Origin of the sequence: Shewanella frigidimarina NCIMB 400 (assembly GCF_000014705.1) — a bacterium.
GTDB classification, from domain to species: Bacteria; Pseudomonadota; Gammaproteobacteria; order Enterobacterales; family Shewanellaceae; genus Shewanella; species Shewanella frigidimarina.
On record NC_008345.1, the window covers coordinates 3,863,696 to 3,921,366 of the forward strand.

The 57,671-nt window shown below is 41.9% G+C and carries 52 protein-coding genes (2 of these 52 running past the window's edge); 27 read left to right on the forward strand and 25 right to left on the reverse strand.

Annotation, left to right across the window (positions count from 1 at the left end; genetic code table 11):
- A protein-coding gene (locus SFRI_RS16640; RefSeq protein WP_244262836.1) for a TonB-dependent siderophore receptor crosses the window boundary here: on the reverse strand, positions 1–167 show its beginning. Its footprint begins 1,969 nt before the window's first position; the window shows 167 of its 2,136 coding nt (coding positions 1–167); its start codon is at positions 165–167; its stop codon lies off the left edge, out of view.
- Between the two features lie 580 nt (positions 168–747).
- On the opposite strand from SFRI_RS16640, the gene SFRI_RS16645 reads away from it, so the two are divergent.
- Entirely contained in the window at positions 748–1,122 is a 375-nt protein-coding gene (locus tag SFRI_RS16645) for a hypothetical protein (protein WP_011638665.1), read from the forward strand.
- 176 nt (positions 1,123–1,298) lie between these two features.
- On the opposite strand, the gene SFRI_RS16650 is transcribed toward SFRI_RS16645, so the two are convergent.
- Positions 1,299–2,378, reverse strand: a complete 1,080-nt coding sequence (locus SFRI_RS16650; RefSeq protein WP_011638666.1) for a GGDEF domain-containing protein — start codon at positions 2,376–2,378, stop codon at positions 1,299–1,301.
- A 325-nt stretch (positions 2,379–2,703) separates the two neighbouring features.
- Here SFRI_RS16650 and SFRI_RS16655 point away from each other — a divergent pair, with 325 nt between their 5' ends.
- Positions 2,704–2,955, forward strand: a complete 252-nt coding sequence (locus SFRI_RS16655; protein ID WP_011638667.1) for a hypothetical protein — start codon at positions 2,704–2,706, stop codon at positions 2,953–2,955.
- A 336-nt stretch (positions 2,956–3,291) separates the two neighbouring features.
- On the opposite strand, the gene SFRI_RS16660 is transcribed toward SFRI_RS16655, so the two are convergent.
- The 10 genes from SFRI_RS16660 to fkpA form a co-directional block, all read right to left on the reverse strand.
- A complete protein-coding gene (locus tag SFRI_RS16660; protein WP_011638668.1) occupies positions 3,292–3,936 on the reverse strand; it encodes a DUF2306 domain-containing protein in 645 nt (214 codons plus the stop codon).
- Positions 3,937–4,518: 582 nt separating this feature from the next.
- Positions 4,519–5,370: a hypothetical protein gene (locus SFRI_RS16665; protein WP_011638669.1), complete on the reverse strand. Its 852-nt coding sequence runs from the start codon at positions 5,368–5,370 to the stop codon at positions 4,519–4,521.
- A gap of 640 nt (positions 5,371–6,010) precedes the next feature.
- Positions 6,011–6,781: an ABC transporter permease gene (locus SFRI_RS16670; protein WP_011638670.1), complete on the reverse strand. Its 771-nt coding sequence runs from the start codon at positions 6,779–6,781 to the stop codon at positions 6,011–6,013.
- The gene (locus SFRI_RS16675; RefSeq protein ID WP_011638671.1) at positions 6,781–7,716 is read right to left on the reverse strand and encodes an ABC transporter ATP-binding protein; all 936 of its coding nucleotides are present in this window, start codon (positions 7,714–7,716) and stop codon (positions 6,781–6,783) included. Before SFRI_RS16675 ends, SFRI_RS16670 begins: the two co-directional genes overlap by 1 nt.
- Positions 7,717–7,866: 150 nt before the next feature.
- The gene (gene hpt, locus SFRI_RS16680; RefSeq protein WP_011638672.1) at positions 7,867–8,397 is read right to left on the reverse strand and encodes a hypoxanthine phosphoribosyltransferase; all 531 of its coding nucleotides are present in this window, start codon (positions 8,395–8,397) and stop codon (positions 7,867–7,869) included.
- A 7-nt stretch (positions 8,398–8,404) separates the two neighbouring features.
- The gene (locus SFRI_RS16685) at positions 8,405–9,064 is read right to left on the reverse strand and encodes a flavin prenyltransferase UbiX (RefSeq protein WP_011638673.1); all 660 of its coding nucleotides are present in this window, start codon (positions 9,062–9,064) and stop codon (positions 8,405–8,407) included.
- A 26-nt stretch (positions 9,065–9,090) separates the two neighbouring features.
- Complete coding sequence (gene mpl / locus SFRI_RS16690) at positions 9,091–10,530, reverse strand: UDP-N-acetylmuramate:L-alanyl-gamma-D-glutamyl-meso-diaminopimelate ligase (protein WP_011638674.1); 1,440 nt, start codon at positions 10,528–10,530, stop codon at positions 9,091–9,093.
- 97 nt (positions 10,531–10,627) lie between these two features.
- Positions 10,628–10,930 carry an AzlD domain-containing protein gene (locus SFRI_RS16695; protein ID WP_011638675.1) on the reverse strand — a complete coding sequence of 101 codons (303 nt, stop codon included), beginning with the start codon at positions 10,928–10,930 and terminating at the stop codon, positions 10,628–10,630.
- Positions 10,927–11,787 (reverse strand): AzlC family ABC transporter permease, encoded by an 861-nt coding sequence (locus SFRI_RS16700; RefSeq protein ID WP_011638676.1) that lies wholly within the window; start codon positions 11,785–11,787, stop codon positions 10,927–10,929. Before SFRI_RS16700 ends, SFRI_RS16695 begins: the two co-directional genes overlap by 4 nt.
- A gap of 296 nt (positions 11,788–12,083) precedes the next feature.
- Positions 12,084–12,836 carry an FKBP-type peptidyl-prolyl cis-trans isomerase gene (fkpA, locus tag SFRI_RS16705; RefSeq protein WP_011638677.1) on the reverse strand — a complete coding sequence of 251 codons (753 nt, stop codon included), beginning with the start codon at positions 12,834–12,836 and terminating at the stop codon, positions 12,084–12,086.
- 168 nt (positions 12,837–13,004) lie between these two features.
- On the opposite strand from fkpA, the gene SFRI_RS16710 reads away from it, so the two are divergent.
- The 6 genes from SFRI_RS16710 to pepN all read left to right on the forward strand — a co-directional run bounded on the left by SFRI_RS16710 (position 13,005) and on the right by pepN (position 19,705).
- Positions 13,005–13,973 (forward strand): WD40 repeat domain-containing protein, encoded by a 969-nt coding sequence (locus tag SFRI_RS16710; RefSeq protein WP_011638678.1) that lies wholly within the window; start codon positions 13,005–13,007, stop codon positions 13,971–13,973.
- Positions 13,974–14,008: 35 nt separating this feature from the next.
- Positions 14,009–14,221, forward strand: a complete 213-nt coding sequence (locus SFRI_RS16715; protein ID WP_011638679.1) for a SlyX family protein — start codon at positions 14,009–14,011, stop codon at positions 14,219–14,221.
- A gap of 224 nt (positions 14,222–14,445) precedes the next feature.
- Positions 14,446–14,958 (forward strand): peptide deformylase, encoded by a 513-nt coding sequence (gene def, locus SFRI_RS16720; RefSeq protein WP_011638680.1) that lies wholly within the window; start codon positions 14,446–14,448, stop codon positions 14,956–14,958.
- A complete protein-coding gene (locus tag SFRI_RS16725) occupies positions 14,952–16,322 on the forward strand; it encodes a COG3014 family protein (RefSeq protein WP_011638681.1) in 1,371 nt (456 codons plus the stop codon). Before def ends, SFRI_RS16725 begins: the two co-directional genes overlap by 7 nt.
- Before the next feature lie 49 nt (positions 16,323–16,371).
- Complete coding sequence (gene lpoB, locus SFRI_RS16730) at positions 16,372–16,965, forward strand: penicillin-binding protein activator LpoB (protein WP_174839654.1); 594 nt, start codon at positions 16,372–16,374, stop codon at positions 16,963–16,965.
- 76 nt (positions 16,966–17,041) lie between these two features.
- Positions 17,042–19,705 (forward strand): aminopeptidase N, encoded by a 2,664-nt coding sequence (pepN, locus tag SFRI_RS16735; protein ID WP_011638683.1) that lies wholly within the window; start codon positions 17,042–17,044, stop codon positions 19,703–19,705.
- Between the two features lie 158 nt (positions 19,706–19,863).
- Here pepN and SFRI_RS16740 read toward each other — a convergent pair whose 3' ends face one another.
- A complete protein-coding gene (locus SFRI_RS16740) occupies positions 19,864–20,997 on the reverse strand; it encodes an endonuclease/exonuclease/phosphatase family protein (protein ID WP_011638684.1) in 1,134 nt (377 codons plus the stop codon).
- A gap of 340 nt (positions 20,998–21,337) precedes the next feature.
- Between SFRI_RS16740 and SFRI_RS16745 the strand changes: the two genes are divergently transcribed.
- The 3 genes from SFRI_RS16745 to SFRI_RS16755 are packed head-to-tail and all read left to right on the forward strand — an operon-like array spanning position 21,338 to position 22,839.
- Complete coding sequence (locus SFRI_RS16745) at positions 21,338–21,946, forward strand: CIA30 family protein (protein WP_081430143.1); 609 nt, start codon at positions 21,338–21,340, stop codon at positions 21,944–21,946.
- A gap of 25 nt (positions 21,947–21,971) precedes the next feature.
- Entirely contained in the window at positions 21,972–22,577 is a 606-nt protein-coding gene (locus SFRI_RS16750) for an HAD family hydrolase (RefSeq protein ID WP_011638686.1), read from the forward strand.
- A 46-nt stretch (positions 22,578–22,623) separates the two neighbouring features.
- Positions 22,624–22,839, forward strand: coding sequence for a TIGR02450 family Trp-rich protein (locus tag SFRI_RS16755; RefSeq protein ID WP_041413713.1), 216 nt, complete (start codon positions 22,624–22,626; stop codon positions 22,837–22,839).
- 135 nt (positions 22,840–22,974) lie between these two features.
- Here the strand turns inward: SFRI_RS16755 and SFRI_RS16760 are convergent, their stop codons facing one another.
- From SFRI_RS16760 to slyA, 4 genes are all read right to left on the reverse strand, one after another.
- On the reverse strand, positions 22,975–23,844 hold the full coding sequence (locus SFRI_RS16760) for a tetratricopeptide repeat protein (RefSeq protein ID WP_011638688.1): 870 nt from the start codon (positions 23,842–23,844) through the stop codon (positions 22,975–22,977).
- Positions 23,845–24,080: 236 nt separating this feature from the next.
- Entirely contained in the window at positions 24,081–25,106 is a 1,026-nt protein-coding gene (locus SFRI_RS16765) for a DUF2955 domain-containing protein (RefSeq protein ID WP_011638689.1), read from the reverse strand.
- Between the two features lie 120 nt (positions 25,107–25,226).
- Positions 25,227–26,285 (reverse strand): HlyD family secretion protein, encoded by a 1,059-nt coding sequence (locus tag SFRI_RS16770; RefSeq protein WP_041413203.1) that lies wholly within the window; start codon positions 26,283–26,285, stop codon positions 25,227–25,229.
- Positions 26,286–26,293: 8 nt separating this feature from the next.
- Entirely contained in the window at positions 26,294–26,779 is a 486-nt protein-coding gene (gene slyA, locus SFRI_RS16775) for a transcriptional regulator SlyA (RefSeq protein WP_011638691.1), read from the reverse strand.
- 293 nt (positions 26,780–27,072) lie between these two features.
- On the opposite strand from slyA, the gene SFRI_RS16780 reads away from it, so the two are divergent.
- From SFRI_RS16780 to SFRI_RS16790, 3 genes are all read left to right on the forward strand, one after another.
- Positions 27,073–29,361 (forward strand): nitric-oxide reductase large subunit, encoded by a 2,289-nt coding sequence (locus SFRI_RS16780; RefSeq protein WP_011638692.1) that lies wholly within the window; start codon positions 27,073–27,075, stop codon positions 29,359–29,361.
- A gap of 141 nt (positions 29,362–29,502) precedes the next feature.
- Positions 29,503–31,053, forward strand: a complete 1,551-nt coding sequence (norR, locus tag SFRI_RS16785) for a nitric oxide reductase transcriptional regulator NorR (protein ID WP_011638693.1) — start codon at positions 29,503–29,505, stop codon at positions 31,051–31,053.
- Positions 31,054–31,220: 167 nt separating this feature from the next.
- Entirely contained in the window at positions 31,221–32,135 is a 915-nt protein-coding gene (locus SFRI_RS16790) for a L,D-transpeptidase family protein (RefSeq protein ID WP_041413714.1), read from the forward strand.
- A 145-nt stretch (positions 32,136–32,280) separates the two neighbouring features.
- Here SFRI_RS16790 and SFRI_RS21080 read toward each other — a convergent pair whose 3' ends face one another.
- Complete coding sequence (locus tag SFRI_RS21080) at positions 32,281–33,078, reverse strand: polymer-forming cytoskeletal protein (protein WP_011638695.1); 798 nt, start codon at positions 33,076–33,078, stop codon at positions 32,281–32,283.
- 102 nt (positions 33,079–33,180) lie between these two features.
- On the opposite strand from SFRI_RS21080, the gene zapE reads away from it, so the two are divergent.
- Positions 33,181–34,398: a cell division protein ZapE gene (zapE, locus tag SFRI_RS16800; protein WP_011638696.1), complete on the forward strand. Its 1,218-nt coding sequence runs from the start codon at positions 33,181–33,183 to the stop codon at positions 34,396–34,398.
- Between the two features lie 53 nt (positions 34,399–34,451).
- On the opposite strand, the gene SFRI_RS16805 is transcribed toward zapE, so the two are convergent.
- Positions 34,452–34,736, reverse strand: coding sequence for a DUF3081 domain-containing protein (locus SFRI_RS16805; RefSeq protein WP_011638697.1), 285 nt, complete (start codon positions 34,734–34,736; stop codon positions 34,452–34,454).
- A gap of 227 nt (positions 34,737–34,963) precedes the next feature.
- Between SFRI_RS16805 and SFRI_RS16810 the strand changes: the two genes are divergently transcribed.
- Entirely contained in the window at positions 34,964–35,917 is a 954-nt protein-coding gene (locus SFRI_RS16810; protein WP_011638698.1) for a sodium-dependent bicarbonate transport family permease, read from the forward strand.
- Between the two features lie 222 nt (positions 35,918–36,139).
- On the opposite strand, the gene SFRI_RS16815 is transcribed toward SFRI_RS16810, so the two are convergent.
- Together SFRI_RS16815 and glnE are read right to left on the reverse strand one after the other, a co-directional pair.
- Positions 36,140–37,123 carry a sensor domain-containing diguanylate cyclase gene (locus SFRI_RS16815; protein ID WP_011638699.1) on the reverse strand — a complete coding sequence of 328 codons (984 nt, stop codon included), beginning with the start codon at positions 37,121–37,123 and terminating at the stop codon, positions 36,140–36,142.
- An 86-nt stretch (positions 37,124–37,209) separates the two neighbouring features.
- Positions 37,210–40,059 (reverse strand): bifunctional [glutamate--ammonia ligase]-adenylyl-L-tyrosine phosphorylase/[glutamate--ammonia-ligase] adenylyltransferase, encoded by a 2,850-nt coding sequence (glnE, locus tag SFRI_RS16820; RefSeq protein WP_011638700.1) that lies wholly within the window; start codon positions 40,057–40,059, stop codon positions 37,210–37,212.
- A gap of 163 nt (positions 40,060–40,222) precedes the next feature.
- On the opposite strand from glnE, the gene SFRI_RS16825 reads away from it, so the two are divergent.
- The 8 genes from SFRI_RS16825 to SFRI_RS16860 all read left to right on the forward strand — a co-directional run bounded on the left by SFRI_RS16825 (position 40,223) and on the right by SFRI_RS16860 (position 47,013).
- Complete coding sequence (locus SFRI_RS16825) at positions 40,223–41,185, forward strand: hypothetical protein (RefSeq protein WP_011638701.1); 963 nt, start codon at positions 40,223–40,225, stop codon at positions 41,183–41,185.
- Between the two features lie 13 nt (positions 41,186–41,198).
- Positions 41,199–42,098 carry a DUF350 domain-containing protein gene (locus SFRI_RS16830; RefSeq protein ID WP_011638702.1) on the forward strand — a complete coding sequence of 300 codons (900 nt, stop codon included), beginning with the start codon at positions 41,199–41,201 and terminating at the stop codon, positions 42,096–42,098.
- 3 nt (positions 42,099–42,101) lie between these two features.
- Entirely contained in the window at positions 42,102–43,862 is a 1,761-nt protein-coding gene (locus SFRI_RS16835; protein ID WP_011638703.1) for a polyamine aminopropyltransferase, read from the forward strand.
- 79 nt (positions 43,863–43,941) lie between these two features.
- Complete coding sequence (locus SFRI_RS16840; RefSeq protein WP_011638704.1) at positions 43,942–44,355, forward strand: YjfI family protein; 414 nt, start codon at positions 43,942–43,944, stop codon at positions 44,353–44,355.
- A 10-nt stretch (positions 44,356–44,365) separates the two neighbouring features.
- The gene (locus SFRI_RS16845; RefSeq protein WP_011638705.1) at positions 44,366–45,055 is read left to right on the forward strand and encodes a PspA/IM30 family protein; all 690 of its coding nucleotides are present in this window, start codon (positions 44,366–44,368) and stop codon (positions 45,053–45,055) included.
- A gap of 6 nt (positions 45,056–45,061) precedes the next feature.
- A complete protein-coding gene (locus SFRI_RS16850; protein ID WP_011638706.1) occupies positions 45,062–45,715 on the forward strand; it encodes a hypothetical protein in 654 nt (217 codons plus the stop codon).
- Between the two features lie 23 nt (positions 45,716–45,738).
- A complete protein-coding gene (locus tag SFRI_RS16855) occupies positions 45,739–46,074 on the forward strand; it encodes a hypothetical protein (RefSeq protein WP_011638707.1) in 336 nt (111 codons plus the stop codon).
- A 129-nt stretch (positions 46,075–46,203) separates the two neighbouring features.
- Positions 46,204–47,013 (forward strand): potassium channel family protein, encoded by an 810-nt coding sequence (locus SFRI_RS16860; protein ID WP_011638708.1) that lies wholly within the window; start codon positions 46,204–46,206, stop codon positions 47,011–47,013.
- A gap of 211 nt (positions 47,014–47,224) precedes the next feature.
- Here the strand turns inward: SFRI_RS16860 and mrcB are convergent, their stop codons facing one another.
- The 3 genes from mrcB to SFRI_RS16875 form a co-directional block, all read right to left on the reverse strand.
- Complete coding sequence (gene mrcB / locus SFRI_RS16865; RefSeq protein ID WP_011638709.1) at positions 47,225–49,525, reverse strand: penicillin-binding protein 1B; 2,301 nt, start codon at positions 49,523–49,525, stop codon at positions 47,225–47,227.
- 68 nt (positions 49,526–49,593) lie between these two features.
- Positions 49,594–52,140 (reverse strand): ATP-dependent helicase HrpB, encoded by a 2,547-nt coding sequence (gene hrpB, locus SFRI_RS16870; protein WP_011638710.1) that lies wholly within the window; start codon positions 52,138–52,140, stop codon positions 49,594–49,596.
- A gap of 189 nt (positions 52,141–52,329) precedes the next feature.
- Positions 52,330–54,591 (reverse strand): putative bifunctional diguanylate cyclase/phosphodiesterase, encoded by a 2,262-nt coding sequence (locus SFRI_RS16875; protein WP_011638711.1) that lies wholly within the window; start codon positions 54,589–54,591, stop codon positions 52,330–52,332.
- Between the two features lie 208 nt (positions 54,592–54,799).
- Here SFRI_RS16875 and thpR point away from each other — a divergent pair, with 208 nt between their 5' ends.
- The gene (gene thpR / locus SFRI_RS16880; RefSeq protein WP_167526100.1) at positions 54,800–55,345 is read left to right on the forward strand and encodes an RNA 2',3'-cyclic phosphodiesterase; all 546 of its coding nucleotides are present in this window, start codon (positions 54,800–54,802) and stop codon (positions 55,343–55,345) included.
- Between the two features lie 54 nt (positions 55,346–55,399).
- Here thpR and pepB read toward each other — a convergent pair whose 3' ends face one another.
- Positions 55,400–56,674, reverse strand: a complete 1,275-nt coding sequence (pepB, locus tag SFRI_RS16885) for an aminopeptidase PepB (RefSeq protein WP_011638713.1) — start codon at positions 56,672–56,674, stop codon at positions 55,400–55,402.
- A gap of 144 nt (positions 56,675–56,818) precedes the next feature.
- On the opposite strand from pepB, the gene sfsA reads away from it, so the two are divergent.
- Both sfsA and dksA read left to right on the forward strand, forming a co-directional pair.
- Positions 56,819–57,523 carry a DNA/RNA nuclease SfsA gene (sfsA, locus tag SFRI_RS16890; protein WP_011638714.1) on the forward strand — a complete coding sequence of 235 codons (705 nt, stop codon included), beginning with the start codon at positions 56,819–56,821 and terminating at the stop codon, positions 57,521–57,523.
- Positions 57,524–57,641: 118 nt separating this feature from the next.
- On the forward strand, positions 57,642–57,671 hold the start of the coding sequence (gene dksA, locus SFRI_RS16895) for an RNA polymerase-binding protein DksA (protein WP_011638715.1). It continues 414 nt past the right edge of the window; 30 of the gene's 444 nt are visible here — the first part of the coding sequence; the start codon lies at positions 57,642–57,644; its stop codon lies beyond the right edge, outside the window.

Consider the following 57,671-nt stretch of genomic DNA (forward strand, 5'->3'; position numbering starts at 1 on the left):
GAACTCAGCTCGGTCAGTTTATGGCCCACCACACTAATGGTTTCAATACTGCCTTTAGTCTCTTCTACGTTTTCCTCCCCTATAGCAGAGTAACTATTCAAAGAGAGTGCAGAAGCACATACAACAGCCAATTTACATTTATTAAACTGTAAAGTATTGATTTTCATTACATGTTCCATTTAGTATTTATAAAAGATATTCACGCTTCTACAATAAGCGTCTTTTAACTTATCAACATTTAGCGACAAACAAGCTAATACTAATAACAACGATTATCAATCGCATTTACAAAATGCAATGATTATTTACTCTAAAACTTGAGTTATGAATAACAATTGGACGCAAAATGCACCTCGCGATGAGTTTGTTGGCACTGAAGTGATTTGAATTCAGACACATCAAGTGATAGCACTCTTGTGCTTCTTTATAGAGGGTTTTTAAATCGTTGTAATACCAAATTTATGTCATATCAAATCTATGTAACATTAAATATGAGCACTGTATTTTTATCACCCTTGAAGCACAACCGTCACACCAATACATGATAGTGTTTGTGACTAAATCGAGACCCTTAGCTGGAGAACCTTCGATGAGTAAACAATGACTCTGATTCATCTGGGGCCGTATATGGCTATATTGACAACTGAATAGACAATATTAATTAGCACGCTTGATGTGTGCTAGATAACGTTAAATTATTCAATGAACTGTATAATTGTGGTTAATTAATGATTGGTGGAAGATAACGTGCTAACAAAAATTTTAGTCACAATATTGGTAATACTTGGCGCTATTGTCTACTTGCGCCGTGGACGAGGACATAAAGTTAATCGCATCGCAGAAATGGCAAATGCACAAAAATCGCCACTTTTTAGTCGAGTCATTATTTACACTATGATTGCGGTGTCGATGTTAGCGTCTGCAGGCTATTGGGGCTGGAGTTGGTATGACGATAACACCGTCGTTGAAGTTACGATTACATCCCCCATTGAAGCGATGACAGACAGCTACAAAGTGCGTAAAAAAGATATTGAAGCACAGCGAATTACGACTGTTGACGGCATTCAAATTCGTTTATCAAATCAAGAGAGATTAACGGTAAAAACATTAGTAACAGAGTAATAGTCATTGTTCAAAAGTGTTAAAAGTTAGTTTTCGCAAAGCTTGGAGAGCACAAACAAAGTATTAAAAAGCACAAGCGTTTAGTCATGTTCAACTACATAAAGTAGCTTTATTAAACGCCCCCATAAGACTTCGTAATAGCCGGTTTATCTCAAAAATCGAATAGTTCAACAGGGCTAATCAGTAAGAGTCTGCACTTCGATGCTAGCCTCTGTGTTAATGGTTGGCTGTTCATTTAAAGTAGTAATCACTTTATTTCGTCCTAACGTTTTTGCTTGATATAAGCGCGCATCGGCAGTTTTATAAATTTGCGAAAAATGTGCACCGTCTTCAGGCCAACGTGATACCCCAATACTAATGCTAAGGTTTAGCTCACTGCCATCAATTACGGTAACGAGCTCAACAGCCTTGCGTAAACGTTCCGCTATTTGACCTGCTTGCTGTAAATTTGAATCAGGAATTAGCATACAAAACTCCTCCCCGCCTAAACGAAAAGCCCAGTCATTTTGACGCCGTACACTATTGATAATACGCGACACCTCTACCAGTACTTTATCACCGACATCATGACCATATTGGTCATTGATCCGTTTGAAATGGTCAAGATCAAGTATTAACACCGATACGGATTGATGCTGCTCGGGTAAACTTTCACACAACATGTCGAAGATAGAATCTAACAATAAACGATTATTTAGCCCAGTTAACGGGTCAAGTGATGCCATCTTTTGTAACCGTTCAACGGCTTCAGCTCGTTTATATTCATAACTAAAAGACAAAGCCCAAATAGCAGCCAAACATAAAACAATATTGGCGATAGTAATTGGGTAAATTGTTGCAATATCTAACAGCAAAGCATTAACCAAAATACCCACACCACCTATCATATACACACAGGTGTATAGGGTACCTAGCTTTATACCCAGCAACAGATACGACAAAACAGGAATAATAAACAGCCAAGTAAATAGCCCGGAATTAAATGAAGCACTGTAAATGCCAATTAAAATAACGCTGTAAAGTGCAAACAAAAAAACCAAGCACCACAATGTGAGGTTTGGGGTGGCTTTATGAATAAAAAGAATGCCAATACAAAGACATACCACCGCTAATTCAACCATGGCATACAATTTAAAATCATTAAACCAGTTATTAACCACAAATATACCGCCAGCAACAATAATGACAATTAACACTGCCTTTAATACTGTACGACGATACTCAAGCTCACTTGCCCATAAATTGGAAATGGCCATTAATGCTGTATTCCTATGCTGAAGCAACAACAACTCACACTTTGAGTAGCCATATTTTTAACTACAATATCTTTAACTACAATATCTTTAAATCTGAATGTAAAGATTAGAACAGATATGAATCATTTGCCAAAATATTAAAAGGTTACGTATTACTATAAGCGTAAATCAACCACACACTTTTTAAGCTAAGATCATCATAACTGACTGTCTATTACCATAAATACGGCTGTCACGATCATTAGTTAATCGCTATCTCGATATTGTTCAGACATATATCGGGTTACAATAGATATACAATGTATAAATCCGGATTATGCGCTAAATGGCTAAACCTAACAAAAAAGGCCCTTCGCGCACCGTCGATGTTTTTTGCGCTAAGTGTAAAGCCCAACTGTTTAAATATCGTAAGGGTGGTAAAGGCGCCTTAATCAAATGTTTCAAGGAGCGGATTGTCGAAGACAACACCAAGATTCCTTGCACATGCCCAGAATGCGGCCAGATATTTGCCAGAGATACGTTAGTGAGAGGCGCACCAGCATTTAAAATGGTCGGTGGAAAAGTCACCTTTAAGTAATTCTGTAGCGTCATGACTGACACAAGTACGAGCCAACAACAAGATTGTTAGTCATTGTATTTACAAATGAATAATAAAAATCATGCTCAAACGTATACTCATGAAAAATGAACTACAGTACTGATATTAGATAAAAATATTAGCAATATCGCGAAATTCACATGCTATATACAACCCCTCTAAACATCACTTCAAACCTAAATTTTCTCGACCTGTTATTTGTAATTAAAGGCATAATTTCACACGAGTTCGGGCTTGTCTAACTTTCGGGATAGAACGCAGTATTGCTCGGGCTATCCTTATTCGTTAGGTTTAGAGGGCTATTTACACTTTGCTCTATGTACTCAATGTATTATCAATAGTACGTTGAACTGAATAACTAACACGTTTGGTTTTTAGTAAATATAATTGTGCTACTAATACATTTGGAACCCAGGCAACCCAAGAAATTGCAATGTAAGACGTTATAAAGTCGACATTAAATAACCATGGAAATGATGGTAGATACAATCTAAGGGTAATTGCTGAACAAGTTAAAGAGTAGTTTATTATCATCCAATAGCGATGTGCATTCACGTTACCTTTTTTTATTTGAACAAATGCTATGCTTACAGTAAAAAGCCATAAAAAAGCCATAGTACCAAAACCGAAATGAGCAACAATACCACCCATAGAATTGGTAGCTAAGTATAAACCAGCAGAACCGGAGAGTAATACGGCGGTAACGTAGACTTTACCAAGCGTTCGATGAAGTTTGATACTTTTCGCTCTCATGCGACTATTTAACTGAAATGCGCCAATGGTTAACGCTATTGAGCCTCCGACCATATGTAGATACATCGCCAATGGTGTTAATGAAAACTTTTCTTTTAAATATTCTGAGCCAACCCAATCAACGGTTACAAACAGAATGGCATAAATGCTAACACCAAGAGCTAAGGCATAGAAAATACCGTATCCACACTTTTTAAATACTTCCATATAAGACTAATCCTTATTAAAATCTAACGCGACACTAACAAGTAAGCTCTGTGCTGGCTAGGGTCAATATATGCTGGCATTGAACGCTATGATCTGTGCTTATAAGCTCCAGCAACGCCAAACCCAATGGCAGCAACAAGTATTATGATATCTAAGTAGTAAACTGGTTTTTGGATCGAAAGAAGAGTACCAATAGTCGTTAGTAAAAGGCTTGTGTTGGCATAAGTGTTACTTTTAATGCTTTTTTCCATATTTCAAATTTTCCATATTATGAATTATGTACATATATTTTATGTGCATGCTGATGAACGGGTAGAATGCCACTGTTAAATTTAACAATACCATAACACTAAGTGGCTTTGCTGAGGCATTTAAATGAAACGGCTGTTTTCGTTGATAATTATGCTGAACACAATTTGAGGGTGTGAGAAAGGGTATGGTCAGTGATTTAGTTAAATATTGTGATGATTTATTGCCAATTCAAGCCTTATCATTAATCTCCCAAGCAATATTAAGTACAAATGAGACGCGCGTTTTCGAAGATGTTTCTGATACAAATCCTTCAACACTGACTTTTATCAATTATGGATAAATCTGTTTCCAGTGTTTTACTTTGGGATTAACAATACCAGACTCCTCAAAAGCCCTAGAAATAGTGCCTTCCAAACGCAGCTTTTTTAAACCGTCTTGCAACGCCTCAAAAACCTTTTCAGCATTTGGTGCCTTTTTAGAAACAACAAAATGGCGAGACCCTTTTAAACCCACTTTAATATTAGGAACCGGAACTAACCTTACTCCGGCTATTTCCATACTGAAATCTTCTTCTGAAGAAAATTCATTTAGAACAAAATCAGCTCGTCCCACATTAATAAATTTGAACATAAGATGCAGTTTCGGCATGCTATGTGTCTTCACCCCCATAGCTTTCAACGTTGCCCAGTCAACTACCCAACGATCAGAAGAAACGCCTTTAAACTTTTTAAGTTCATCAAGTGAATTGATTTTCATTATATCAACGTTTGTTGGTAGAGCGTATATGCCCACTTCGATCGCCCCTGCTTCAAATATAGCATCGCTGACATAAAAATCAGCCTCATCAATTTCAATTCTCCAGGCTGTTTCTGCTGGCATAGTGACAACCCCTTTTTCAGCCTCTATCAAAGCGCGGCTATAATTGGGCATTTCTTTTAGCTGTATATCAGGCTTCAACCCTCCAAGATTTAGCGCTTTGCATATCAACACTAATTCAACTACGCCACGATGAAGATTCATTTCCCTAAAATCATCAATATCGTTGCAGTTTTTTTTATCTGCCCATTCCTTGAATGAATCATAAACCACTTTATTAGCTGAAATATCAACCACTTCGGCGCAAAGGTTACTGGTTCCTAATAAGGCCACCCAACTTGTAATAAGTATAAATAATTTTCTCATTCATCCTACTTGTAGTGGTTAGATGAATTACCGCTATCATAATTTATCCACATAACCAAAATTGAATCAAAAAAACCAAAGTATTGATTTAAAGCAATTTTAATTGAACAATATAAAGCCTGAGTCATTGTGAGTTAAGCTGCTTTTTAAGGCGGAAATTGTTTTTTATTTGGCGGATGCTACGGCCACATTCATCAGTATAATTTATGTTATAGGAATTTGTTTTTTTTAGGTAATTAATTTTTGTACAATATTCCTACTAATTATATGTTCTGATTACAGCTTTTAAAGTGATTTTTGAGGTTTATCTGATATTCCATTAAATTTGTAGCCACTTTTTACTTATAAACTGAAGTAAACTAGAAGTGTTATGAATAAAAAATATCTTGACTAATGTAAACAAGAAACCATTAACAAGTGATTGAAAAAGGTTAATCTATACTGCTCAATAGCTTTTAGGCCATTCCGACTTAAAAACAACTGAAATCTTTACCCATGTTATAGGTTCTCGTTTTAGTCATGCCACTAGACCAATAGATCGATAGATCGATAGATAACGCCCACAAAAAAGGACTCTTGCGAGCCCTTTTACACGTAGATTGTGACAACCGATTTGTGAGCGGTTTAGCTATTGCAAGATCTAGCTACGCAACCCAATTCCACGCGATATCAAATAGTAAGCCAGAGTCCATAAGCTGACACAAAAACCAATCATAATAGCTATTGATAACGGTACGCTTAAGTCAGCAAAACCTAAAAATCCATAGCGGAATACGTTGATCATATATACCACAGGGTTTAAGGCTGATACGCCTTGCCAAAAAGATGGTAATAACGATAACGAGTAAAACACCCCACCTAAATAGGTTAACGGCGTGAGAATAAAGGTCGGAATAATACTGATGTCGTCAAAGCTTTTAGCAAATACCGCATTAATTAACCCGCCGAGTGAAAATAACACTGAGGTTAAAAACATGGTTAACACCACCAAGCCAACATGATGTAACGAGATATCAACAAACATCATCGCCACTGTGGTAACAATTAAACCAACACTTAACCCACGGGCGACGCCGCCGCCGACATAACCGGCTATCATCACGTAATGTGGCACTGGGGCAACCATGATTTCTTCAATGTTACGTTGAAACTTGGCGCTGTAAAACGATGAGGCCACATTAGAGTATGAACTAGTTATCACCGACATCATGATTAAACCTGGGGCGATAAACTCCATGTAGGTAACGCCGCCCATTTCACCAATGCGACTGCCGACTAAATTACCAAAAATTAAAAAATATAAAGTCATGGTTATGGCTGGCGGCACCAATGTTTGGATCCAAATACGGGTGAAGCGATTAATTTCTTTGGTTAAAATACTTTTAAAAGCCACAAAATACAGACTGTTCATTATTTTGACTCCTTGGCTTTTTCGACCAGTTCTACAAACAATTCTTCTAAGCGGTTGGCTTTGTTGCGCATTGACAACACTTCGATATTGGCGACGGTTAACTGGGTAAATAATTCATTAATGTTGTTCGATTTGGCCACATCCACTTCTAATGTGTGAGCGTCAGTTAAACGGCAATTCATGTTGCTCAATTGTGGTGCTACGTCGAGATCGTGTCGTAAATCGAAAATAAAGGTTTCAACATCTAGCTTGCTCAACAATGCCTTCATGGTGGTGCATTCCACCAGCAAACCGGTATCGATAATACCAATGGTGCGGCACAGCATTTCGGCTTCTTCAAGGTAGTGAGTGGTTAAAATAATAGTCACGCCTTGTTTGTTGATTTGTTTTAAAAATTCCCACATTGAACGACGCAGCTCAATGTCTACGCCAGCTGTTGGCTCATCTAAAATCAATAATTTAGGTTCGTGCATTAACGCGCGGGCAATCATTAAACGGCGTTTCATACCGCCAGACAGTTCGCGGGCTTGGGCGTGACGCTTTTGCCATAAATCAAGTTGGGTGAGATATTTTTCAGCGCGCTCTAATGCAACCGCTTTTGGTACGCCATAATAACCCGCTTGGTTAACGACTATTTGTTGCACGGTTTCGAACTGATTAAAGTTAAATTCTTGCGGCACTAACCCGATACATAACTTGGCATGTTCGAGCTGCTTATCAATATCAAAACCAAATACCGACACTGTTCCTGCGGTTTTCTGTACCAATGAGCTGATAATGCCGATAGTGGTAGATTTACCCGCACCATTGGGGCCAAGCAGGGCAAAAAAGTCACCTTGCTTTACCGTCAAACTGATCGACTTTACGGCTTCTACGCCACCTTTATAGGTTTTTTTAAGGTTTTCGATCACCAATGCATTGTTGGTGTTGCTCATTGTCATACCTCTAATCCATGAATTGCGAATCAAACATTTTCTAATACGTGCTTCTAAAGACGTAATGTAAATGAAAAAGACGCAGAAATATTTAGACACTTAAAACAAAACTCCCGCCTATAGCGGGAGTCTATCAATAAAAAGCCCCACTTAATCTAATGGCACTACTTTAGCGATGTAAGGCAAGTTGCGATACTGCTCTGCGTAGTCGATACCATAACCCACAATAAACTCGTCTGGGATGGTTATACCAATAAAGTCGACATAAACGTCTACTTCACGGCGTTCAGGTTTATCTAATAACGTACAAAGCGCTAGGCTTTTTGGCTCACGCAGCAATAACATCTCGCGCACTTTGTTTAAGGTGTTACCTGAGTCGATTAAGTCTTCAACGATTAATACGTCACGACCGGCGATGTCAGACTGTACATCTTTAAGCACTTTCACATCACGCGAGCTGTTCATGGTATTACCGTAGCTCGATACTGACATAAAATCGATTTCAACATGGCCTTTAATACGGCGACACAAATCGGCCATAAACACTACTGAACCTTTTAAAAGGCCAACCATTAATAAGCGTTCACTGTCGGCATAATGGGCATTAATACGTTCAGCTAATTGGTCTAGGGTTTTATTGATTTCTTGTTCAGAAATCATCATTTCAATGGTGTGCTTCATAAATCTCTCAATTGTCGATGTCGTGTGACTGAGTATGTCCATATCCCCAGCGACTCGTTAAGTCGTGTTCAATTCCCAAATGATCAAGTATTCGGGAAACCATGAAGTTTACCAGATCTTCTACTGATTTGGGATTATGATAAAAGCCTGGTGCCGCTGGCATGATGGTCGCGCCATTACGGGTTAGGCTTAACATATGCTCTAAGTGTATGGCACTAAAAGGAGTTTCCCGCGGAACAAGAATCAATTGCCCTCTTTCTTTTAATACTACATCTGCTGCTCTTTCGAGCAAATGATTACTCATACCCGTTGCAACAGCAGCCAATGTGCCTGTTGAGCATGGACAAATGACCATTTGTTTAGGCGCAGCGCTGCCAGATGCTGGCGGCGAAAACCATTCATCTTTGCCTAATACCACTAATTCACCTTTTAACGGTTCATCAACGTTATGCAGTTGTTCGAGTAATTGTGCTTTCGCTTTGTCTGGGTTCGCGCTTAATTGCAAACCGTGTTCTGTTGCTAACACCACCCGTGCGGCACTGGATATCATTAAAAACACTTGGTAATCGGCCGCAAGCAAACATTCAAGCAATTTAATGCCATAAGGCGCGCCAGATGCGCCCGTCCAGGCTAGGCTAATTGCTTTGGCTTTTTTGGCATAGGCCATGTTGTATCCTCTATCGGTTAAAGCCGTTACGCTAAAGCTTTAATCATTTTTTGGTGAATACCATTAAAACCACCATTACTCATGATAACTACGGTATCACCTTGATTTGCGGTAGCGGCAACTGCATTAATAATATCTTCAATGTTGTTAAACACAGTCACAGGGATTGGCGCATTAGCCATACTGGCTTTGATGTCCCAGTCAATATTGTCTGCTTGATATAAGTAGCCCACATCGGCTAATACCATCGAGTTGGCAAGAGTATCTTTATGTACTCCGCTTTTCATGGTGTTTGAGCGGGGCTCTAACACCACAATAATGTTGCCATTAGCATTGTCGCTGGAAGCTACTTTAGCTCGTAAGCCTTGTAAAGTAGTGGCAATAGCGGTGGGATGATGAGCAAAATCGTCATACACAGACACGCCATTTACGGTCGCTAATAGCTCTAAACGACGCTTTGGTGGACTAAATTGTGCTAACGCCTCAATAGCATGACTTGGCGCTACGCCCACATGACGAGCAGCCGCTATTGCCATTATGGCGTTTTCAATATTATGTTGACCTATTAATGACCAGTTTACTATCCCTTGCGACTCGCCCTTAAACAGTACTTCAAACTCATGACCATCGTCTGCAATAGTACGCGGCTGCCAAGCATTGGGTTCACCTTGGTTCGCTGAAACATTAACAGAATGCTCGGCTAAACCAGTGGTTAAGCTTGTGGCTTTAGAATAGATTTCTTGCTCGCTCCAACAGCCCATATCAATCACTTGTTGCACGGCTTCAACGTCGCTAGGCCAAATCACCTTGCCCTCTCCCGGCACAGTACGAATAACGTGATTAAACTGGCGTTGGATCGCCGCTAAGTCGGCAAATATATCGGCATGATCAAATTCAAGATTATTGATCACTAAGGTGCGAGGATGGTAATGAACAAACTTAGAACGTTTATCAAAAAAGGCACTGTCGTATTCGTCGGCTTCTACTACAAAAAATACTGAGTTACCTAAACGAGCTGACACGCCAAAATTTTGCGGTACACCGCCAATTAAAAAACCTGGCTCGTAACCACAGTATTCTAAAACCCACGCTAGCATGCTGGAAGTAGAAGTTTTACCGTGTGTACCCGCTACAGCCAATACCCAACGGTCTTGTAAAATATGTTCAGATAAAAACTGCGGCCCAGATGTATATTTTATGCCGCGATTTAGTACCGCTTCTACACACGGGTTACCACGACTCATGGCGTTACCAATAACCACTAAGTCTGGTTGATTGTCGCCTTCTTTACCTAATTGAGCTGGATCAAAACCTTGGATTAACTCGATACCTTGTTGCTCAAGCTGGGTGCTCATCGGTGGATAAACGTTGGCATCACTGCCGGTCACCTTATGGCCCATTGCGCGGGCAAGTAGGGCTAAACCGCCCATAAAAGTGCCACAAATACCTAAAATGTGTACGTGCATACTTAACTCTAATTGATCCGTAATATGGCGGTTATTCTAATCTATTGTGCAACAGAATGTCAGTTAACAATGATTGAAATTAATCTAGGGTCTGTTGCTAATACAAAATAAAAAACAGTCCCATACTGAGTAAGGTTGTGAGCAAGGTATTGCGGGTAACATAAGCCAGCACTGTGGCCACCAGCGCACAAGTTAAATAAGGATTATGCACACTAATAGCTAGCTGGCCTTCTGGTGCAAATACAATAGGGGCTAATATGGCAGTTAATACCGCAGGTGCTGAATAGCTTAAAAACGTTAAGGTGTTTTTACTTAAGCGAATAGGCAATTTAGGTTCTAGCAATAAATGTCGGCTGACAAATACCACTGCCGCCATTGATAAAATAATCAACCAGGTCATACGTTTTTATCCTTATGCGCGGCTACCGAACGCGAAGTATCTGAATGCGCTGTAACCGAATGAGCGTGTTCTGAACTAGCACTGTCTGAATGATCATTCTTTGAATTAGAGGCGGCTGATACCTTACTGTCCTCATTGGTAAATTTAGCGTAGCCCATGCCTGCTGCCATACCCGATATTGCCGCAATTAACAGCCCTGCTTGGATCGCGAACACTGCGCACACCACTGCTAACGTAAGCGACACTAAAACGCAGACTAATATTGACGGCTTTTTTACTGTCGGTACTACTAAGGCGATAAATGTGGCGGCGATGGCAAAGTCGAGCCCAAGTTCGCCTAAATTATCGATAGACTGCCCTGCAACAATGCCGAGTAAGGTGGCAATATTCCAGCCGATATAAAAAGTTAGCCCACCACCCAAAGCGTACCAGCGATCAAACTGGTGTTGGATTGGTTTATCGCCATGGTGAGCTTGATTAGCAATAGCAAAGAGTTCATCTGTGAGTAAAAAACCCAGCCCTAAACGCCATTTTAGCGGCAACGGGCTAATATGAGTACGCATGGCCATGGCATACAATAAATGCCTTGAAGTAATTAGTAAGGTAGTTATCAGAATACTGCCGATACCAATACCAGCTTTTATCATGCCGAGCGCAACTAACTGGGCGCTGCCAGCAAAGATAATGGCCGACATCGCTTGGCTTTCAACGGCTGTAAGGCCAACTTCAAGGGCGAACGAGCCTGCTAAAATCCCCCAAGGGATGACTGCTATTGTTAGCGGCATAACGGCAAGCCCGCCCGCTAAAAATGATTTGGTTTTAGTGGTAGTCACACTGATAGATTCGGTTGCGCTCACATCATCTCCTTATTCTGCACTGTCATCTCCTTATGCTGCACTGATAACGCTAACGCGCTAAGTGACAAGAAGATTAGCTTAACGTGAATAAATGAATAAAGCCCCTGAAAATTGATCATTATGGAGAAATTTCAAGCGATGTTGTTGGTCGAGCACTTTAATCCATTAACGAAAAATGCTATTAACACCCAGTGCTAAAACGAAAAATGCCGCTCACGTTAAGTGAACGGCATTACGCTAAAGCGTCTTTTTAATATCTATTTATCAGTCATTTTACAACTGAAGCAATGTTGATATTACTTGGTTTCTACTGCTGCAGGCGTTTTCTCTACTGAAATCAATTCAACTTCAAAAACCAATGTTGAGTTAGCAGGAATAGTGCCAGTATCACGTTCGCCATAGGCTAATTCTGATGGGATAACAAACTTATACTTAGCGCCCACAGGCATTAACTGTACGCCTTCAGTCCAACCAGGAATAACACGGTTAAGTGGAAACTTAGCGGTTTCACCACGTGCGTATGAACTGTCAAATTCAGTGCCATCAGTTAACGTGCCACGGTAATGAACTTCAACAGTATCTTCTGCGGCAGGCTTGTCACCACTACCAGCTTCTAATACTTCATACTGTAAACCAGACTCAGTCGTGGTTACGCCTTCTTTGGCTTTATTGTCTTCTAAGAATTTTTTGCCATCTGCAATTGATTTAGCAGCTAAAGTTTCAGCTTGCTCTAAACGCTTATCGTTTAGTTTTTTATCTAGGTTTTGTAATACAGTCTGCATTTCTTCTTCAGTTAACTGCATTTCTTCGCCTAAGCCATCGCTAAAGCCTTTAATCACCATAGCGCGGTCAACAGCAAAGCCTAATTCTTCTTGCTCTTTAATGTGGCCAGACATGTACTTACCAATTGAACCACCAACACTATATGCTTCTTTTTGAACGTCAGTTGTTAATTCAACTTTCTTTTGAGCAACGTCTTGTTCTTGATTACACGCAGTAAGGCCAACAACGGCTAATGCAACTAACGATAATTTGTAAATAGATTTCATTAAAGCTTCCTCAGCATCCTATAGTGGTTACAATAACCTTAATACATTCAATCAATGAGATGTTTAAGTGGTCATGTTCTTTCGCCACTTTATACTAGTTAAAACGGTTATACCATTGGGTAAACCTTATATGACAAGGTTTAGGACAATAATTCAAGGAGCAAGTTCATGATACGCGTTCCAATGCTGTTTTTTTGGCCAACTTTAGTCTTAGTAAGCCTATTATCTGCATGCCAACCAACAGCAACTAAAGTTCAGGTCATCACTACCGATGCCAGTTACAGTGCAAGTCTGTCAAATGATGCAACCATTGCCTTGGTTAGCACGGCTCATAATGGCGTACAGGTATGGGATCTTACTGACTCAACGTTGTCTTACCAATGGCTCCAAGGCCAACAACAAAATACCAGTAACGTCATTGATACCGCCATATCAGCTAATAATCTGTATGCAGCAACCATTAGCAGCCACTCACTTGCGATATGGCGATTAACCGATGGTTCATCTGTTGGATGGTGGTCTTTGCCTTCTTATGCGCAAAGTGTCGCAATTGCTAATACAGGGCAAACCCTTGTTGGCTTAGTCGATGGATCTGTGATGTCATTGTCACCTGAAAAATCACGCTTAATTCAGTTTTTAGGCCATCATGAAAAAGTGAATAGTGTGTCCATTAGTGCCGATGGCAACACCGCATTGAGCGGCGGTAATGATGGTAAAGTATTACTTTGGCAAGCCCAAACCGGTCAACCATTACAACAATGGCAGCTAGCGTCCCGCATCACTAAAGTGGCGATTAACGATTCAGCGACTCTCAGTTTTGCAAGCGATATCACCGGAAATGCCACCCTGTGGCAGTCGGATACAGGTAATCCAATAAGTCATCTCGATATTAATCGACGCCAAATGAATTTTTCAAGTGCTCGCTTTGTGGATAATGACCAGCAATTGCTCACAGGTACCCCATCAAGAGAAATATTTTTATGGCAAATAGACACCGGTAAACGACTTTCTCGCTGGGAAGTTCAATTGAGTAAAAACACCCAAAACAAAGGCGCTGTAGTATACTCTGCCGCAATGATAGCGCCTGGCTCAATCGTCAGTATTAGCAGCCAAGGTTTAGTTGAATATTGGCAGTAATAACTCAGTAATAAATTAAGTAATAAGAGGTCAACATGGAAAGCGTTTTACAAAAGATTGATGATCTTGAAATGAAACTATCATTTCAAGATATCTCCATTGAAGAGTTAAACCAAGAAGTGATAAAACTCAATGCATTAGTTGCCAGACAGCAACAGCAAATGCTATTAATGGTCAATAAACTGCATTCTATTGAGCCAAGTAACATGGCGTCTTCTGCCGAAGAGACTCCGCCACCCCATTACTAAAGCCTTGCGACTATAAAACATATTTTAGGATATTTTGGCTGTCATCATATTCAGCTGATATTCAGCAAATATGATATAGACTGTCATTTAAACCAAGTGAATAGTCAGTACGATAGCATGAGACTATGCAAGCAATAACCTTGCTTGCCCATAACGATTTACACCATAAATTAGATTATTCTAGGTCGTCATCTAACGTAAATAACTAAGGACAGCCGTCACCTATGCAGCCAAAGCCACTACTCAGCATTGCTACCACAGGCGAACAGATACTGACTCAAATTGCTGAGCCAGTGACGGTGTTTGACGACGCATTACATACCTTAGCCGATAACATGCTCAGCACTATGCTGAATGCTAACGGGGTCGGTATTGCAGCAACGCAAGTATTCAGTAACGCTGCAATGTTTATCATGGCGTCAAATCCAAACGAACGTTATCCCGATGCGCCATCAATGCCTCCAACGGTAGTCATAAACCCACAGATTCTATCGGCATCTGCCGCGACAGAAGCTGATGTAGAAGGTTGCTTATCCATTCCAGGTCAGCGGCTATCTATTGCGCGACACAGCGAAATAGAAGTTCAGTATCAATCGCTTGATGGTCAGTTACATCAACAAACATTAACGGGATTTGTTGCGCGTATTTTTCAACATGAATATGACCACCTGCAGGGTATTACTTTACTTGAACGGGTCAACATCATGACACCTCAGATACTGGTGCCACAATGTTAAGAACATTCTGTATTGGGTTGACTCTCAGTCTTGGCCTATCTGGTTGTGCCTTTAATAGTGTGTTTGTTAACTATCCATCGCAAATAGCGCCATACAAGCAACAACTCAATAGCGATTCACCAACAGCAAAAATCACTGATTTGGCCGACAATATTAGCGGCAATGATGGCTTACTTTACGCCCAAGAATCTGGGCGTATTATGCAGATTGCGGGTGACTTTACTGGCAGTAAAACCTATTACCAGCAAGCCATTGACGATTACCAGATTTTCGATGATAAAGCCATCGTGAGTGCGAGTAAGTTAGGCGCTGGGGCAAGCAGTATTTTACTCAACGATAATGCCATTCCTTACCGAGGCCCAGGTTATGAGCGCATTATGTTGCATCAATATCAGGCGTTTAATTATTTATTTAGTGGTGATGCTCAAGGGGCATTAGTAGAAGTTCGCCGCAGTAATGAACTGCAAAGCATGGAACAAGCACGCTATCAGAAATCACAAAAGTCAGTGCAAGACATGGCCAATGGCACCATTGACGCGCAAGTAGCCCAATTAAGCAAAGAAGCCGGCAATGTCACCAGTTCATTTCTAAACGCTTACAGCTATTACACTACTGGTTTGTTGCACGAACTCGCCAGCGAGCCTAATGATGCGTTTATTGATTACCGAAAAGCAGCACAAATTACCCCAGACAATGTGTATTTACAGCAAGATTTAGTCCGTTTAGCTAAACAACTGGGGATGCCTCAATACGACGAGTTTAAACGTCGCTGGGGAGAGGCGGTAATGCCTACACCCGATCAAGGCCAAGTTGTATTTATTATTGAACGTGATTTTGTACCAGAAAAACAGAGTATTACGGTACCTTTTCCACTTAACGGTAATATTCAATCAGCATCATTAGCGACCTATCAGCCACAACGTCTGTTAATGAATAACAGCCAAATCCAAGGATTAGGCACGCCACTAACAGCACAAACCATTGCTAACATTGACGCGCTAGCAATTAATGCATTAAAAGAAGATTTACCCGCTGCGCTGTTTAGACAAGCAGCAAGAATTTATGCTAAATACCAAATGAATCGCAGTGTACAAAGCAGCAGCCAACGAGCCAACAATCAAGTAGATGCTGCTGCGATGGTAATGCAAATATTTAATGTTATCACCGAGCAAGCCGACCGTAGAAGTTGGTTAACCCTGCCTCGCCAGGCTCAAATTGCTCGACAATTTATCGATGCCGGCAGCTATAATGTTCGCTTAAATAGCAGCCAAAATGTAAATATTGACGTAAAACCAAACCGTACAACATTAATTTGGGCAATAGAGACTGGAAATCGTACCCGTTTTTATTCGATAATCATCTGATAGACGATAATTGCTTATCAACTGTCACTCATCACCAATGGAATTTACTATGAAAAATTTGAAACTGATATTTGTATTAGCTGCAGTAATGGGGCTGAGCGCCTGTCAATCTAAAGTAGAGTATGGTGACGCGACAGAAGTCGAAACCGTTAACGAAAACTTCGGTTCAACTGATCTGCAAGTCATCGCCGCAAAAATGGTCGACAGCATGATGGCATTCCCACCAGTAGTGGTAATGACACAGAGCAACCGCCCGATTGTATTTGTGGACAAAATTAAAAATAAAACTTCTGAGCATATTGATACAGAATCAGTGACCGACACCATTAGCAATAAGCTATTACGCTCTGGTAAGTTCCGTTTTATTGATATGACTAAGGTTGATACTGTACGTAAACAACTTGATTATCAAAACAATGCTGGCATGGTAGACCCATCTACGGCAATTAAATTTGGCCGTCAAATTGGTGCGCAATATATGCTTTATGGCAACTTATCCAGCATCGTTAAACAAGATGGCAGCACCAAAGATGTTTACTACAAAATGACCATGCGGTTAATGGATCTTGAAACTGGCCTAATTGAATGGTCAGATGAAAAAGAAATCCGTAAAATGAAATCAAAGTCTTTTTTAGGCTTATAAATCACTACTCATAGCACTAAAGCCGACATTGTTGTCGGCTTTTTCATACATCTAATAAAAAGTTAGGAACACTAACGTGAAATTGTTATCCACTGAATTGTTTAGTCCTCGGGTCATCAAAACCAGTCTCATTGCATTATGTTGTGCTAGCGTTGTCAGCTGTAGCAGCTCACTTTCAACAGCATCCTTACAACGGGATGGATCTGCCTTTATCAGCCAGGTGCAAGCACAAGCAAGATCCAGCGTAGTATCAAATGCACAATATGAACTGACTTTCTTTTTAAGTGAGCACAGTCAATTTAGTGCAAAGTCAATTGTCCACTTTGACTTAAGCAGCGTGCCAAAATCACTCACCCTCGACCTTAACAAAGCCAATATTAAGCAATTTATTGTTAACGGAACCAAGGTATATCCTAATTACAATGGCGCTTATATTGTGTTAAATCAAAGTCTATTGGTTGATGGTCACAACACTGTAGAAGTTGAATTTACTAGAGAACACAGCACCAATGGCGAAGGCTTACATCGTTTTGTCGACCCAGTAGACAGTAAAGTTTATTTGTATTCACATTTTGAACCAGCAGCCGCTCAACAAATGTTTGCAGTATTTGATCAACCGGATCTTAAAGCCAGTTATCAAATTAATGTTCATGCTCCCAAAGATTGGCAAGTAATCAGTGCCATGCGTGAAACCAATGTGGTTGACCAAGGCGATACTAATTTATGGACCTTCCCTGCTACACCCAAATTAAGCCCATATAATTTCTCTATGCATGCTGGTCCGTACCATGTTTGGGAAGATAACTCAGGCCGTTATCCGATGCGTTTATTTTCGCGTCAGTCTGTTGCCAACCAAGTAACCCCTCAAGATTGGTTTACCTATACCAAACAAGGTTTAGACTTTTTTGATCGCTACTTTGGCATTGCTTATCCGTTTAAAAAATACGACCAAGTATTGGTGCCAGACTTTTTATACGGCGCCATGGAAAACGCAGGAGCAATCACTTTTTCTGAAGACCGTTTCTTATTTAATGCTAAGATGACGGCCGAACAAAAAGAACGTTTAGCTGGCGTTATCATGCACGAAATGGCGCACCAATGGTTTGGCGACTTAGTCACCATGAAGTGGTGGAATGGCTTATGGTTAAATGAAAGCTTTGCCTCATTTATGGGCACCCTTGCTACGAGTGAAGCCACTGAATTTAGTCATGCATGGCGCACCTTTTATGCCTCTGGTAAACAAGCTGCATATCATCAAGACAGCTTAGTCACGACTCACCCAATTGAAGTGCCTGTGGCCACCAGCCAAAATGCCTTTGATAATATCGACGCCATTACTTATCAAAAAGGCGCATCGACTATCAAACAATTGCGTCATTTACTCGGCGAAGAAACCTTCCGCCGTGGAGTGAGCCAATATTTACAACAATACAGTTATCAAAATGCTGAGCTTAATGACTTTATCGACAGTCTAGCCAAAGCCAGTGGTCGTGATTTGTCTTTATGGACCAAAGAATGGTTGTACGCAGCGGGGGTGAATACCATCAAAGCTCAGTACACATGTCAGCGAGGTCAAATTGACTCATTTGGTTTAGTGCAAACATCTGATGATGAAGAACATCCAACACTACGTGAGCAACGAGTACAACTAGGGTTGTTCAATAAAACTCGATATGGACTAGAAAAACAACAAGTGATTGCAGTGACATACAAAGGCGCTTATACCGACGTTGATGAGCTAATTGGCGAGGTTTGTCCTGATTTAGTTTATCCAAACTATGATGACTGGGGATTTGTGAAAGTAGCACTAGACTCTAGCTCATTTAACACCGCCAAACAGTCTCTAGGCCAAGTTACCGATCCGCTATTACGCTCTATGTTGTGGCAAAGCATGTGGGACAGCGTCATTGATGGTAATACATCATTGGATCAGTTTTTAAATATCGCGTTAATTAATGCGCCACTTGAAAAAGACTACACTATTTTAGGTCAAGTACTTGGTAATCTGCAGCGTGCTAAGAACTATCTCGATTTAATGGCGCCAGCTAATGCCGCTTACAACAGTAAGATATCTAAGGCGCTTAGCCAAATGAGCCTGCGGATGAGCATGGAAAGCTACCGTAATAGTGATTTCCAACGCCGCTGGTTCGATGCTTATATTAGTTTATCTAGCCATGGTGATGCGTTAAAACATATCCAATCGTTACTACAAAGCAAGAGCCATATTAAAGGGTTAAGCATAGATCAAGACTTACGCTGGGCGATGATCCGCCAGTTAAACCGTTATGATTACGGTGATGCTCAGGCGCTACTTGCCAAGGAAAAGCATCTTGATCAATCTGACTCTGGTGAAAAAGCTGCGATTGCAGCCGAGGTTATCCGTCCGCAGTCATCGCTTAAACGCCATTGGTTAAATACCATTGAAAACAATGACAGCATGGCGTTCTCGAAAATTCGTGTCGCAATGTACAATATCTATCCAGCTGAACAAAAGCTATTAAGTGCGGCAACCGCAGAGCAACGCTTTGCCAACCTAGCGTTAATGGACGATAAAGGTCCGGTGTTTATGCGCAGTTTTGCGGCGCAATTAATTCCAACCGATTGTAGTGCAGCAAATATAGATGCTATTAGTCAGGTTTTAGATACACAAACAGGTTTATCAAAACTGGCAAGACGTGCGCTACTTGAAACTCGCCAACAAGAACAACGCTGCGTGAAGATCAAACAAACATTACAGTAAGCTTATCCAAAACAATGGTAAATCAATTGAGTTAAACCAAAAAAGCGCTGATATTTATCAGCGCTTTTTATTAGCATTTATAGAATGGGCTCATCGCACTGCGCGTTAGTAGCCATCAAGTTCAATAGCTCATGAATAAGCATCACCATTACCACTCACTAAGTGCGCACGCAAAAGCTCATCATCACTGGAGCATGGTCGGTACTGTCGCTGTCGCGTTCATAGTCAGGCCGAACTAGATGACGATCAAATGTTTTATAATCAATGATATGAGCGAGGTTTTGCTGCTGAGTCGGATTAAACTCACTTGAGACTAATATATAATCGAGCACCGAACCACTGTTGCCATAGTAATGTGTCGGCTGTCTCGCTGGATGCGGTTGCTCATCCACTAATGCGCTTGACTCAAATTCATCTTGGGCCAATGTTGCATTACATTTGGTCGCGTCGATAAACAACTCATAGCTGTCAAACAAACTGCTTTGCTGTAACTCAGCCATCAATGAGGTTTCACCCAGCTTAGCCAGCCCAGGGTCTTCAATATCACTGCGATACACGCGTAATTGATTATTAAATGCCGCTAACAGTTCGCTGCCCATGGTGTCATTAAAATCCCCCATCAGCATAAAAGGCTGCTGAGTTTGTTGTCGTCTCATCAGCATTTGATGGCACAGCAATGCTGATTCACTGCCGCGCTGTAAACTGGATGCCCAACGTCCTAAGACTTGCCGTGCAACAAAATCAGCACCGCCATGTAAGCCACTTTCACTGATATCGTCACGACTCACGCCACTGCGTTTAGACTTAAGATGAATGACATAGCAATCGCATGGACCAAACACCGGTAACTGTATGGTTGCTCTTAACGGCTTACGACTAAAACTAAATGACTCAGCTAGACCTAACTGGTTGATCCATTGCGGATCGGGGCTAACATTAGCCGAATCAATAATAGGATACTTCGATGCTATCGCGACCACTGGGCTACGATACACATAGTCACTGACGACCTCTGGTAAATCTAGCGCCACAAAATATTTATAACCTAAAGACTCAGTCAACCTAGCTAATGCATCAGGGCTAAACACTTCTTGGAAAGCAATAATGTCAGGTTGGTTGTGGCTAATAAACTCACTTAACCATGCACATTTTTTTTGCCATTGCTTATCACTGTAGATGTTTTCAAAATCGTAGTAGGCGTGAGGCGGTTCAATAAAGTTAAATAAATTAATGCTTACGACACTGAATGTAAGCTCGGGGGATGGAGCGGTTGATACATCATTTAGGTCCAAAATATTTTGCTCTCTGTAAAACTTATATTAAGGGTACTAACAACATTGTTATTTGTCGAATTTAACTCCCCTCAACCTGGAATAATGCAACATAAACAAAATAACCTAAAAAAACTGAACCTACATTCACAAATACGCGTAATGCATCATAGTTAGACGTTAAGTGATATCTGATTGACTATCCCCGATATAGCTGATCCGATAAAGTAACACCCGACGTTCTAAGACAATCATCCTCCGTAAGACCCTTTATGGCTTATCCCTCACCCTGATAAGCCATTTTTTTACGGCATTGTTTCTATAGCGCATGCGCTTATCGAACAATATTGAATAGGAGTATATGATGGTGTCACACAATGCAAAGAACCGGCATGTTTGCCGAACAATACAAGTAGGCATTGCTAGTGCTGTTGGGGTTTTAATATTAATTGGCCAACCCGTTTGGAGTGCCAGTGAGGACAACATGCTATTTCACTTTACTGATCCAAGCCATTTTACAGAGTGGAACATCAATAATGACACTGTGATGGGCGGTATTTCGCAAAGCCAAATTAAGCAGAAGCAGCAAGCATTAGTATTTTCTGGGCATGTTTCCTTGGCAAATAATGGCGGATTTGCCTCGACAGAATCAACCTTTTTACATCAAATTTCCGATGCATCATTACTCACTCTCACGGCTAAAGGTGATGGAAAAACATATCAAATCCGGTTAAAAACACCGAGTTTGTCTTATGGTGAAGCCTATGTGGCTAACGTTAATACTCAAGCTAATACACTCACTCAACATACTTTTACCCCGGCAGACTTTACAGTCAACTTTAGAGGGCGAACCGTCACGAATGCACCATCATTAAACTTTGAAGATATTGATCGTATTGGTTTTCTTGTTGCACAAAAACAACAAGGTCCATTTATAATTGAGTTACACTCGGTACAGTTTGACCGATAAATGCGTTAATACATAAGGGTATTCATTGAATTTACCAATACACATAAAAGGCATTATTTTCGACTTAGACGGCACCTTAGTTGAGTCCAGTTTAGACTTTGACTTAATTCGCCAACAAATTGGTTGCCCTAATGGTATAGACCTCCTTAAATACGTCGATGAGTTAAGCTGCAAAGCCACTCAAGCCAACGCAAACAAGATTATTCTTGAGCATGAATATCAAGATGCTATAAGTGCCAAACCAATCAAAGGCATGACCGAACTAATTAACGCTATTGAAGCAGCAAAATTACCTACCGCCATAGTGACTCGTAACAGCCTTGCTGCCAGTGCAATGAAGATAACACAAAATAATATTGCCATAGATCACGTGCTAACCAGAGAACACTTCCCAGCCAAGCCGGCACCCGATGCGTTACTGGCCATTGCAACACAATGGCAAATTAATCCGCAGCACATTATCTATGTTGGTGATTACTTATACGATATTCAAGCGGCTAACAACGCGGGAATGATTGCCTGTTTAATTAATCATGGCATTGAACGTGATTATCAACACTTAGCCGATATTGTCATCGAAGAGTTAAGCCAACTGCAGACATTATTAATCAATAACTCAACGAGCGATTAACGCCAGTAATAACGTTAATAATACTTAAAAGTGACACAATATGAATATGAACCCAATTCACCCTAAAAAATTATTGAATAGTAAGTGGACCAAAGTTAACGTGGTTCAAAAATTGAAGCATTTTACTGTGGCTAAAGTGGAGTATGACGAGCAACAAAACGTGGTTGAATGTTTTATCCGTGCAGAAATGAATGCCGAAGAATTTTCAATTGACTGGCGCGATCTTAAAGATCCGCAACTGTGGAAAATTGGCTGGCAATAATCTACTGTAAACGATGGTGTTCGTAATGCTAACTTGTAATAAAAAAGTGACTCAAGCAGTTAGTCTTGAGTCACTTCAATAATATCGCATTAGTTGTTAATACATGAGCGTAGGCTTATTCCGGCCTTAATATTTCTATTCTATTAATCTGAACTGTAGCGTTTCCAAACCCCAATCAGATAACATTACATCCTGAATTCGTTGGCCATCGCCTTCGCTGCTGCACCCCCACATTCTAGCACACGTCTGCCCAGCGATATTTGATCCGGTACCTTTTGAAGTGTCAGGTAGCATATGATTTAATTGTGCGATATGTGAGCCAAACATGTCTTCAAATGTATCCATCTGCACGTCAATGGTTTCCATTTCACCTTGAGGAAAAACAACCGCTGCCGTTTGTATATTTTTATCAGTACCTTGAGGATTTAATTGAACAACATCCTGCGAAATCAAAGCGTAAAGTTTGCTAAACGGTAAATCTTTAGTTGATTCATGTAAGTAAAGTATTTGCCCATAATTTCTGGCTGCTAAATTATTTTCTTCATAAGCTCTAGCAAGGTATTGATCTGCAAGTGCCAAATCTTGTTCTACCATGCCACCACCTAAATATATTTTACCTAGCAAAAATGACGACTGTGCGTGACCCAGTTTTGAAGCATACTTTAAAAAATCGATACCCTCGTCGACATCTTTCAAAGGAGTATCTTGTAAATACAAAACACCCGCCTTATATTTTGCGTCCAACACACCATACTTACCTGCACGTCGGTACCATTTCAACGCCATGTCTAAATCTTTATCAGTACCATAACCAGAGTAATATAATTCACCTAACATGGCCATTGCAGAGGAGTGACCTCGTTTAGTTAAAATGCGGTAGGCTTTAAAGTATTCAATACATTCAGACGTGTTGCACTCAGGCAATTGGTTTGCATGGCTTTTAAATGGAGCGAAAGCGAGAAAGCTTAATATTAAGCTCAAAATAATAGCATTTTGTTTCATCATGTTAAGTCCTTTTTATATACGATTCATTACTATTAGCATTTATATGCAAAATGTCTATAGTAATTATGTCTATAAAACTAACCGTACGTTATATCTAATATTATCAATCAATTATCAAGTTATTCTGCAAAGCAATCTAATACTCCAATAATATCCACTTGCCAATTACGATTGAAATCAGCCTACGGCTGGTGAATATGCTCAAATTAGATCAATTTACCGCACACATCAATTGTTCAGCCAAATCGAGTTGCTTCAAATCGATTCAATAACCGATGCACCACATAACACAGTAATAATGTTGCCACGATAGCGACTAAGATGCTGCTTATTCGGTACAAAGCACTGAAAACTAAGTCGTTATCTGGGGTTAAGTATTGACCGAATAATATCCCTAAGGTGGTCATAGCACCGAATCCCACACCTGAGCCACTCGCTTCTCTCACGTGTACTTGGCTAAACAACATTAAGCCTATCCACAATAGTGGTATCACAAAAATCAATAATCCGGACCAATCATAGAGCAACCCTTGTCCCACTAAGCCAAAAGTCACGCCAAACAAGGTACCGATGGCACGTTTGCGCGCGTAACCGAGTGCACCATTCCAATGCATTGGGAATAACAATAACAAGGTAGTAGCTTGAGCAGACATAGAATCACGTAAGTTAAAGACCTGAAAAACCACAAATGATGCAGTTGCAATAGATGCTCCGAGTAGCGCTTCATGGCGCATACGGTTAGGCACTTTAACCACGGCAGCAACTGGCGTTCTTGGTTCAACATCGGGCCATAGAGCCGTCATAGCATAAGCAATGACGACTGATGCTGCCGTTGCCCAAAAATTACTAAAAATGAGATTGTTAATATCGACACTTGGATAACTGGCAAAGTGCAGCATAATGCTTAGGCTAATAACCCCATTAGCGCCAAATAAAAACAAGCTGCCACGTGACATTGCAGCAAAACGATACAAAAAAAGCACAAACACAATAGGTAATATCACCCCTGGGTGAGCACCAAATAAACCGCCTAAAATACCTACTTCAATCCCAGACATTACAGATGATGCCAACAATTGCCTCATCGCATGAGCATTCATCACAGGGACTAAACCGAGTAATAACATTGGAGTGACGGTAAAAAACACACCATAACTGAGATCGAAAAACTTACATATCGCAAACCCTAGCGTGGCGCCTGTTGCAATGCGTAAACATTGACGTAAATCGTTTTGAGTCAAAGGACTATGGCGTAATAACATATAAACAACCTAGGGTATTGATACAAGATACAGCACGCTAAATGAATAACCTGCTGCATTGTCTTGAGTGTGATTTGATATAGTGATTAGTAACAAGCAATATTGAGCTTAATGGCGACGTTAATAAATATAATGCAGTGTGCTGATAACCTTGATTTGAACCTTAGCTAAGAAGCCAAGCAAACCACTATTGGGGACTAATTGCACCGTTGCACGTGCTCCAGCAGGTAATGCATTAACGCCTTGGTGGTCAAGTTCAAGGTGTAAACGTAAACGCTGAGCGTCACGTACCCAACGTACAGACTCTTGCGGATCTGCTAAACGGCCATTTGCATCAAATTGTCCTGCACTCACACCAGCATCTACGGTACTCACTTTGGCATGGTACAAACGCCCAGGTTGACCATCAAATGCAATAAGTGCAGTTGATTGTGGCTCAATACCTCGTAAGCTTTTTTCTCTAAAGTCAGCAATAATATCAACGATTTCTGACACTACAGCCAATAGCGGCTGACCGACAGTGGCAAAGCTGCCGACTTCTAACTGTAAGTTGGTTACCACCCCATTTTGATCGGCGCGAATTTGAGTGTAAGACAGGTTTAACTCTACTTGAGCCAAACGGTTTCGAGCTTGACGCACTTTTAAATTATCTTCGCCATTGCGTCCACGGCTTACCACTAGCTTAGTTAAGCGTGCTTTGGCGGCAAGTAAGTTAGCCTCAGCCGTAACGGCATCACTTTGAGCTTGATCGGTTAACTGCTGCGATACACCTCGAGAAGCGTACAATGCATCAAGGCGTTTTGCTTCACTGTTTCTCTGCTGTGCACTACTTTGATTTGCCTGAACATCTGCTTTGGCAGCAAGTATCGATGCATCAAGTTCGGCGTTATCTTGTTTTGCTTGCTCTAACGCCAATGTAGCCTGCTCAGCCGCTAACTCATAAGGGGCTGAGTCGATGCTAAATAACACATCACCTTTAGCCACTAATTGGTTATTTTCGACTGCAATAGAAGCAATTTTACCACTGACTTGCGGCGTTACTTTAGTGACCATTCGTGTTGCCATGGCTTGTGGCGTCATTGGCATCACAGCGTCGGCAAACATAAAGTAGCCAAACACTGATACAAACAGGAATATAGATACTCTAACGAGTCGTGCAAATTGTTGATCTGGAGTCATATTCTTTCTCATTTGGGAATTTTGTTGTCTTGTTCAGTGTTCTTATGCAGCACAGCAAGAGCGTTATCACTGATCAGACTGATGACACGTTCAAATTCACTTAATTCTTGGCTGCTAATGCCGGCTAATAAATTACGTCGCACTAGCATGATTTTACTTTCCATCTGCTTAAGCATCTCAATCCCATCAGGGGTTAAGCTGACAATGCGTGCCCGTTTATCTTTTTCGCAGCAATGGCGTTGCATATAGCCCTGCTCTTCTAATTGATTAAGGGTGCGCATTAATGATGGCAATTCAATTTCTAACGCATCTGCAAGCACCTTTTGGCTGACGTTGTCCCCTAAGCGCAATAACTTCCACAATGCTGTCCAGCGAGGATGAGTAAGACCTAGCGGGATTAATTCTGCATCGGCAGCCGTTCGCCATAAGCGGTGCAATCGACCTAAATTTTCAGCTAGAGACAGTTCTTTTAATCTTTCTAATTCTTGGGACATGATTAGCACTCACTTAATTAGCGTGCTAACCATTATAACTAGTTAGCATGCTAAGTAAATAATTTTATCGAATAAGATAAACCACGATGAAATAACAGAGTAAATATAATACCGCTGTCATTTCGACATTAAATAGTCTTATTGACACATGCATTATGTGTCAATAAGACTATTTAATGCATGCCACCAAAATCATTAATAGTATATTAATCAATATCTTATTCAAAAATTAAAAGTTGGCACGTCTTGTGTAATGTCATCGGTATCTAAATGACTTTGCGCTAAGAGGACTTATGAGCAAAAACAAACTCACCGGCTTTGCACTATTAATCGTGCTTGTGGCTTCCTTCACTGTATTACTTAGTTTAGGCAGCGGTATATACCGAGAAAAACCGCCTATTCCAACGGCGTTTACTGACACCAGTGGCCACCCCATATTTACCGAAAACGATATTGAACAAGGTCAACTTGTTTGGCGATCAATGGGTGGGCATCAGTTAGGATCTATTTGGGGTCATGGCTCTTATGTGGCACCAGACTGGACTGCTGATTGGTTACACCGTGAAGCACAAGCTTGGTTGTCTATTACGGCTAAAGCACGTTTCAATCGTGATTTCGCAGAACTCGATTCTGAACAGCAAGCAGGGTTAGAAAAAGCCCTCAGAAATGATATGCGCCATAATACGGTTGTCGAAAGTGCAGAGGATAAAACCTATGTTACGCTTTCAAACACCAGAGTTGCGGCGATAAATGAAGTGACTCAACACTATTTATCACTTTTTGGTGACGATCCTGCACTGTCATCACTGCGCGAACAATATGCAATGAAAGAAGGTACTATCACCGATGCTAGCCATCGTGAACTGCTAAATGCTTTCTTATTTTGGGGCTCATGGGCAGCGGTAACCGAACGTCCTGGTTACGATTATACTTACACCAATAACTGGCCATATGACCCACAGATAGGTAATTTACCGACTTCAGATAACATAGTTTGGTCGGTGTTGAGCGTAGTGACATTGATTCTTGGTATTGCCATGTTGATTTGGCACCATGCTTGTTGCAAAGAAGAAGCATTACCAGAACCCGCTAAAGATGACCCATTATTTTTCACTAAACCTACGCCATCGCAAAAAGCCGTAGGTAAATACTTTGTCACTGCGATTGGGCTGTTTTTACTGCAAATACTGCTTGGCGGAATTACGGCACACTACGCGGTTGAAGGCCAAGAGTTTTATGGTTTCCCATTATCTGAAATTCTGCCTTATTCGGTCACTCGAACTTGGCATACTCAACTTGCAGTATTTTGGATAGCCACAGCTTGGTTAGGCACTGGCTTATACATTGCCCCGGCACTCTCTGGTTACGAGCCGAAGTATCAACGCCTAGGGGTAAACATTCTTTGGGGCGCGTTAGTTGTTATCGTCCTTGGCTCTATGGCCGGAGAGTGGTTGGGTGTTCAGCAGTATTTTGATCTAGACATGAACTTCTTGTTTGGTCACCAAGGATATGAATACATCGATTTAGGCCGCGTATGGCAAGTATTGTTGCTGGCAGGTTTATTAATTTGGTTAGCGTTAGTCACTGCTTCAATGCGCCCAGCGTTAAAAGTCAGCAACGACATGCAACCGGTTATTTGGGTGCTATACGCTTCTTGTGTCGCCATTGGCTTATTTTATGGTGCAGGCCTGTTTATGGGCAAACACTCTAACCTAGCGATTGCAGAATACTGGCGTTGGTGGGTGGTCCACTTATGGGTTGAAGGCTTCTTTGAAACATTTGCGACATCTGTAATAGCATTAATGTTAGTTCGCTTAGGGCTTATCCGTGCTCGAAGTGCCAATGGTGCGGTATTGTTCTCAACCGTGGTGTTTTTAACCGGTGGCCTAATCGGTACTTTGCATCACTTATACTTTACCGGTACTCAAACATCAGTCATTGCTTGGGGAGCGATATTCTCAGCACTTGAAGTTGTGCCGTTAGCATTAATTGGTTTTGAAGCGATGGAAACCTATCGTTTACGTAAAGCCAGCCCTTGGATGGAGCGTTATCACTGGGCGATTATGTTCTTTGTGGCGACTTCGTTCTGGAACTTAGTGGGTGCTGGTGTATTAGGTTTCTTAATTAACCCACCTATCTCGCTATACTTTATCCAGGGCTTAAACACCACGGCAACCCATGCTCACGCGGCATTTATGGGCGTGTATGGCATGCTAGGTATAGGATTGATGTTATTCTGTTTACGCGGATTAACAGGCAATATGCAATGGAACCACAAATACCTTAAAGGCGCATTTTGGACCTTAAACATAGGTTTAGCCGCTATGGTATTTATGTCGCTATTGCCAGTGGGTATTGTGCAGTTCTTTGCTGCTATCGATCACGGTTACTGGTATGCCCGCTCACCTGCTGTTATTCATAGCGACTTAGTTGAAAACCTCGTATGGATGAGAATGTTCGGCGACATTATCTTCAGTATTGGTGGATTATTAATGGCGGCGTTCTTATTTGACCTTATTAAGAAGGCCATCGTCAGCAAAGGCGCTAAAGCGAAGCAAGCTGGTGCATTAACGATTAACTAAGTATGCATTGATAAACGCGCTTTAATAAACATCATCAGGGGCCTTTATGGCCCCTTTTTTATCTACAATTTGGCCTTTGCCCTTGTTGTTATATTCACACTTGTCATAATGACATCAATTTATTGTTAACTGGAGTTTGACATGGCATTGAGTCAAGCAGACTTAACCCGTATCGCACTTGATATTACCGCTAACTTATCTAATCGAGACCGTTTTTCACGTTTATTAACCACGGTAAGAGAAACGCTCGATTGCGATGCTGCGGCGCTATTATCATTCCAAGGTCATCAATTTACCCCTTTAGCAATTGATGGGTTAAGTGCTGACGTACTTGGACGGCGCTTTATTTTAAACGAACATCCTAGGCTTGAAGCCATTGCTCGAGCAGGAGATATTGTCCGTTTCCCTTCCGATAGCGAGCTTGCGGATCCTTACGATGGCTTAATCCCCAATGTCGACGGCGACTTAAAAGTGCATGCCTGTATCGGCTTACCGTTATTCGCTAACGAGCAACTCATTGGCGCACTCACCATCGATGCACTCGACCCAAACAAATTTGATCAATTCACCAATAATGATTTACGCAGTTTTAGTGCTATTGCTGCGGTTTCTTTAAACAATGCATTACTGATAGATAAACTCGAAAAACAAGCCAACAATTTTACGATTCCGGATACTAAACCATCAGGGCAACTGCATGAAGAAACTGAAATCATCGGTCAAGCGGATAACCTTCTATCTCTGCTTAATGAAGTCAATGTCGTCGCAGCAACAGAGCTCAATGTATTGATTTTAGGAGAGACCGGTACCGGTAAAGAACTAATAGCCAAAGCCATTCACCAAAACTCTGTGCGAGCCAATAAGCCGCTAGTATATTTAAATTGTGCCGCGCTGGCTGAATCCGTTGCCGAAAGCGAACTCTTCGGTCATGTCAAAGGGGCCTTTACAGGCGCAATTAGCCATCGTAGCGGCAAATTTGAAATGGCCGATAAAGGCACCCTATTTTTAGATGAAATTGGCGAATTAGCACTTAATTTACAAGCTAAATTGTTGCGAGTACTGCAATACGGGGATTTACAAAAAGTCGGTGATGATCGTAGCTTAAAAGTGGATGTTCGTATTATTGCTGCAACCAATAAAGATCTTAAAAACGAAGTATTAGCCGGACGATTTAGATCTGATTTATATCATCGTTTAAGCGTGTTCCCGGTTATGGTTCCGCCGCTAAGAGAACGTCAACAAGATATCCATTTGTTAGCCGGATTCTTTATCGAGCGCTATCGGCAACAATTACACTTAGCCCATTTGGGGTTAGAGCCTTCATCACTGCAATTACTCGAGCAATATGATTGGCCTGGTAACATTAGAGAACTTGAGCATGCCATCCATCGAGCTGCGGTATTAGCCAAATCACAAAGCCAAAAAGACGGTATATGCATCATTAAAAATAGTCATTTTGAATTTGCACAGCCATCGTCCACTGCTATACATTCAAACAAAAATCTTCCGATTAAACAGTCGGTAACATCTTTACCACAAACAAGCTTACGTGATGCAACAGACCAGTTCCAAAACCAATTTATCCAACAGATATATAGTCAACAAGGGAGTAATTGGGCTGCAACCGCACGCCAATTGCAAATCGACTCGGGTAACTTACATAGGCTAGCTAAACGCTTAGGATTAAAATAAAAAAAGTGAAAAAAATCAGTTGAAATATTAGACGTAATAAGTGACGATGCGCCCTAACCATCTATACAAATGATCTGTACTAATTATTTGTACTAAATAGTCAAACTTAGCAAGATATTGTAGTCTGACTAATATGACGCCTGTTTTGGAATGATATAATCCTTATGATAAATTCGTTACGCTCTACTTTACTTGCTGCGACAGCCATTGTGTTAAGTTTTTCGAGTGCTGCTGTTGAGTATCGCCTACCTGCTGAAGGCAGTAATTTAGTAGGTGAAAATCAATATTATGTTGTTCCTGAGGGGAAACTAACCTTAGAGCAAATTGCTTCACAGTTTCAGCTAGGGTTGACTAATTTATTAGAAGCTAATCCAGGTGTTGATCCATTTCTACCTAAACCGGGTAGCACATTATTGATCCCGCATCAGCTAATTCTACCTAACGCTAAAAGAGAAGGTGTGGTCATTAACTCTGCCGAGATGCGTTTGTATTATTATCCGAAGGGTAAAAATACTGTCGAAGTATTGCCTATTGGTATTGGTCAAATTGGTAAAGACACCCCTGAAAATTGGGTAACAACAGTACAACGTAAACGCGCTAATCCAACTTGGACACCTACGGTTAATATTCGTAAATCATACGCGGCTAAAGGGATAACATTACCGGCTGTATGGCCAGCAGGCGCTGACAACCCAATGGGTTTATTCGCCCTTTATGTCGGTAACTTGTATGCGGTTCACGGTACTAACGCCACGTTTGGTATTGGTTTACGGGTAAGTTCTGGCTGTGTTCGTTTACGCGATGAAGACATTGAACATTTATATAATAGCGTACCGGTTGGCACACGTGTTGAGTTTATTAACCAACCGATTAAAGCCACTGAAGAACCTGATGGTAACCGCTATTTAGAAGTTCATGAGCCACTGTCACGAACTCAAGCTGAATTTGATTCGTTAGAACCAGTAGCACTATCATTCGATAAAGCCATGACTCGCTTTGTTGCTCACCCAGACACTGACTCATTTACATTAAAACGATTACTTGAGCAACGTACTGGAATGCCAACTCGGATTAATCCATAAGCATTAATCCATAAGACATAAAGATGTTTGGATTTATGCAAACATAACAAAAAATGGCTTTGTTAATTCAGTAAACACTGTGATTAACAAAGCCATTTTTTATATTAGCTTGATAGTTATTCTGAACTCGAAATAAGAAATCTGGTTACTTATCGGGTGTGGTTATCGTCGACCCATTCTGCTCAACATTATCGCTATCACTCACATTCTGGCTATCCCCCAATACTTCACTGGTTTGTGCTAATGCATGTAAGTCTTCCATCGCAACGTTAATATCACTCTGACCAGCATTAATTAGCTCCTCGGCTTGTTCAGCAAATGAAGTCTGTTGATCCATTTCTTGCAGTAACGCGGCGGCATTTTCTTCTGTCACGCTCGACTCTGCAAACGGATATTGCTGGGTATTTGCTTGATTCATGTCAGTAGATGCTGCTTGAGTGCGATTTAACGCAGAGCTGATTGTCGGCTGCATAATCATAGCGGTAATAATCACAATAGCAGCTGCCGCCACCAAGCTAAGTTTACCCCTAGAAATTGGCGTTTTGTTATCCGACATTGAAGACGTTTTCCCTTGACTGGCTAAACGCTCGCTATCAACTTGAGGTAACCCCGACGATTCAGGCCCTTTAGTGCGCATGCCGATAAATTGACCGCCATCATAAATCTCCATTTGATGGCTCGACACCTCACCTTCAACAATACCTGAACTGACAATAATGAGTTTATTACAATGTAATTTACCTTTAAATAAACCAGACACTCGCAGCTCTTGGCAAAAAACTTCACCTTCAACAACACCACTAGGCTCAATTTTTATTTGATCGGTTGAACTGATTTTACCCTTAGTTTGGCCCGCTATCATTGCAGGACCCTGGAGGTGCATATCACCGTCCAACGCCATATCGACACCAATATAGGTCATGCCCTTATTTTTATTATTCATTTTGGGTCCTTGTTAGGGGTAGTACTCTAGGTTAATACTTTTGGTTAATCGATTGTTATTTTTATCACCAGAGCTTAAAGGAAATACACTTCATAATAAAGTATGTCGTTAATGGTATACTACCCAGATCAACAATTTACCCTAAGTACTATGTCGCCATTACAAGTTTACCAACAACGTCTTCAGCAAAATATTGTTGATGATCCTGCGCAGCTGCAAGCCATACTCGCGCTAGATGTGCTTTATCAGCAATGCCTATCGGTTAGTCAAAATAGCCGTGGCTTATATTTATGGGGCGATGTCGGCCGAGGGAAAACCTTTTTGATGGATCTGTTCTATCAAAGCTTGTGTAGCCAGAGTCTGTGCGATCAAAATATCCCTAACTCAAAGCCTCAAGCAGATAAAACCGTATTACGCCTGCACTTTCATCGTTTTATGGCCATGGTCCACCAGCAATTAAATCAAACATCGGGGATCCGTGATCCATTAACTTACATTGCTAAGCAGATTGCGGCTAAATATTCTGTTATTTGTTTTGATGAGTTTTTTGTTGCAGACATCGGTGATGCTATTTTACTCGGTCGATTATTTGAAACCTTATTTCAATCAGGCGTCACCTTAGTCGCAACCTCAAATGTACCGATTATTGACTTATATAAAAATGGTTTACAGCGCGATCGTTTTTTACCCACTATCGATCTGCTCTTGCAATACACCCAATCGATTCATTTAGACGGTCAAATCGATCATCGCTTACACTCTCGCGCCGCAACGTCAACAACATCAGCCAACTGGTTAACATTACCGTCGACAATAACACCTCAAGCGGTGTTTACACTTTTGTATCAACGATACCCACAAGCTAATGCCAGCATAGCAAATACATCTGACTCAATTGAAATTTGTCAGCGCGCTATTGCCATTGAGGCTCAATATGGACAACTTGCCTGGTTTGAATTTTCAGCGTTGTGCCAAGGGCCGCGTTCGGCATTGGATTACATTGAATTAGCCGGACGATTTAGCCATGTATTACTCAGCAATGTGCCTAGATTAGGCGGTGAAGTACGCAGTTGGATTAAAGCTCGCGGCACTGAAGATGGTGCACTAGCAACCACCACTGGCGAGCGACAACTGGCGTATGCCAGTGAAGACGATCCGGCTCGACGTTTTATTAGTTTAGTGGACGAACTGTACGATCAAAAAGTGATGTTAATCCTCTATAGCGACTGCAACTTAGAAGATTTATATGTCGATGGGGCATTACAGTTTGAATTCAGACGCACTTATAGTCGCCTTATTGAAATGCAACAATGGGCGTAAATAGGCCTGCGGTACTGAAATAAAGCGCTTAACAGGCCACTCTGTGATGTAGCTTATGCTGCTTGATAATTTTCAACGTCACTAAATCGACGTAAAAAGTTGTCAAGAGCATCATTGGTTGGATAATCGAATTGGTACTTATTGTGAAAAAATACCGTCAAGCTAACCTGAGCATCAGCTAAGGTAATGGTATAACCATCGTGATCCGTTTGCGCACTAATACCGCATAACCAATAATCATGACCATGATGACCGTCTTCAAGCGCCCGCTTTTCACCATATTGCGTGACTTTATTAAACACTTTCAATGCGCGGTGAATATCAATTTCATTTTTCATATCATGCTCTGCTATTAATGTTTTGCATTGTCATTCAAGGATACTATACGCCAATTGCACTTAATAGATCAGCGAAGAACAACATGATAGATCTGCAAAGCACAAAACAATAGATCAACCCTGAGTCGGTCAGTCTACTTCGGCAGTATTTTTTCGCTGAAAACATTTCCCTTTGTTAACACAACAAGGCAGAATCGCGATACTTTATAACAGACAGAACCTATACCATGCCTGATATTGTGATTGCCTTTTTTGCCCTCGGTTTGCTTGCCGGGTTGATAAAGTCTGATTTAAAAGTCCCTAAAGCGACCTACGAAACCCTATCTATCTTGCTTATGCTGACGCTAGGACTAAAAGGTGGCATGGCACTGCATGGTGAAACAGCCAATTTAGCGATCTCCGAATTACTGTCTGTTATTGCACTTGGGTTCATTATCCCGCTTAGCCTTTATCCTCTACTGCGAAAATTAATTCAATTACCGCAAAAAGAGGCCATTAGTATTGCAGCCCATTACGGCTCAGTTAGTGCGGGAACATTTGCCGTGGTGATGACTATGGTCGATCAATCTCAGTGGCCTTTACGACCAGAAACAACGCTGTATCTAGTACTCCTCGAATTGCCTGCAATTATTATCATGCTATGGCTACACCGCTACCTACAAGCGAAGGTAGCTGGTGATAGCAAGCACTCTTCGGCTGGCAGCGTATTGCACGAAGCACTGACAAGCCGCGGAGTCGTATTACTCTGTGGAGGGGTGATCATAGGCTGGATATATGGCACTAGCGGCATGGCACCGCTCACACCAATGTTATTGGGTGGTTTTAAAACGTTATTAGCACTGTTCTTATTAGAAATGGGGATTAGTACCGCCAAAGTATGCTTTCCCATCCCTTACAAACAATGGCGCTTATTGGTATTTGCTGCGGTAATTCCATTTGTTCTAGCATGGGCGGGTATCGGCTTAGGGGTGTTACTTGATTTACCATCTGGCAGCATTCTAGTGCTTGCTGGCCTTAGCGCGAGTGCGTCTTATATTGCAGCACCGGCTGCAATTAAGGCAGCAATACCAGATGCTAATATTGGTTTAGCGATGTTGGCATCACTTGGGATAACCTTCCCGATAAACGTATTAATTGGCTTACCTATCTATCAAATGTGGATAGAACAGATACTAAGTTGAACATTAATACACTTATAACCGTGCCGGTAAATCGATGTTAACGGCTGTTGTTAACGGCTCTTGTTAACGATGGTTGTTAGCGTTGATTTAATTCGCGACGGATGTGCAAATGAATAATGGTTGCGGCAAGTGTATTATCTGCAGCAGCTTAGCGTTCTTATCGCTTATCGAGTAATTTTCATATGAATGATAAGTAAACCAATATCATCAGCCGAATCATCGCTATTTCACATCAATTTGAGTTCTCTGGTGATGTTTTTCTTTATCGACAAACATGGCTTTATCCACCTTAACCAAATAATCATTTAACGATAATGACTGCCTGGCTTGTCGATGTGCCACGCCCTTACTGTACCTTAAATGGTATGGTTTACCGCTTTGCAAATTATGTTGATTAATGCACTGTTGAAAACGCTGTAATACACTATTAACGCTGACTTCATCGCTTTGGCTCAGCATGACCACAAATTCATCACCAGCAAAGCGGGCAATAATATCCGATTCGCGAAAGCTGTCGATCAATAAGCCAGCAAAAGTCTTCAAGGCTGTATCACCTTCTTCATGGCCAAACTGGTCGTTAATTGCTTTAAAATAATCTAAATCAAAGAAAATTAAACACGTTTCAAAACCAAGCCTATCACCGTAAGCAATCGCCTTATGAGCAAGTAATTCAAAGCCGCGACGATTAGAAATACCGGTTAGCGCATCTAAGGTATTTTGCTGTATCGACAGTAACTCTTCTGCGACAATTTTACCCAAGTCTTCTAAAGCAGCTTCATCATCTTTAGAGAAGGATCTCGGCTTGTCATCAATAATGCACAAAGTGCCAACCCTCACACCATTGGGCATAGTTAACGGATAGCCGGCATAAAATCGAATATTAGGTGCCGCCAACACAAGAGGGTTATCGGCAAAACGTTCATCTTTTAGCGCATCTGGCACAACTAATACATGTTGTTGATTAATAGCATGGCCACAGAATGAAATATCACGCTGTGTTTCACATATATCCAACCCCTGCACAGACTTGAACCATTGGCGCTCTGAGTCGATTAAACTCACCACACTAATCGATACTGAAAACAATCGTTTAGCCAACCGAGTGATACGATCAAAACGCTCTTCAGCGATCGTGTCGAGTACGTTCAGCCCTCGAAGTGTTTCGATTCGAGTGTATTCATTGTCAGGTATCGGTGCCAGCAGCATTAAACAACCTACTTTATCAAAATAATAGTCCTATAATCAAAGCAGTTAAGTGACTAAATATCAACCTATGCTCTTTTTATTAATGTTTAAATCGCTAAAATTTCATTATAAATTTCAATTACACTGTCCGTTTTTTGCAGCACACTTTGTATGGGTAATTTGCCAGGCAACTGTTGTAATGTCAGTTCATGATTCTCGTCACGCAGCCAGCAATAGGTTTGAGTTAAATGCTGAGCTTGCATGATAGGCAATAACTCCAGCTCCGCCAACACTTCAAAAATGCGTACATTATCAGACCAAATAGTTAATTCATGATATTGATGAGCATTCGCTAGCACTAAGTATTGAGCAATAAACTCTATATCGGCAATACCACCAGCACTCTGTTTTAGATCAAATTGCCCTGGTTCCACTTGCAACAAATGCTCGCGCATTTTTATGCGCATGTCTTTGACGGCTTTAGCCAATACCTGTTTATCACGCTCTATTTTCAATACTTGCGCGCGTAAATCACTAAAACGACCTGCAAGCGAATAATCACCAAACACAAAACGTGACCGCACTAATGCTTGATGCTCCCAGGTCCACGCTTCTTGTTGTAAATAGGCACCAAAATGCTCAATCTCACTCACCAATAAACCAGAAGCACCAGACGGACGTAAACGCATGTCTACTTCATATAACTCACCGGATGTTGTGCGGGTAGCAAATAAATGCACAATACGCTGAGCCAACTTCAGGTAGAAATGGCCATTATCAATAGGACGCTTACCATCGGTGGTACCCGAACCTGTGTGGCCGTGTAAAAAAACCAAATCTAAATCAGAACCGTAACCCAGTTCAATCCCACCTAACTTACCGTATCCAATGACGGCAAATCCCATGTTACTTGGACTCGTTTCTGCCGGTATGCCATGGCGAGATGCCACCTGATGCCAAGCTTGTAACACCACTTGTTCAATAATGGCTTCAGCTAAAAAGGTTAAATGATCGCTAACCTGCATAACCGGTAATACCCCAGTAACATCAGCGGCCGCAATCTTCAGCTGCTGAGACAGTTTAAACTGCCGCAACGCTTCCATTTGCTGTTCCATGTCATCTTCGGGTACACGCAACAAATACTGGCGTAATTCGCTCGGGTAATCATCAATCGAGGTAATGTCATACAATTGCGACGGATCAATCAACTCATCGAGCAGCATTGGAAAATTAGCCAGCTCGCGGGCAATCCAAGGGCTTGCACAACACAAACTCACTAATTGTTGTCTAGCGCCTGGGTTTTCACATAAAAGCTCTAGATAGGTGGTACGGGTTAAAATTTTATCCAGCACTTTGGCTACCGGTTTAAACGCTTGGCTCGGTTTAGTTTGAGTCACTAACTCTTCAAGCAACTTAGGCATTAACTTGTCTAAAGTCTCACGCCCTCGGGGTCCGATAGAACGTTTAGACACAGTTTGACGCCACTCACTCAGCAGCTGCCATAATTCTGCATCATCGACTTGTTGCTCTTGCAGCAATGCATTGGCATGTTCATCTTGCTGCACATTCCAAAATAAAGCAGTCCAATGGTCATTATGTTCATGACTATCAGTACCACCGACCGTGGCATTGAAATGGCCATGAATTGTGACCATTGCTTGATTAATTTTTTGACGAAGTTCGACTTCATCAGCCATGTCTAGCGGATAACATAAACGCTGCCAATCGAGCTCATTATTAGGCAGAGTTTGCGTTTGTTTATCATCAATGGCTTGCAACAAGTTTTCCACTCGGCGCAATATAATATAACTGTGTTTAAGCTCATCAACGGCTAAGTATTCCAACTGCCCTAAGCTGTATAAGGTATCAATAGCACCAAATAGACTTTGCTGACGCAATGCAGGTTCGCGTCCACCACGTATCAACTGAAAACTCTGCACCACGAATTCGACTTCACGGATCCCGCCGGCACCGAGTTTAATATTGTCGGTTAATTGTCGACGCCTGACTTCTTGGGCAATAAGTTGCTTCATTTTACGCAATGATTCAATCGCAGAAAAATCAATATAGCGACGATAAACAAAAGGTCGCAGTAAATCATGCAACTCATCGCAATAGCCAGACCAAGGTCCAAGCACTCGCGCTTTGACCATGGCATAACGTTCCCAATCACGGCCTTGTTCTTGGTAATAGTCTTCTAAACCACTAAAACTGACAACTAAAGGACCACTTTCACCATAAGGTCGTAAACGCATGTCGACACGGAACACAAATCCATCAACGGTGACTTGGTCGAGTAAATTCACCAAGCGTTGACCCATACGGATGAAAAATTGCTGATTTGCCTGAGTGCGTCGACCACCAACGGTCTCACCATGTTCTGGAAAGGTAAAAATTAAGTCGATGTCTGATGAAAAGTTAAGTTCACGGCCACCCAGTTTACCCATGCCTAAAATCAGCAACGGCTGTGGATTGCCTTCAGCACTTGTTGGCGTACCGTATTGCTGACACATCTCTTGATACAGCCAATCTCGCCCAGCAATCACCAATGCTTCAGCCAGTGCAGATAAGTCGAGAAGTGATTCTTCTACTGGGGTGTAATTTAAGAAGTCACGCCATGCTAAGCGCACCATTTGCAGATTACGATAACGACGTAAGGCAGACTTAACCAGCTCTTCTTGTGTCAAGTCCGCTATCAGCGAATGTAACTGCGCATCAAACTCACTGCGCACCACATCATCTAATAGGCCATCAAATAACTGCACAATCCATTCTGGATGACGACAAAGCTGCTCACCCATATAGTCACTTAACCCAAACACGGCCGTTAACTCTTGCTGTTGCATGGCTGTCAGTGCTGTTTTAGCTTCCGGCCAAACGTCACAGAGTCTTAACCAGTAACGATCTGCGCTGTCTAACATCGCTGCAGATAATACTTTGTTACCTTGGTTTTGCATGGCAATAATGACCCCTAAAGAAAATGAACATTGGACATATTATGTCGTGAATGGTATATCTATCAGTCAGTCAAATGATCAGATTAATATCATTGACACTAAGATTACTATAACCTGTGTCATATTGAATTAGCACATGAAAAATCTACATTTTGGAGAAAACATGGTAGGTCACCTCCCCCGTGTACTCACATTGATAACGGTATTGTTTGTCACGCTAGCCCTTGGCGGTTGCGGTGACGACAGACCGGAACAAATTGCTAAGTACCAGCAACTGACCCAACAACGACTTGATCTGTTGGCTAGTTCGCTCGACAACAATCAGTTACGCAATGCGACGTTACTCAAACAATACACTCGAGTTCTCGCTCAGCGTCAATCCGACTTAACCCCATTACTAGAAGAATTGGCTAAAGATGCCAGCACTGAAGGACCAATGTTTAAGTCATTAACGCGTCGTTACAAAGACTTAAACGACAGCGCTAATTTTATTGATTTAGACCAGCAGTTAGCTGAAGCACAGAATATTTATCAAGCCGCTGACACCAGCTTGTATAACGATATGCTGTCCGACCCAGTCAATGTTGTTGCCGATATGTCTAAAGGGCAACTCGCCAGAGTGAATGCGATCAGTCGTGAAGCTGAAGCGCTTGCTAATGGAACCGACGGTAGCGGTGCAGGCAGTCAGCTGGTGGGTAACCCAGCTTATGGTAGCTGGCAAAACAATTCTAGTGGCACGTCGATTTGGGCTTGGTATGGCATGTATGCGATGTTTTCTAACTTCACTCGCCCAATAGGTTACGACCGTTGGTCGGGAAATCGTGGTTACAGCTATTATAATGATGTAGGACGTTACCGTTATACCTCACCTAAACAAGCGACATCACAAGCCAAAACCTTTGAACAAACCAAGAAACGTTTTAACAGCCAAGGGAAGCGATTCGACAGCCCTTATGCAAAAACTCGAACAGGTTCTACAAGCTTGTCGCGTCAAAGTGCTAGCGCACCTAAAGCCAGTAGTACCACTCAGAGCGCGAGTCGTAAATTCCGTTCGAGCTATTCAAAAGACAGCAGTTTCCGTAACTCAAGCAGCCGCACTAGTCGCGGTGTTAGCCGTGGAAAATAGGTAAGGACTCACCATGACATTTTTTCAAGAATATGGCTTAACTCAACATTTGGCGATTATTTTAGCCATTGATTTAACCATCGCCATCGTTTTACTGGCGCTAATGCGTTATTTGCAAGGCTGGAGTATTAAAGTCAACAGCAGTGCAGAGCTAGCAGAACGTGACAATTTTGCATTTGGTATCAGTACCGCTGGTGCAATTGCTGCATTAGGGATTGTGCTTACAGGCGCCATTACCGGCGAGGCTGCACCGTCTTATTTAACCGAAGCTATTGGCATGTCCGCTTACGGCTTGTTTGGCTTAGTATTGATTAAATTAGGTCGCTTTTTGCATGATAAAATCGCCTTAAATGAATTTGCTAAAAATTCTGAAATTCTTAAAGGTAACGTGTCTGTTGCTGTGGTTGATGCCGCTGCCGCTATTGCTACAGCAATTATCATTCGCGCGGTCTTAATGTGGGCCGAAGACATTACTTTAGATACCTTCATTGCTATTTTTAGTGCCTTTTTGATCTCACAACTGATGTTAGTGATACTCACTCGATTACGTGAAAAACGTTACGCTAAACGTAATCAAGATGCCTCAATGCAGCAAGCCTTAACTCAAGGTCAAACGGCATTAGCATTGCGCCATAGCGGCTACATGATAGCCATGGCGTTAAGCTTCAATGCGGCAAGCCATTTTATTGTTTATGACCCAACGGCCTATGTAACCAACATTATCGGTTGGTGTGTATTCTCATTGATAATGCTAGTGGTGTTATCGCTGCTGATCGCCTTAGTGAAAAAACTGGTGTTAGCCGGAATTAATCTTGCTGAGGAAGTCGAAAAGCAACACAACATAGGTATTGCAGCCGTTGAAATGGCGATTAGTATTGCCGTTGCTCTTATTCTTACGGCGTTAATGGCTTAATTTATGACAACACCTTTGCTCGATGAACTTCCCACCAATACAACACTGGGGGACTCGCAGCAAAGTCCTCTATCATCCCGTCAAGTATCGAAGTTTGATGATGCCTTATTACTCGGCATCATGGCTTCGCTGGCGGGATGTGGCCTTATCTATGAATATTTACTGTCACACTATGCCGGCCGAATTCTCGGCGCACTAGAAGCTGCCATTTACACCATGATTGGGTTAATGATTGTGTCTATGGGTGTGGGCGCATTTGCTGCCCGTAAAATAAAATGCGCGTTTACAGGCTTTGCCATGCTCGAATTAACCGTGGCACTGTGTGGCTCATTTGCCATTATCGTTACCGCTGCCGTGATTGGATTTGGTCAACAACTTCCATTAACTATCGCCAATACATTGGGCTTGCCGCCCGATCATTTACCCAATGGTGGCTTTATTGCCAGCCTGCAAACCCTTAGTGAATTCTTACCTTATGTGTGGGGAGTATTGCTTGGGTTAATGATTGGCATGGAGATCCCACTTATTGCTCGAGTTCGGCAATCCTTATCTGAAGCACACTTACTGCATAATGCCGGCACCATATATGGTGCCGATTACATTGGTGCTGGTATCGGCGCCGCTATCTGGGTTGGTTTTATGTTGTCGATTGATATTCAACTAGCAGCGGCATTAACAGCCAGTGTTAATTTACTCGCTGGGCTAGTATTTATTTGGCGATTTTGGGCACAGATCCGTTATGCTAAGTGGTTGCTAGTAGGCCACATTATTGCCAGCGTTGTGATTGGCTTACTCGCGGTTAAAGGCCCTAGCTGGGAACAGCATTTTAATAATCTATTATATAAAGATCATGTGGTTTACGCTAAAGCAACACGGTTCCAGCAGCTCAACTTTACTGAACGTTTGCGCGGTGGCGAATTACCTCCGGTTTATAATTTATACATTAATGGTCGTCTGCAATTTTCGAGCAGTGACGAGCATATTTATCACAGCTTCCTAGTGCATCCCACACTGGCGGCCAGCGCACGTCACGATAACGTGTTAATTATTGGCGGTGGTGATGGCTTGGGGCTAAAACAAGTGCTCAAATGGCAACCAAAAGCCGTTACCTTAATGGATTTAGATAAAGACTTGCTGGCACTGTTTAAATCGCCTCCGGCAGATATGCCCAAGCACTTAAGAGATGCATTACTGACGTTAAACGGCAATGCCTTAAACGATCCTCGCTTAACGCTTATGGTCGACGATGCGTTTAACGGTGTCGATAAGCTAATTCAAAATGGCAAAATGTTTGATGCCATCATTGTTGACTTACCCGACCCAAGTCATCCAGACTTAAATAAACTTTATTCAGATTTATTTTATCGCAAGCTCAACGAGTTACTCAGCGCTGATGGCGTGATCACGGTGCAATCAACCTCACCTTATCATGCCCAAAAAGCATTTATGTCGGTCGGAAAAACACTGACTGCGGCTGCATTTAATGTAAAGCAGTACCACCATAATGTCCCTAGCTTTGGTGAATGGGGCTGGAGCATTGGCAGTAAAATGGGTAAAAACCCGCAGCAACGATTGGCTGCAATAGATCAAATTCCGGTACCAGAAGAGTGGCTTACCCCAGGGCTTATCCACGCTTCATTTGAGTTTCCAAAGCATTTCTATAGCGATATAGACAACATTAAAGTCAATGAAATTGGTTCACTACAGCTGTATCACTACCATTTAGCGGCTTGGTCAGAAAACGAAGTAATTAATCTTTTTTAATTGGATCAGATAGCGCTTGACATATTATGTCTAGATGCTATCTTTACTCACAGACATAATATGTCAATTAAGGACGAATATGAACATCCATACTATTGCAGGTCACTTAAACGGACTGTGCGATCAAAGCAAAACCGGTTTTCAGTTTGATTGTTATCCAATTGACGGTGATGTTGAAGTGTTACAAGTCAATATTGTCGGCCGAGAAGAAATTCCGGTGTTTGTATCAGTAACTGACAACCAAATATTGTGTATCAGTTATTTGTGGGGCGAAAACGAAGTAAACCAGGCTCGCCGCGCTGAAATGTTTGAGACCATGTTAGAGCTCAACATTCCAATGCCATTATCATCGTTTGCCAAAATCGATGATAAATATGTGGTTTACGGTGCATTGTCTGTGCAATCAAGCATGGAAGAAATTGAACAAGAATTAGCAGTACTGTCAGACAACTGTCTGGAAGTCATCGACGAACTCGTCGAATTTTTAATTTAAGGAGCCAATTATGGGCATTCTAAACAAGATTCTTACAGCGTTTCGTGGTGGTGCAACTGAAGTTGGCCAAAATATCGTTGACGCAAACTCAACCCGAATTTTTGAACAAGAAATTCGTGATGCAGAAAAACATTTAACCCGCGCTAAACGTGAACTAACTGACGTGATGGCCAAAGAAATGCAGGCCAGCCGCGAAATTGATCGCCTAAAGCGTAGCGTTGTTGAGCACGAAGGTTATGTAACCCAAGCGTTAGATAAAGGTAATGAAGCTTTAGCGATTGAAATTGCTGAAAAGATTGCTCAGCTAGACGAAGAATTAGCTGAACAACAAACTGCCAATGACAGCTTTAGCTCACATGCAGTGCGTTTAAAAGATTTAGTGAAGAAGACTGAGCGTCAATTAAATGATTATCAACGTCAACTTACTATGGTTAAAACCACTGAAAGCGTGCAAAAAGCCACTGCGACTATCACAGACTCATTTGCATCAAGCAATTCAAAACTGCTTAACGCTAAAGATTCACTAGAGCGCATTAAAGCACGTCAACAGCAGTTTGATGACCGCCTAAAAGCGTCAGAAACATTAGCTGAAGAGAATAGCGATAAGTCATTACATGCCAAGTTAGCTGAAGCAGGTATTGGCGAGCAAAAATCGAATGCTAATGCTGTGCTAGATCGCATTAAAGCACGTAAAGGTTAAGCTATTATGGGATTTCTTAGCGGCCTATTCGGCAAAAAAGAAGCCCCGAAGCGTCAGCTTGACCATCCTAATAAACTGCTCAAGGGTGATATGATCACCTTTGATGACAGTTTTGCTTTGCCTACGCAATTGCGTGGGCAACAGCTTAAGGTTGAAGCTATTCATACCTATGAATACCAACGCTCGCAGCTTTGTGAATTCTTATTACGTGGCCATAGCGGCACCGCAATCTATTTATCCTACGTGCAAGAAGACGAATCTTACTTAAGTATTTCAATGAAAATCAATCGCGCTGTGGTTGAACAATTGTTTGATCTTGATGCATTTGCTGAAATATTTGAAGAACCAGGCAAAGCAACGCTGACATTGCAGGCGCTTCCAGCCGAGTTAGCTGCTGAGTTCGATAAATGGCTCAGTGATGAATATCATCAAGTTGAATTTGCAGCTTTTGGTTACTTCCACCGTCAAGATTATCGCGATCTAAAGCCGCCTCAAAACGACGATGATGCTCGCGGCGAAGGTTTTGAAGGTTACAGTTTAGCCAATTCGGATGATACTCACGCACTTGATGTTGAAGTTTACGAAAGTGGAGACACTGAAGTGATGTTGACTTTATATCGCCCACTGACCGATATTAGAGAGTACTGGCCAGCAAGCTGATACAGGTAGGAGACGATTTTCTAATGAGTTCAGGCAAACCGTTACCAGATAAGTGGCTTAAAAACCAACAAGCAGCAAAAGCAACCCAAGTGGCTTTTGATCTGGATGAGAAGTTTCAATACTCAATCCGAAAAGAAGCCTTAGACAAAGGCGTCAGTCCTTCAGACCAAATCAGGACCATACTTGGACTATCTGTATCCAAACGTCCTAAGCGCCCTCGTTTAACTGTGTCATTAAATGCTGAAGATTATGTTATTTTAGCCCAGAAATACGGCTTAGAATCAGAGTCGCAGCTGGAAATCAAAAAGCGCGTATTAGATGATTTGGTTCACTTCGTAGATACTAAATCGTCAAAATAAACACCTTTGTCAGCACAGTACATCAACTAAAAACAACGCACTAGACACTTGTCTTGTGCGTTTTTTGTTATGATAAACTCAATATCTTACCAAAGCCTCTCGGCGAACGAATGTAAGCGGACTTAAAATATGCTCGAATCTAAAGGTTGGTCGATCAAAAATGTCGATGGTCCAAGCCCATTTGAACTCGCAATGATGGTGTTATCATTGGTCTCCGTGGTGATTGTACTCACCATTACGTTTGGTAAATTAGATGCTGAAACCAACAAAGTGTTGCTGTATATCGACACGACTATCTGCATGATTTTTATGACCAAGTTTTTCCATGGTTTATTCAAAGCACGTAATAAAGGCTTTTACTTTAGGCACCATTGGATAGACTTTGTTGCCAGCATTCCGGCCATTGAAGCACTGCGTATCGCCCGTATATTCCAAATATTAAGGGTTATTCGATTAATCCGCATGAGCCGGTCATTATTAATCCCGTTATTACGTCAGCGAAAACAATCTACATTAGCCAGTTTACTGGTGGCGATGGTATTAATTTTAGCCACGGCATCTGTACTTATTTTATTAGTAGAGAGCACTGAGCCTAGCGCCAATATCCAAACAGCAGAGCAAGCCATTTGGTGGGCATTAGTGACCATATCAACCGTCGGTTACGGTGACTTCTATCCCGTCAGTACTGTAGGACATATCATTGGTGGATTAGTGATCATTAGTGGTGTCAGCTTTTTCGGGGTGATATCTGGTTATATGGCATCTGTTTTCGTCGCACCAGATGAGCAAGAACGTAACGAAGCACAAGAGGCTCAAGCCGCGCATAAAGCTGAAATCAATATCAAGCTAGAACAAGCACTTGAGCGCATGGAACAAAATCAGCAGCAAATGATCGAAGAAATTGCCACTTTACGCAATCAACTCGATCAGCGTAAATAGCCTCTGCAATATCTCACAGCCATTTTAGTGACGACCAAGGAATAGTTTCTTATCACTCGCAGCGTCAACGGCCAGCCTTATGCTGCATAGTTTGTGGGACAATGAATTGTTTAAAAACGTTTATTATCCCGATGAGATGAAACAATAAGCCCAAAGTAATCACTTACTTTGGGCTTATTGTTGGCAACTACATAATGGTTAAGCTAACGCGTTACTCTCCCACCAGCTTCTGCCACCAAGATAATGACTCACCACAATTAGCTACCGGATGATAGCTTGCGTCTAATGCTGGTAGACCGATAATATTGTCACAATTACCTTTCTTAGCCACACCCGTTGTACGATCAAAATAGCCATTAATTACGCCATTAACCGGCATCATACGTAAACTGAGCGGTGGACGTTCATGTAAAAAGGCTTGATACACTGCCATTGCGCCGCTGCTGCCATACAGGCCCGTTTTACTGTTATCGTCTTGACCAACCCAAATAGCCGCTACGTTACGTTCATCAAATCCAGCAAACCACGAGTCACGACTATCATTACTAGTGCCGGTTTTACCCGCTAAACGAACTCCAGGAAATGCTGCGCCTAAACGCTTAGCCGTACCATTACGTACTACCTGGTTCATTGCATATTGAACTAAGTAATCGGTCGCCGGATCGATCGCCATCGACGATGGAACACGAGTCACTTCCAACGCTTGGTTTTGACTGTCTAATACCGCGGTAATTGATGATAACTTACGATAGCGGCCTTCATCAGCAATGGTTTGATAAACTTGAGCCACCATTAATGGAGAGCCATTCACCGCCCCCAACAACATCGATGGATAAGGGGATATATCATCCTCCCAGCCCGATTTTTTCAATGTAGCAGCAACCTTTTCAACGCCAACAGCCAAACCAACATTAACCGTTGGAACGTTCATTGAATCTTTAAATGCGTTTAACAAAGGCACTTGACCACTGAACTTTTTATCAACGTTTTTAGGTGACCATGTTTTCCCTTGCTCATTTTTAAGGGTGATCGGTTTGTCCTCTACGGGAGTGGCTAGAGTAAATCTATCTGCTTGGCGTAATGCACTGGCATACACGAATGGTTTGATTAACGACCCAATGGGACGTCTAATCTCAACCGCGCGATTAAACCCTTCATAACTCGGTTGTTTATCACCCACCATCGCAGCAATGCCGCCGGTATATTTGTCAGTAACAACCATGCCGACTTGAACGTTTTTAGCCCGTTTATCCAGTGATGCCATGGTAGACAACACGGCTTTTTCTGCGGCTTCTTGGGCCATAGGATCGAGCGTGGTATACACTTTTACGCCCGACTGCTTCAGTAACGAATCACCATAACGGTCGCGTAACTCTTGTTTAACCACAGCAAAAAACGCTGGTAACTTCTGATGTACCGATTTTTTAGCGCTGCGTAAACCGATTGGCGACTCTGCTGCTGCTTTATATTGGGCAACGGTTAATTTATCGCTTTCCATTAGCAGACGTAACACTAAATCACGGCGCTCTTGAGCTCGTTCAGGGTAACGCCACGGGTTGTAATAAGAAGGTCCTTTAATGACCGCAACTAAAAAGGCTTGCTGCGACACGGTCAGCTCACCAATAGGGCGACCAAAGTAGAATTGTGAAGCTAACCCCATACCATGCACACCACGAGCCTTGTCTTGGCCCATGTACACTTCATTGAGATAAGCTTCTAGAATTTCATCTTTGCTATAACGAAAATCGATAATCAATGCCATTATCGCTTCACGCACTTTACGCACAATTGAACGTTCACTGCTTAAAAAGAAGTTTTTGGCTAACTGCTGGGTTAAGGTTGAACCACCTTGTACCGTCCGACCAGCAGTAATGTTGACTACGGCAGCACGTGCAATCGCCAATGGGTTAACCCCAAAGTGATCATAAAAGCTGCGGTCTTCAACCAAAATAAGTGCATCGATGATCATCGAAGGCATCTCTGGCGTTCGCACAAATAAACGGTCTTCGCCATCGCCGGTAATAATACGGTCAAGTAATACCGGTTCTAAATGAAATACCGCTAATTCCCGTTTATCTGACATCCGCTTAACTGAGCTAACGCCTTCAGAGTCAAAACTAATCATCACTCGTTGCTCGGCTTGATTGCCTTCGGGATGCAAAAATGGTCGACGCCATAATTCGATACGAGTACTTGAAGCAGAAAATTCGCCAACTTGTCGTGGATTAGACACTTTACGATAACCGAGTAACTTAAGCTCAGCCATTAACTGCGGATGGTTTACCGCAGCCCCTGGATATAATGCCATTGAACGACTAAACACCTGGGCAGGTAAATGCCACTTTTGGCCTTCAAATTTCTGCGCAATAATTTGGTCTAAATAAATCGCATAAAAGCTCACAACAGCGATACCAACGATTGATAATTTCCATGTGAGCGACCACAGTTTTTGCCACCAAGATGAGCCACTTTTTTTTGTGTTGGCTGAAGACTTTTTGGTTTTTTTACTCATAAATAATGGTTTCGTTTTCCATATAACGCTGAAATAATTGCATGTTATGAATAAGCTCGATGGCTTATTTACACGCCTGGAGTTTTCTTTTTAGTAAATTTTGTTGCCACAGTGTTCACTGGGTCATCAGGCCATAAATGCCTAGGATAACGACCGCGCATTTCTTTTTTTACATCAATATATGGCCCTTGCCAAAAGCTGGCTAAATCTGCCGTGGCGGCTAATGGTCGTTGTGCTGGCGACAACAACTCCATAGTAACCGTCATTTTGCCGTGTAATATTGTCGGGCTTTGCGCCATTCCTAATGCTTCTTGTAAACGTACACTAAGCAACGCACGGCCTTGCTGTTCGTTGTTATGATAAAAATGTCCGTCTGTATCAAGTGGCATCTGGTAACGGACGGGGGCACGTGTGCCAGTTGCCATCGGCCAATGTGTTGGCACCAGTTGATCTAATAGCTGTTGCTGTTGCCAATTGAGTAAATTTTTCACCAATCCATACGCGCCTACTTTAGACAATGCGGCCAATGAACGAATGTTGTCTAAATGCGGCCCAAGCCAATCTTCTAATGTAGCCAGCAAGTACTCATCGCTTAAACAAGGCCAATCATGCTCTGGCGCAAAGTATCGAGCTAATTCAACCCGATATTGTAACTGGATTAACAGATCATCACGATTAAGGATTGTTAACCCTTTTATACGGATTTGCGCTACTAATGCGGCGGTAATGTGTGCTCGTTCAGGTGTAATACCGGTGTCGATTTTAATGATAACCTCACCGATTTTGGTGTGCTTTTCAGCAAAGAAACGCCCTTTTGCTTCATCCCAACCACCGTGAACATGAGTGGTCACTAACGAGGCAAGTTCTGCAGTAAACAAGCGTTCATCTAACCTTGCCGCAAGGTAAATTTGCCCAGCATTACGACCTTGCATCTCTTGAAAGTCAGCAACCACTAACCAAGGTTCATGAGCCAAACTGTCTTCGGCATTGATCATCACCCCCGTACCATTACTTAACAAAAAGCCTTCATGACCACGGGCTTTGGCAATACGATCAGGGTAAGCAAGTGCTAACAAATAACTAATATCACGAGTAGAAGCATTACGTATTGCTTCATTGACCTGTCCCGATATCGCCAAAGATTGTTGCCATTGCCTTACTTGCTGTTTAATCTGCCCCTGCAAAGCCTCGGTCAAATAATGATGAATATCAGCGCCTTTTTTCGGTAGTCCACGGGCTTCAATAATGCCTGCTAATACGCAAGCCAGCAGGCAAAGTTGCGGCTGATTGTCGTGCAAGGCAAGTTGCTTAGCTTTAAGCAGCATATGCGCTAAGCGTGGATGGCAACCTAATGCATAAGCCTCTCGGCCAAGTGGCGTTAACTTATGTTGCTGGTTGATTAATTCCAGTTGAATAAGTAATCGCCAAGCGACTTGTTCGTGGATCGTAGGTGGCGGTGTGAGCAGCGATAATTCAGCAAATGATTTAGCGCCCCAATTAGCACAATCAAGCGCCATCGAAGTCAGTTCTGCTTGCGTAATTTCAGGCTCATCGACTTTACGCATTCGCCCTTGTTCTTCTTGGCTCCACAAACGCACACAATAACCCGCTGCTAAGCGCCCAGCTCGGCCACTACGCTGAATAGCCGATGCCTGGCTAATGCGCTTAAGCCCTAAGCGTGTCACGCCGGTTTTAGGGTTAAAACTCGCTTCACGTCGATAACCGCTGTCTATAACAAGGGTGATGCCTTCAATCGTTAAACTCGATTCTGCCACATTAGTCGCGAGAACTATTTTACGTTTACCCGGTTCTGCTGCACGAATGGCTTGATCTTGCTCCGCTGACGACAAGTCGCCATACATAGGACAAATAAGCCATGATGCATCTAAACGCTCACGCAATAATCCAGCTAATTTACGGATCTCACCTTTACCGGGTAAAAACGCCAAAACGCTGCCTTGTTGATATTGCGCTAGATTGGGATCTGAAATGGTATCGATAATCACGCGGGACATGTGTGTTAGCCACAACTGTTGTCCAGGGCAAGGCTGATAAGCAATCTCAACCTCAAAACTGCGGCCATCACTGTGTATTTGCGCAGCATCGGGCATTAACGTGTCTAGCGGTAAGCCAGACAAGGTGGCAGACATAGCAATAATGTGTAAATCGTCACGTAATGATTGCTGCACTTCCAATGCTAAAGCCAAGCCTAAATCAGTCGTAAGATGACGTTCATGTATTTCATCAAAAATAATCACATCAATCCCACTAAGCTCAGGGTCTTGTTGGATCATGCGGGTCAGAATACCTTCGGTGACAATTTCTAATCGAGTATCTGCACTGACTTTTGACTCACCGCGAACACGATAACCCACTTGCTGGCCAACATTTTGGCCCAATTGTTGGGCAATAAACTTGGCGACATTGCGGGCGGCGACTCGACGGGGTTCTAACATCAGAATTTTGCCACGAATTTCGGGCCAGGCTAACATCGCTAATGGTAATGCAGTGGATTTACCTGCACCGGTTGGCGCTTCGATAATGATGTGTGAATGGGCCGAAAACTGCACACGCAACGAGTCGAGTACCGCGTGAATCGGCAATGTCGTGGTCATCAATGATGGGTGCTGCTGCAAAACTTGTTTTGAGGTCAACGCGATTAACTTTTACGGCTATTTTCTGCGGCTCATTTTACCCACATTGTATCAAGGTGTCATTAATTGCCTATTTCACTGTCTATTTCACTACCTTTTTAACAAAGCAATTAACCGCTCTCAGTTATTGAGTTACTTTACTCACTCAACTTATGTTAACCAAGGAGTCCGTAAACCGTGTTGTAATTCAGCTAATCGTGTCGGTTTATTAATGGCATAGCCTTGCGCATAATCGACACCAATATTTTTCAGATATACACCAATGTCGGTGTTTTCAACAAACTCTGCGATAACTTCAAAACCCATGTCTTTACCGAGCTGACATATCGCCGAAACAATAGCTTTATCACTGCGGTTTTCGCATAAATTCACCACAAATTGGCCGTCAATTTTAACGTAATCAACATCAAGACACTTTAAATACGCAAAGCTGGAAAAGCCAGAACCAAAATCATCTAATGCAATCTTACAACCAAATGGCCGTAACAACTCAATTAACCCAGTAGCTTGGTCTAATTGGCTTACCGCTGCGGTTTCGGTAATTTCAAAACATAATTTACTCACCAGTTCAGGTTCAACCATTAAGCGCATTTCGAGCCAAGTCATGAACTTATTGTCGGCAAGTGACATCGCAGACAAATTCACCGACACCATTGAAAGCTGTTCCCATATGGCTAAATTATTACCACCCCACTTCAATAAATTATCGATAACCCAACGGTCTACTCGAGGCGCTAAGTTGTAACGCTCAGCAGCAGGTAAAAACACCCCTGGCGATACATACTGGCCATCGCTTTGTACCATGCGAAGTAGAATTTCCATGTGGATACCAGTGTCGGGTTTATCGAGCGGCTCGATTAATTGATAAAATAACTCAAACTGATTTAACGCCAGTGCGCCTGTAATATCCACAGATGCCAACATTTGGTTATACATCATGTGCATTTGTGGATCGTCAGGATTATAAAAATGCCAACGGTTACGGCCTTCTTCTTTGGCCAGACGGCAAGCGGCATCAGCTTTACTCATCACGCCGTAAATATCTGAGTCAACATAATCGACTTTGGCAATACCAATACTGGCACTAATATTGTGCTTGATACCTTTCCAAGTAAATTCATGATCAAACAACTGTTGGCAAATTCGTTTTGCCACTTGTTGCGCCGATGCGGTATCTGAATAGTGCATCAATAAGCCAAACTCATCGCCGCCTAAACGCGCAACAACATCGTCTTTACGTAATAATTGTTTTAATCGCACAGCCACTTGTTGCAGCAACACATCACCCGCTTGATGGCCGCTAAGATCATTTACCACTTGAAATTGATCGAGATCGAGAAAGGCAATACAAGCAGGTATATGCTCTTCATCTTTTAATAACTCTTCAAGCATGTTTTCGAACTGCAATCGATTTGGTAATCCGGTTAGCACATCATAATTTGAATGAAACGATAACTCATCGGCAAGTCGATAACGCTCGGTGACATCTTCAATCATTAACAATAACTGTTGCTGCTTATTAAGCGCATGACAAAAGCTGAATTTATACCAGTAAATTTGAACCCCATTTCGTAACGGTACTTCACACCAGGCTTGGCGTAAAATACCTTCTCGAACGATATGTAAGGTATCGAGTAACAAGGGATGATCTTCTTCTCGTAACAACGAAAATAAACTCTGCCCGACTGTAATGGGCAAATTTTGTTTACTCGCATCATTTTGCAATACAACATTATTGTGTAAATCAATCAGCGCACATGGCATCGGCAGTAACTGAAAAAGCTCTTGATACTGTTTATCTTTACTGTCTAAAAGCACGGATAAACGACGAAGCTCAAGTGAAGAGGCTAATTGGTATGCGGTGTCATCGAGTAACTTTTGCACAAACGCACAAGGATCGTCTTGCTGACCCACAACGGGATTAGCATCGGATGCACACATAGTGCCTAAAACAACTTTGACATTACCAACGTGCAAAACAGGACTCAGAGCAAGATGCTTACAATCAATATCGAGTTGATTAAAGATGTCTAAAAGCGGTGTAAGGAGTCGATTTTCATCAGCGGTAAATGATTTCTCTGGGGAATGGGGATAAATGATTGATTGATGGCTGTTAAATAATGATTCGCACAGTGATAAATTATCTTGTAAATGCTTGTTAAACAGCGCTTCTGATGCAGGTGAAGCACCAAAATGACTGACACATTGTTGCTCTGAAGTGTCGATAATATCAGTATCAACGGCAAATAATTTATCATATTGACTAGTCAACACAAATGCAGCGCTGCATTCTAGCCTTTGACAGACTAATTCTAATGCTTGATTAAGCAGTGATAACACCGAAGTATCATTACCCTCAATAGGTCCATTTGTAAAAACACTTTTCAATAGTTGCTGGGTGCTATCGGCCATTCATCAACTCATTCAAGGTTAGCAATTCAATTTGCTTGGGAATAAAATCAGTTATCTTGTGGATGCCATATCGCTAACTATAAGCACTAACTATAAGCACAATATTGATTATATAGTTAACTGAAACCACGATATGTTTTTAAAATTAGTAGCATTGTTAATCTATCAACGTTTATGTTTCAGCTCAATAAATAATAGGGCCAACCAGATGCAAACACCTTCGTCAGCAAGATTATTTGTCGGCTTTAGCTTAGACAAACCACAAATAGATAAAATATTACATCTACAACAAACACTTATAACTAAAATAAATACAAATTCAGTAGCCACTTTAGCACACAACTTACACATAACATTAGGCTTTTTCGGTCAAATAGATCCGACCACTTGTTCAAAAATCCGCGAAGCAATAAATCAGATGCCTAAAACAACTTTCAGCCAAATTATCGACACCTTTGCTTGGTGGCAAACAGCACAATTAATCTGTTTAAAAGGACAGGCGAGTGCATCATTAAACACTATGGCGAATGACATTAAGAACATTGCAAAAACTCATCATCTTGCCGTCAGTCAATACGATTATGTTCCGCACATTAGTCTATTTCGTGGGGTGACAACAGCTTCTTTACCAACCGAGGTAAAGGACACTCAGCTCATTATCGCACCAAGCCATTTGCACTTATATCAATCGACTGGCCGCCACAATAACGTTAACTACACGATAGTAGAAAGTTGGCCATTACTGCAAAAATAAAAAACCGTCACCACAGAATGTGAGCGACGGTTTTATGATACTGGCACCTGATGGCTAGTCTTTTAATAACTCAGCAATCGTCAATACGCCATGCGTTGTCGCACCAGCGGCCCATAACGCCGACGCTGATGATTCAAAAGCTCCAGCAAGATCAACGTGTAACCAATTCGCTTTTGGTGAAACAAAACGCCATAAGAAACCGGCCGCATTTGATGCACCACCAGCACCGCCACCTTTAACTGGTCGACTGTTTGCAGTATCAGCATAAGCTGATGGACACATATCTTTATGCCAAGCATCCAACGGCAATGGCCAAACGTTTTCAGAAACGGCTTCAGCACATTGTTGGGCAAGCTGTAATGTCGCCTTTTGTGGTGAAAAAATGGCGTTGTAGTTTGAGCCCACTGCCATCACTGCGGCACCAGTTAACGTTGCAGCATCAATAATTAAGCCTGCGCCCGTTTCTGATGCAGCTTGTAAACCATCAGCTAGCACTAAACGTCCTTCAGCATCAGTATTAACGATTTCAACCGTGGTGCCATTTTTGTAGGTTAGAACATCACCGAGTTTGAAAGCATTACCACTAACTAAGTTTTCTGCACAACATAAAAATAGCTTAACGCGTTTGTTCAAACCAGCCTTCATGGCTAATCCTAATGCAGCAGTAACCGTGGCAGCTCCGCCCATGTCACACTTCATCGCTAACATGCCTTCTGACGACTTCAAGCTATAGCCGCCTGAGTCAAACGTTATGCCTTTGCCCACTAACGCAACAGAGACTGGAGCATCCGCACCTAACGGATTAAAATCAAGCTCTAACAATGCAGGAGGACGTTCACTACCACGACCAACAGCATGAATTCCGACCCATTTTTTTTCTAATAATTCATGGCCTTCAATAATGTTAAAACTGACATGGTCACCACCAATATTTTTTAACCAAGACGCCGCTTGATTAGCTAACGATAATGGCGATAAATCTTCAGGAGTATCATTAATCAATTTACGAGCAAACTGGGCCGCTACAGCACGTTGATTCAACGTCTCTTTATCGGCGTCACTACCACACCAATCCACTTGGTATCCTGCTTTAGCCGTGGCAAAACCTTGTGCAAATGCCCACTGTGAATTCAGGGTCCATAAGCCGCCGTCCAGCTGCACATAATTAATGCCTTGATTGCGGATTTTTCTTGCCGCCATCTGTACTTGACGCAGTTCATCGCTACCCGATAGATGGATTGTTGCCTTAGTACCTTGGTAAGTCACATCAGCTTTACCCCAATGTTCTGCAGGGGCTTCGGTGGTGAGCGTAACGGTCATAATATTCATAATAATCCCTTGTAGTAAGCCAAATAACACCAATGCTCGAGCTTAATCACGAGCTAATGGCAGTAGTGTAGACAAAACATAATCGATAAACCAAGCTAAAGTTTGTTAGCATTGTTGTAAATCAACTCATTAGATGAGTCATCGATGAAATTTACTCCCGAATTAGAGTCCGGTGTATTAATTAAACGATACAAACGCTTTCTTGCCGATATCATGCTACCTAACGGGCAAGAAATCACTATTCATTGCCCAAATACTGGTTCAATGAAAAATTGCTTATTCCCTGGTGAAAAGGTGTGGTTTTCCACCTCCGACAATCCAAAACGAAAATATGCCCACACATGGGAACTAATGCAGACAGATCAGCAGCATTATATCGGGATTAATACCGGACGAGCCAATGCTCTTGCAGAAGAAGCGATTAATCGGCAAGTGATTACCGAACTGTTAGGTTACGAGCATTTAAAACGTGAAGTGAAGTACGGCAGTGAAAATAGCCGCATCGATATCTTGCTCACTAGCCAAAACCGACCTGAGTGCTATATTGAAGTGAAGAGCTGTACTTTGCTAGAAGATCAAATGGGTTACTTCCCAGATGCTGTAACCACGCGTGGACAGAAGCATCTGCGAGAATTAATCCACATGGTGGAATTAGGCCATCGTGCGGTTTTATTATTTGTGGTGCAGCACAGTGCCATCACGAGTGTTAAACCCGCGCGACACATAGATCCACATTACGCAGACTTACTTGAACAAGCCGTAGCAAATGGCGTTGAAGTGCTAGCTTACAAAACAGCGCTTTCGCCACAGGGAAGCCTGATCACTTCAGCTTGTAAAGTCATGCTGTAGATCAAAATAAAAATTAAATAACAGGTAAAAAATTTGCCACGCTATAGAGTTTCTGGTATAGATAGCGGCCATAAATTTAAGACGTCCTTAAAACGCAAATGATTACAGGAGATGCGTTATGCCTCAAGGCACGAAAAAACTTGGCGTA

Bases quoted from the DNA above. Each gene is read 5' to 3' on its own strand.
- SFRI_RS16765 (WP_011638689.1), bottom strand. From the start codon at position 25,106: ATGTTATTACGCCATAGTCCTTTGACTCAAAACGATTTACGTCAATGT.
- lpoB (WP_174839654.1), top strand. From the start codon at position 16,372: ATGAAAAATTTGAAACTGATATTTGTATTAGCTGCAGTAATGGGGCTG.
- SFRI_RS16655 (WP_011638667.1), top strand. From the start codon at position 2,704: ATGGCTAAACCTAACAAAAAAGGCCCTTCGCGCACCGTCGATGTTTTT.
- zapE (WP_011638696.1), top strand. From the start codon at position 33,181: ATGTCGTTAATGGTATACTACCCAGATCAACAATTTACCCTAAGTACT.
- SFRI_RS16685 (WP_011638673.1), bottom strand. From the start codon at position 9,064: ATGGCCTATGCCAAAAAAGCCAAAGCAATTAGCCTAGCCTGGACGGGC.
- sfsA (WP_011638714.1), top strand. From the start codon at position 56,819: ATGAAATTTACTCCCGAATTAGAGTCCGGTGTATTAATTAAACGATAC.
- slyA (WP_011638691.1), bottom strand. From the start codon at position 26,779: ATGTCCCAAGAATTAGAAAGATTAAAAGAACTGTCTCTAGCTGAAAAT.
- SFRI_RS16840 (WP_011638704.1), top strand. From the start codon at position 43,942: ATGAACATCCATACTATTGCAGGTCACTTAAACGGACTGTGCGATCAA.
- SFRI_RS16660 (WP_011638668.1), bottom strand. From the start codon at position 3,936: ATGGAAGTATTTAAAAAGTGTGGATACGGTATTTTCTATGCCTTAGCT.
- SFRI_RS21080 (WP_011638695.1), bottom strand. From the start codon at position 33,078: ATGAATAATAAAAATAAGGGCATGACCTATATTGGTGTCGATATGGCG.
- thpR (WP_167526100.1), top strand. From the start codon at position 54,800: ATGCAAACACCTTCGTCAGCAAGATTATTTGTCGGCTTTAGCTTAGAC.
- SFRI_RS16710 (WP_011638678.1), top strand. From the start codon at position 13,005: ATGATACGCGTTCCAATGCTGTTTTTTTGGCCAACTTTAGTCTTAGTA.
- norR (WP_011638693.1), top strand. From the start codon at position 29,503: ATGGCATTGAGTCAAGCAGACTTAACCCGTATCGCACTTGATATTACC.
- SFRI_RS16725 (WP_011638681.1), top strand. From the start codon at position 14,952: ATGTTAAGAACATTCTGTATTGGGTTGACTCTCAGTCTTGGCCTATCT.
- SFRI_RS16845 (WP_011638705.1), top strand. From the start codon at position 44,366: ATGGGCATTCTAAACAAGATTCTTACAGCGTTTCGTGGTGGTGCAACT.
- SFRI_RS16760 (WP_011638688.1), bottom strand. From the start codon at position 23,844: ATGATGAAACAAAATGCTATTATTTTGAGCTTAATATTAAGCTTTCTC.
- SFRI_RS16835 (WP_011638703.1), top strand. From the start codon at position 42,102: ATGACAACACCTTTGCTCGATGAACTTCCCACCAATACAACACTGGGG.
- SFRI_RS16850 (WP_011638706.1), top strand. From the start codon at position 45,062: ATGGGATTTCTTAGCGGCCTATTCGGCAAAAAAGAAGCCCCGAAGCGT.
- SFRI_RS16860 (WP_011638708.1), top strand. From the start codon at position 46,204: ATGCTCGAATCTAAAGGTTGGTCGATCAAAAATGTCGATGGTCCAAGC.
- SFRI_RS16650 (WP_011638666.1), bottom strand. From the start codon at position 2,378: ATGGCCATTTCCAATTTATGGGCAAGTGAGCTTGAGTATCGTCGTACA.
- SFRI_RS16805 (WP_011638697.1), bottom strand. From the start codon at position 34,736: ATGAAAAATGAAATTGATATTCACCGCGCATTGAAAGTGTTTAATAAA.
- SFRI_RS16830 (WP_011638702.1), top strand. From the start codon at position 41,199: ATGACATTTTTTCAAGAATATGGCTTAACTCAACATTTGGCGATTATT.
- SFRI_RS16825 (WP_011638701.1), top strand. From the start codon at position 40,223: ATGGTAGGTCACCTCCCCCGTGTACTCACATTGATAACGGTATTGTTT.
- glnE (WP_011638700.1), bottom strand. From the start codon at position 40,059: ATGCAAAACCAAGGTAACAAAGTATTATCTGCAGCGATGTTAGACAGC.
- hrpB (WP_011638710.1), bottom strand. From the start codon at position 52,140: ATGACCACGACATTGCCGATTCACGCGGTACTCGACTCGTTGCGTGTG.
- mrcB (WP_011638709.1), bottom strand. From the start codon at position 49,525: ATGAGTAAAAAAACCAAAAAGTCTTCAGCCAACACAAAAAAAAGTGGC.
- SFRI_RS16810 (WP_011638698.1), top strand. From the start codon at position 34,964: ATGCCTGATATTGTGATTGCCTTTTTTGCCCTCGGTTTGCTTGCCGGG.
- SFRI_RS16755 (WP_041413713.1), top strand. From the start codon at position 22,624: ATGAACCCAATTCACCCTAAAAAATTATTGAATAGTAAGTGGACCAAA.
- SFRI_RS16815 (WP_011638699.1), bottom strand. From the start codon at position 37,123: ATGCTGCTGGCACCGATACCTGACAATGAATACACTCGAATCGAAACA.
- SFRI_RS16670 (WP_011638670.1), bottom strand. From the start codon at position 6,781: ATGAACAGTCTGTATTTTGTGGCTTTTAAAAGTATTTTAACCAAAGAA.
- def (WP_011638680.1), top strand. From the start codon at position 14,446: ATGCAGCCAAAGCCACTACTCAGCATTGCTACCACAGGCGAACAGATA.
- hpt (WP_011638672.1), bottom strand. From the start codon at position 8,397: ATGAAGCACACCATTGAAATGATGATTTCTGAACAAGAAATCAATAAA.
- SFRI_RS16855 (WP_011638707.1), top strand. From the start codon at position 45,739: ATGAGTTCAGGCAAACCGTTACCAGATAAGTGGCTTAAAAACCAACAA.
- SFRI_RS16715 (WP_011638679.1), top strand. From the start codon at position 14,009: ATGGAAAGCGTTTTACAAAAGATTGATGATCTTGAAATGAAACTATCA.
- SFRI_RS16770 (WP_041413203.1), bottom strand. From the start codon at position 26,285: ATGACTCCAGATCAACAATTTGCACGACTCGTTAGAGTATCTATATTC.
- SFRI_RS16675 (WP_011638671.1), bottom strand. From the start codon at position 7,716: ATGAGCAACACCAACAATGCATTGGTGATCGAAAACCTTAAAAAAACC.
- pepB (WP_011638713.1), bottom strand. From the start codon at position 56,674: ATGAATATTATGACCGTTACGCTCACCACCGAAGCCCCTGCAGAACAT.
- SFRI_RS16695 (WP_011638675.1), bottom strand. From the start codon at position 10,930: ATGACCTGGTTGATTATTTTATCAATGGCGGCAGTGGTATTTGTCAGC.
- SFRI_RS16780 (WP_011638692.1), top strand. From the start codon at position 27,073: ATGAGCAAAAACAAACTCACCGGCTTTGCACTATTAATCGTGCTTGTG.
- SFRI_RS16665 (WP_011638669.1), bottom strand. From the start codon at position 5,370: ATGAGAAAATTATTTATACTTATTACAAGTTGGGTGGCCTTATTAGGA.
- mpl (WP_011638674.1), bottom strand. From the start codon at position 10,530: ATGCACGTACACATTTTAGGTATTTGTGGCACTTTTATGGGCGGTTTA.
- SFRI_RS16745 (WP_081430143.1), top strand. From the start codon at position 21,338: ATGATGGTGTCACACAATGCAAAGAACCGGCATGTTTGCCGAACAATA.
- SFRI_RS16875 (WP_011638711.1), bottom strand. From the start codon at position 54,591: ATGGCCGATAGCACCCAGCAACTATTGAAAAGTGTTTTTACAAATGGA.
- fkpA (WP_011638677.1), bottom strand. From the start codon at position 12,836: ATGAAATCTATTTACAAATTATCGTTAGTTGCATTAGCCGTTGTTGGC.